This window comes from Bradyrhizobium sp. NC92 (assembly GCF_025200865.1).
Taxonomy (GTDB): domain Bacteria; phylum Pseudomonadota; class Alphaproteobacteria; order Rhizobiales; family Xanthobacteraceae; genus Bradyrhizobium.
On sequence record NZ_CP104171.1, the window covers coordinates 4,250,436 to 4,306,129 of the forward strand.

Genomic DNA, 55,694 nt, shown 5'->3' on the forward strand with positions numbered 1-55,694 from the left:
GACCACGCCGACCCGCTGGCCGGCCTCCACCGGCGCGCGCACCGGGCCGCTGTAGACGATGCGCGCAATCAGCTTGTCGCTGCCGTTCTTGTGCACCATCACCTTCACCGGCGTCTTGGCGACGAGCTTGACCGACCGGCTCTCGCCGCCGAACACCTTGGCGTAGCCGACGGGCTGCTCGGCCGCGATCAGGGTGCGGGTCTCGAAATTGCGAAAACCCCATTCCAGCATCTTCTTGGCTTCCGTGGCGCGGTCCTCGGGATCTTCGAGTCCGTTGACGACGACGATCAGCCGCGTGCCGTTCTGCACGGCAGAGCCGACCATGCCGTAGCCGCCTTCCTTGGTGTAGCCGGTCTTCAGACCGTCAGCGCCTTCCATCGAATTGAGCAGCGGATTGCGGTTGGGCTGGCGGATCTTGTTCCAGGTGAACTCCTTCTCGCCGAACAGTTTGTAGAATTCCGGGAAGTCCAGGATGATGTGCCGGGCGAGCATGCCGAGCTCGCGCACCGTCATCTTGTTGCCGGGATCGGGCAGACCGTTGGAATTGGCGAAGGTCGACTTGGTCATGCCAAGCTCGCGGGCGCGCTTGGTCATGAAGTCGGCGGCAAAAATCCGCTCGTTGCCCGCCATGGCTTCGGCAAGCGCGATGCAGGCGTCGTTGCCGCTTTGGATGATCGCGCCGCGCAGCAGATCGTCGACCGAGACCTTGCTGTTGATGGCGGCGAACATGGTCGAGCCGCCCGAGGGGGCGCCGCCTCTGCGCCAGGCGTTCTCGCTGATCCGGTACTCGTCGGCCAGCTTGATGTCGCCCTTCTTGACCGCGTTGAAAACGACCTCCGCCGTCATCAGCTTCATCATGCTCGAAGGCGCGCGCAGCTCGTCGGCGTTCTTCTCGAACAGCACGCTGCCTGATGAGGCTTCGATCAGGATCGCGGTCGGGGCATCGCCATCGAAGCCGGCGTCTTCCGCTTTCTTGGCGCCCTGGACGCTCTGGTTGGCCGCATAGAGCGCCCCACCCCAGCCGATGCCAGCCACCAAAACCGTCGCGATCAGCCCGCGCGCCAGCGTTCCGGCGGTGAGCCAGTTGCGACCAAGCAAAGGAAGACGAAGTGCCATGGCGAAGCCCTGAGGAAGGCGTTCTAACAGCTGGAACAGATGCGAACAACACGCGGTTGGACGCTGTCCCTGAGATTGCACGATTCTCGCCGCGCCCCTATCGTGGCGCCTCATGTTTTTCGACCAAACCCCTGAAACAAGGCGGAAAAGCGAATGTCCTCAACCCGCATGATCAAGACCAACGGGGTCGAGCTGTTCGTCCGCGAAGCCGGCCAGGGACCGCTGGTGGTGCTGTGCCATGGCTGGCCGGAACTGTCGTACTCCTGGCGCCACCAGATCCCCGCACTTGCCGCAGCCGGGTTTCACGTCGTCGCCCCTGATATGCGCGGGTACGGCCAGAGCGCGGCGCCGCTCGATGTGAACGCCTACTCGATCTTCGATACGGTCGGGGACGTGGTCGGCCTCGTCCAGGCGCTCGGCGAGAGCAAGGCGATGGTGGTCGGCCACGATTGGGGCGCACCGGTCGCCTGGCACGCAGCGCTGTTCCGGCCCGATATCTTCACGGCCGTCGCGGGGCTGAGCGTGCCGCCGCCGTTCCGCGGCCGCGGCAAGCCGCTCGACCTGTTGCGCCAGGGCGGCGTCACCAATTTCTACTGGCAGTATTTCCAGACGCCCGGCGTCGCCGAGGCCGAACTCGAGCGGGACGTCGCACGCACCATGCGCATCGTCCTCGGCGGACGGGGCCTCGCCGATCCCACCGCGGCCATGTTCGTGCAGGAGGGCAAGGGCTTTCTCGGCCATGCGACCGCCGAGGAGCCGCTGCCTGGCTGGCTCAGCGAGGCCGACCTCGCCTATTTCACCGAAAGCTTCCGCAAGTCCGGCTTCCGCGGCGGGCTGAACTGGTACCGGAATATCGACCGCAATTGGGAGCTGACCGCGCCCTGGCAGGACGCGCAGATCCGCCAGCCTTCCCTCTTCATCGCAGGCTCGAAAGACGCGGTGATCACCGGCCTGATCGGGGCCAAGCGCGTCAACGAGCTCGAGCGCGTGCTGCCCAATCTGACGCGCAAGCTGATCCTCGATGGCGCTGGCCATTGGGTGCAACAGGAGCGGCACGACGAGGTGAACGCGGCCCTCGTCACGTTCTTGAAGGAGAGCACGGCTCAGTAGAGGCCGCGGCCGCTCAGGATGCTGCGGGCCTCGGCGGCGCCGTCCGTCGCGCTCTCGCTCGCGTAGCGGCCGTCCTGGTCATAGGACACCGCGCGGGCGTTCTGGAGCGTCCGGCCCCGGCTGCGGCTCGAGGCCGACATTTCCGAGGTGGCATTGAGCGAGGCCATGTCGGCCGAGCTGCTGCCGAGATTGTACGGTCGTCCCTCCGGCATCGGGACCTCGCCGCGAAGGGCGCCGCGGGTCGAGGACGGCAGCTCCGGCACGAACGGCTTGGCCGAGGCGACGCGGACCATCGAGGGCGATGGCGCTGGAACGCCGGTGCGCAGCGTCGCGAGAAGCTGACGGTCGTCGGAGCCTTCGAGCGGCGCCCGGCCGACATATTCGACCCGGACCTTGGCGACGCCATTGCCTTTGAATTCAAGGAGTTCGGCCGCCTTGTTCGAGACATCGATGAGGCGGTTGCCGTGATAGGGCCCACGGTCATTGACGCGCACGATCAGCGACTTGCCGTTGGAGACGTTGGTGACCCGGGCGTAGGACGGCATCGGCAGGGTCGGATGCGCCGCGGTCAGCGAGGTCATGTCGAACACCTCGCCATTGGCCGTCAGGCGGCCGTGGAAATCATCGCCGTACCAGGACGCCATGCCCTCGGCGCGGTAGTTGACGTCCTCCTCCGGCACGTAGGTCTTGCCCGCCACAACATAGGGCTTGCCGACGCGGTAGGTGCCGCCGCCCTTCGGGACCGGATCGCCCCAGGCCACGACGCGCGGGCTCGAGGATACGCCGTATTTCGGATCGACGCGGCTGGCGAACTTGTTCGAGGAAGCGCAATTGGCGAGCGCAAGGCAGGTCGCGACCGCCGCAACACCGCGCGCGGCCCGCAAAACCGAATCTGACCGACGGATCCCCATGCGCCCCAAATACCACTTCGCCGGAGGCGTACCCAACCCGCTTTGGTGACGGGGAGCGCTGTCCGGTCCTTCAACTTCCGAGGCGGCCCACCACCGCATCGGACGTGGTAAGGATAACGCAACCCGAACGCGGCGGAAATGGGGAGCCCACGGCGATCACGCCGGGATGGTAAACGGGACGTTCGCATTTTTCCGTTGTTCTACGGGACGATGGCGCCCGGGCTGTGCCAGTGCTGGACATTCTGTTGCGCCAAATCCTCACTCCACCCCCATTGTCGCGCCGCTCACCGAAATTCTTTTGACTGTGCAAGGCCGCACGCGTTCTCTCGGACGCAAGGGCGGGATTTGGAATTTAACGATGATCGAGACGGTTTCGGCACTGATGGGTCTGGTAAGCGCGGGGATATTCCTGGCCCATGCGTTCGAAGGTTACCGCACGAGGGCCTGAAGGCACTCGCGCGGGCGGCAAGCATCACCTCTTTCAAAGCAGCGCGTTCGGACGGTCTTAGTCGAGCCGATCGCGCATCGAACACGAGAGCGGCAGGTGTCCCATGCGTAACCATGACCTCGTATCCGATGGCTTCCTGGCCTTGACTGCCGGCGGCTTGGTGCTGCTCTGCTCGAGTCTCGTCGCGCTGGCGTTTGCCTGAGGCGCACGTCCTCCTTTCCAATCCGCTCGTTTCTGACGCGGCTCCATTGCGGCGCAGCAAACAGGCCCGTGCTCCGCTCCCATTCAGTTGATTGAATTATTGCGTGCGGCGCCTCGACCTATTGCAAGAGGCCATCACCAACGAGGGTGACGCAAATGCTTGCCGAGAAATTCTTCCTGGTCCTGGAATCCCTGATCCGCGGCGACCGCACCTATCCGGATGGAAGTCCCCGGGTCATCAGCACCTCCCCGCACGTGCCGGTCAGGCCGACACCGCCGAAATAGCCGACGCATCCGCCAGCCGGCCACACGCGCCGCTCAGCGCAAACCCAACAGCGAGCGGCGGTAGAAGCTGCCGCGGGCCTCGTTCTGGCAGACGAAGCTGCCATCGAAGCCCTGGCCGTAACGCTTCTGCCCCTTGCGGTAGTAGACGCCCTTCCTGAAGTCGAGCCAGACCACCTTGTCGCGCGGGCAATGACGCTGGGCCTGCGCCTCATAACGAAACGGCGTCAGCGGCGTCGCCGAGACCTCGGCGCCGCCTGCACCGACCAGCATGGCGCCAGCGCATGCGATTGCGCCGGACCATTTGCCAAAGCCGCTCCGAGACACGCCCCACCTCCCGCTCGCCGCCGTCCCCGACGGCCGGTTGGTACGCTAGCACGAAACGGCCCAACCTGCGGCAGGCAAGCGCGCGTCACGTCTTCCGCCAGCCATCTTGTCGGGGTACATGACGGCGAGATCGTCTCGATGCGAGGGTGCTGCCCGAATGTCGGTTGAGCCTGAGACAACAACTGGTCCCCGCCCGCCCTCGCCGCAGCTCGGCCTGTTGCCGATGATCATCTTCGGCTCGCGCTGGCTGCAGCTGCCGCTCTATCTCGGACTGATCGTGGCGCAGTGCGTCTACATCGCGCTGTTCGTCAAGGAGCTCTGGCATCTCTCCTGGCACGCCCTCGACCTCACCGAGCAGCAGATCATGATGAGCGTACTGGCGCTGATCGACGTCGTGATGATCTCCAATCTGCTCGTGATGGTGATCGTCGGCGGTTACGAGACGTTCGTCTCGCGGCTCGACCTCCAGGGCCATCCCGACGAGCCGGAATGGCTCGGCCACGTCAATGCGAGCGTCCTGAAGATCAAGCTCGCCATGGCCATCATCGGCATCTCCTCCATCGCGCTGCTGCGCACCTTCATCGAGGCCGGCAATCTCGGCTCCAACCGCGCCGGCTTCACCGAGACCGGCGTGATGTGGCAGGTGCTGATCCACATCACGTTCATCGTCTCGGCGCTCGGCATCGCCTATGTTGACAAGCTCAGCGAGTCCGGAATGCGCAAGCGCGCCGAATGAAGCGCTGCTGCAGGTTCAGGGCCGGTCCGCTTCCAGCTGCGCCAATGCCTGATGCAGACATTCCTGAAGCCTCGCGGCGACCTGCTCGCGCGCGATCCCCTTGCCGGCGAGATCGCCCGACACCTTGCTGACCACATCGTCCATCGTCCGGCTCTCCAGATGGTCCGTCACCAGCGCCGCTGCGTAGCTTGCCGCGGCATCGCCACTGAGCCCGAGCTGGCCTGCGGCCCACAGCCCGAGCAGCTTGTTGGACCGCGCCGTGGCCTTGAACATGAATTCCTCGTCGTGGGCGAATTTGGCTTCAAAGCCCTGCTCGCGCTTGTCGAACGTGGTCATGGTCAGCTCCATTCTGATTCGCTGATGAGGATCGGACTTGCTGGGAGCGAACGTCTCCGTGGTTCAGGTCAGTTTAGGATCATTTGAAGCTTCCTCCCGGAAGCCGAACGGCGTCAAGCCTGCCGAAGCGCCCGCCAGGCCGGTGCACAGGCGGCGCGAGCCCCGCGCCAGCCAGCTCGGCCAAGTTGAGAATGTTTACCATTCGTTAAGCAGACTCAGCGTCGGATGACGACAGAGACATCGAGAGCTGACGCATGAACAGAGAGCTGCGGGAGTTTCGACGGCTTGAACGGGTCTGCCTGGAGCAGGCCGCCCTCTCCCCCATGGACCTGACGCGAAGCGGACTGCTGAAGGTCGCCGACGATTGTCGGATCGCGGCCGAAGCGATCGAGGCCCAATTGCCTCGCGGGGTCTTTGCGGACGCCGTCCAGGCGTTCAAGCTGGCCTTGAGCGCAAAGGCCAAGCGGCACTAAATCGGCCGCCGCGGGAGAAGCGATTTGGGAGCTTGGGCGGCGAAGCGCGTTCGCTCAGCCTTTCGCCGCCGCCGCTTCACGCGCCAGCCGCTCGGCCTTCAGCCGTTCCTTGTTGGCGTAGAACGCCTTCTGCGCCGCTTCGTGGTCGCGCATGGCCTTTTCGGCCTCGATCCGGCGCGCCGCATCGCGGGCGTGGCGTTGTTCGGGGGTCAGGGGTTTGCGTCGGAAGGAAAGGTCTTCAGTCATGCCAAGTGAACGTGGCTGCCAGGAAAAAGTTCCGGCCGAGACGGTCGGCCGGTCATGACGTTCCGCGAAAACAACCCCATGCACAGTAGCTAAGCTCCTCTTCTGCAACGCTTTTTTCTCAGCGACGCAAGAGTCCACTTGCCGACGGGCAAACAGCGGCATCTGCGAGCCGCGAACGACGTTCAGCTCGCCGGAACCATCAGATCGCGATGTCCGCAATCACAGGCAAATGGTCCGAATAGGCGCGCGCTTCCTCGTCGGTCCAGACTTTCCCGAACCGGCTGTCCCGCGTTGCATAGATGCGGTCGAGCCGAAGCAAGGGCAGATGCGCCGGAAAGGTGCGCAGCCGCGTCCGGTTCGGGCAGACCTGCGCGAGCACGCGCCGCACCGATTTCACCCAGAACCAGTCGTTGAAATCGCCGAGCACGACGGTTCTTTCGGGCTTCACCAGGCTCACCAGGGCCTGAGCCTGCTCGTAACGCTCGTGGATGCTCAGGCCGAGATGCGTGGCAACCACGCGGAATTCGCCGAAAGGCGTCTGCAATCCCGTGGCAATCGCCCTGCGCGGCTCTCGTTCCCGATAGGACACGTCGACGATCTCGGGCACGCCGGAGAACGGAAAGCGGCTCATGAGCATCTGCCCGTAGTCACCGTCCTCCGTGACGATCGACTTGGCATGAACGCGATGATCGCCGACGACCCGCGCCAGCTTCGCAAACGGATCGTCCGACCGCGATCGGGAATCCACCTCCTGAAGCGCGACGACGTCCGGCGACCATTTGCGAATGATCGAGCAAACCCCCTCCAGATCGAACGTCGGATTGAGATTGAAGGTGCCGTGCACATTCCACGTCATGAAACGCACCGGCATCAACGTCTCCCGGCAAGCCAGGTCGCGACGAACTGTGCGCCCGCGCAGATCCCGAGCCAGCTCAGGAACGCCAGTGCCAGCAGCGCGATGTTGCTCCAGGACGCGTTCCTGGCCAGATCTGCGATCTGCGCTCCCAGAACGGCCATGGCGAGAATACCGGGCATCATGCCCAGCAGCGTTCCAACCATGAAGTCACGGAGCGGCAGCGTGCTCGCGCCAGCCGCGACGTTCACCAGCGAGAACGGTGCGATCGGAATCATGCGGATGACGACGACGGCCAAAATTCCCTTGCCGACAACCCGTTCCTGGATGCGCGCGGCACGGCGTCCCAGCAAGCGCTGAAGACGTTCTCGGCCCAGGAACCGTCCGACCGCAAAAAGCATGAGCGCGCTGAGCAAGACGCCCGCCATGGCGGTGACGAAACCCAGCCATGGCCCAAGTGCGGCAGCAGTCGCAGCGATGAGCACGAGAACCGGAAAGATCACCAGCCCGCCGAGGACGAAGGCCGCGATCGCGAATGGCGGTCCCCAGCCGGACTGCGCATAGGCAGACAGGAACGACGAGAGATGGCCCGCATCGGCGTAATCGCTCAAGGACGTGTACGACCAGGCCAGCGCCAGTCCAAGAAGCGCCAGCGCGATCGAGGCGATCCCGATGATCGTCTTCGTGCTCCACATGCGAGATGCCGCGCGTTCCAGATGAAGCGGCAGCTCAGGGTCCGCCACCGGCTGAACCAGGGTAGCCAGCGTGCTGGTCAGGACCGAGGACTCCACTTTTCGCAGCGTCTTCGCCCCACCCGTTTTCGACACCTGGTCCAGCAGAGCGAACAGCCGATGCTCGTTCTGCGTGACGGCCTGCTCGTCGAGACCACAGAAATGAGCGATGAGACGACGGCGGACGGACGCGATGAAATCCCGATGCTCCTCGGATTCAGCTTCAAAAATCAGGTCGCATTCGCTGTCGGCGCCCATGGAACGATTGTTCAAATTGGCCGAGCCGATCCGCAGGATCCTGTCATCGACGACCATGAGCTTGCTGTGCACCATCACGGCGGCTTCCTTATTGCCGCTGCGGGAGACCGGATAGACGAAGCGGATGCGATCGGCCACGCCAGCCGCGCTGAAACAGTCGATGAAGGCGCCACGGCCGTTCTGCATGGCCTGGGATTCCAGCCACGAGGAATGCAGTTTCGGCGCGACGACCAGAACCCGAAGCGACGGCACGCGACGCATCTGCTCCGCCAGTTCGCTCGCCATCCTGGTCGCGCTGGTGAACTGATTTTCGATGTACACGAAGCTCGTTGCCGACCGGATCGCCGCAATGAAGGAGCGTTCGACCTCCCTGATGGTCGAGCCTGCCGGACAGACCACCTCGGTCCTGGCGATCCCGACCGGCAAATGCTCGGCCTCGACAGGCACGCTCGCCGGCCAGCGGCCATTCCTCAGCGCGCGCCGTTCATCGACCTGTTGGCCTGCCGCACGCCAGCGTTGCTCCGCGAGGGCGAACAGCTGCTCCGCGGCCTCGCCGTCGACGAGGCACTGAACATCGTGAAACGGCGGATACGGCTTGCGCTGAGGGTCGCAGCGCATGGCGTTGTCGGCGCGGTGGTCACTCGTGTCCCAGCGCCTGATCGTCAGATCGAGGCCGCCGACGAACGCCAGTGATCCGTCGACACAGACGATCTTCTGGTGTTGCGCCGAACCAAACGGAAGCGTGGCGTCCAGATGAAACCGGACTCGGCCGTCGGTGTCGGCGATGAATTTCGCCGCGGAATTCCACTCCCTCTCGGAGGCGTAAAACGAGACGAAGTCCCAGACGAGAATATTGATGCGCAAGGCGGGCCGGCGCTGCACCAGGGCGCGCAGGAAGGGACCAAGCTCCTCAGGCAGGCCATCATCCGCACGTCCCGCGGCTCCGACCAGGCGCGTCCTGCTATGGATATCCCATCCGATGATGTAGACGAGATCCTGCGCCTCCAGCAGGGCCTCCCGCAGGGCTGCGAAATAGGCGGCGGCATCGTTCAGAACCGCCACGCGCCGCGCCCTGCACCGTCGCCAGACGGTGTCGCCGGGAGTCAGTGTCGATGCTCTCTGAAGCAGGTGGACCTCGCAATTCGCGTTTGCGTCTAAACGCGCTGGAGGCTCAAGGGGTTCCACGCCGTCAACGGCTGCGGTTCGATGCAAATGCCGGACGTCCGGCGGTCACTGGGCCCATCGCACAATTCGTCATTTGGTGCGGACAAACTTCGCACCGGCGCTCCTCAACACTTCCACAATTTTCTCAGGGGCGTCGCCGTGAAAATCGACGGAAACCTCGATCAGGCCTTCCAGCTTCTGCCGCCCCTCCGGCGCGGGCGCAGTCTTGACGTCGGGACCTGCCGGGCCTGTTCCCACCGTATTCGCATCGCCGACGGGCTGGACGAAGACGTCGCCTCGCGGCACGCCGCACTCCTGCACGACATGCTCAACCGCAAGCTCGGCGCCGCGGCGCGTGTCGAATTCTCCAATGATGGTGCTTTCCAAGGCTGCTCTCCGTGTGGTCTCGCGTGCGGACAACAGGCGAGCCGGGGCCAGGTTCCTGAGGGAGCACGATCGAAGGCGGAGAGGATGGTTGGATCCCACGCGGTGAAGATCAGAACCGAACTACTCCGAGCAGGAAGAGCAGCGCCACCGTGACCAGGCCGGAGATCAGCAGTGAGCCGAGACATCCCAACCGGTTCGAGAAAAAGAAGAACATGCGTTGCCCGCTTTGAAGCGTCCTGTTGGGCTAATCTCTCGGAGTCAGTAGCGTTCCTGCGCAGTTTCGACCGTTCGTGGCCCGAGCACGCAGCGCTTCCTTCCATAGCGTCATTGAGACAGGTCAATACAAGCAGGCCGAGGCTCTGGAAAACTGACCTCGGCAAATCAACGGGGACCGCCATGTCACAGCAGAGCAGCATGCATTTCTATCTCAACTGGGCCAAGGAGCGGATCGACGAAATGGATGCCGCGTTGGCCTCGTTCGAGGTCAAGGCAGGCCAGGCCAAGGCCGAGTCCAAGGTCAAGACCGATCAGCTCCTGTCCGATCTGACCAAGCGCCGCGACGAGTTTCAGGCGCTGCTCAAGGCCAAGGCGCAGGCGGGTGAAGCGGCGTGGGTGGATGCCAAGGCCGAGTTGGAACGGCAATGGGCTGGTTTCGAAGCCCAGATGAAGACCTACTTCGAAGGCGCAGGCAAACAGCTCGAGCAGCAGCAGGCCACGTTCAGAGATCTTGCGGCTGCGCAGGCCAAGGCCTGGGGCGAAGCCGCAGAGAAATTCCGCGAGGCCGCAGGGAAGGTCACTGCTGCCCGCACCGTCGACATCGACGCCGCGCTCAAGCAGATGAAGTCCGACGCCTCCGAAGCCGAAGCGCGCCTGCAGAAGCTGAAGCAGGCGGGCAGCGAGTCCTGGTCGGTGATGAGCGCCGCCCTCGCCGAATCCCGCAAGGCATTCGATCAAGCGAACAAGGCGGCGTGGGACGCGCTGAAGGGCGGTGATGCGAAGAGGTGAAGGTGGGCTTCAGTTGATGCCCCGGGCTTTCCAGCGCAGGCTAGTGCAACACCCGTCCGGCTTCGGCGCGCCGGACCCTTTCTCGCAGCTCCTCGAGCTCTTCGATCGAGTCCAACAATCTCACCAGCTCGCGGGCAATATGTGTCAAACCGGACTTGGATTGCTTTAAGATACGAACTCGCTGTGCCATCGGTGCACGCCTCCATGCTTGGGCAAGTCCAATTGGCAAGGAGCGTGCCACCCCATGAAGGGAACTTAGGGCGATTTATGGCGGAAGGGGTGGGACCGCCTACCGCCCTGCCCAAGGCTTTGATCTATTGGCGAAAAATATCGAGGATCGAACGCGCACCGTAGCAGCTTTCCGTAGCACCGTCGAGGCAACGACGAGTGCTGGCCTCTATCAGGTGGAGCCCCACCGGTGGATTTGATCGGAGCGGTCAGACTTGCACTCAGGTATCCACGCTGCCTGATCGGGCGTCATCCATGCTGTTTTCACTTCGTACTCCGTGGCCAAGGGCGTCCACCTCCACATGCGAGGATTGTTCGGTTCATTCTCGTTGGCCGCCCATCTTGGTACTTCAAGGAACTGACCGCCCGACCTTAGCTGGTCCTCGCAAACCCACACCTTCGTAGATGGAAGCGCTATTGCCTGCACGATGTTGCGAGAGTTCATGGCGCCTCCTCGAAGGCTCAAGTCATCTGAGATTGATCTTGAGAAACGATCGCCAAGCTGATCCACGAGGTTTCGAGTAGCACGCTCGCCGACTTGCGGAGAAAGCCAGTATTGAGCTCTGAGGCCATCTCTCCCATTATGCAAAAGATCGCCCGTGTCGGACGTGACTGCGAAGCGGAAGGCCACTCGTAACGTATTCTCAGGAGCTGCGCGGTCATGCGCGGGCTCTACCTGAGCTGAGACCAACGTCGCCTCGCTGACAACCCGCGTTGCAATTGTATCAAACACAACGCTCTCAAGGACGGCACGACGAGCGGAAGGCATCAGACCGAAACACCAGTCTTCTGGGGGTACAAACTGCTGACAACCTCGCATTACCGCCCGCCTCCCGTTGCCGCTGCCCATCTCCGACGCTAAAGACCTGCTTCTGGGGTGGAATTGTTCGCCGCGAGGCGCGCTTCTCGAAGTCCAGCCGGTTCAACCTGATCCTTGAGCGCCAACAGCCGATCAGCGAGATCCCGCCGCTCGACCCAGTGTGCTTTCGGTCCTGAGTGATCAAGCACTTGCCACATCACGGACAGTCGATCTGACAAGCCGGTGGGCATGATGTGAGTTCGAGCGGGATCGTCTTTGTCGTAGACAGAGAAATCGCTGTCGTCCCCGTTTAGAGGAAACGACTGCATAGTAAGCGAGGATTTCATTTTGCGTTCCCCCGCCAACTCGTACTTCGCCATTGGCACACGGAGTAGCTCAAGATCGGTGAACGCCCGTTTGAAATCGGCGAGGTTTGACACGTCATCTGGAGCAGGCGTTGTCCCTTTGCTACGCGCTGCATTGGCAGCTTCAGTTTCCCGTTGGCGCACCGCTCGCAGTATCTCGTACGCCGCGACGGTCCATGTCTCTGAGAACATCATCTGATAGTGGAACGCGAAGCCGCCGGCCGTTTGTGCACCCTTGTTCCTAGCATCCAAGGCTTCGTCCTCCATCGCTCTCAAGGTCAGATCGAGGCTGCCTATCCGCTGCAGATTGGCCATCATGGGCGCGATGGACACTCGCCCGGCGAGGCGTACGGAAAGCTCGATCCAAGCTGTATGCTCAGCCCGGTATTTGGTCGAGGCAATTGAGAAAGCTGCCTCAACAAGAGAGCTAACGGTAGGTACTTGCTGCACGGCTGGCATTTAGACTTCCCTTCTGTTGCTTTCGCCTGCCGCTACCGTCGCGTGCACCCCGAGAGCTATCACGTATCGAAGGGCTCATAACGAAGGAACGAAATGCTGCGCCCTCCACTAAGACCCGTCGCGCTGACGTATCACGCGGCCCAAGCTGGTCGGGGATGGCCGACACTCATCACATGCCCCAATTGATCAGAGAGGCCTCCGCAGCGGCTCGTTCGTCCCGAATACGATAGATGGCCTGTCGGCTCAGTCCAGTCGCAGCAGCAACCGCACTGATACTTGCAGATTGAGCCAGCAAGGCAACGGTGTTGTCAAACTGAGCGCGGCTGTAGCTGGGCTTCCGTCCTTTGTACTTCAGTTCGCTCTCGTTGGCCTTCGCAAGGGCGATGCCGCCGCGCTGCGCTTCTTTGATGGCTTCTGCAGTGGACTGAGCGGCCGCCGCCAAGAAGCCGATGAGCGCGTCTCGCACGGCTTGCTGCATAGGGTCTTTAGTCGCACCATCGAACGTCAGGTTGTTGATCACGGTACGCACGACAACGCCGCGCCGCATGAACTCTTGAATGGTGTCGCGCACATCGCTGTAGTTTCTGCCGAGACGATCTACCCAGCGCACAAGCAACGTGTCGCCCTCGCGAAGGATGTCGAAGAGCCGTTTCCCGTTCGGACGATCTGCGAAGCGCGTGCTCACGCCGGATACCCCGTGATCGGCCACTACGCGGTCGATCTTGAAGCCTGCGCTCTCAGCCTGCGCTTGCTGGTGTTCGAGGTTCTGATCAACGGTCGAGACCCGTGCGTAGAAAATGGTAGCCAACATCAACTCCTTTGTCGGTTAGAGTGTTGTTGGTTAGAAATCACGTCGGTTAAGCGAAGTCAACCCTAACCGACGCGTTCTCGCGGCCTTTTCGCGTGTCGGACGTTTTGTTCCGTGTGAAGTCGAGAACTAGAACCGGACGGCGTAATGTTCAGTTGGGCATTCCGTAACCGGCAGGCCGAGAGACCGGTTCGCACTCGCGCCTGCACAAGTAAGGAGCACCAAGTACGGGAGCTGCGCCATGTTGACGGCATCGTTTCAAGCAAACCAGCACACTTGAAGAACGGCTCGCGGCCGAAGCGAAGCGCATTCGCGAACTAGCCGACCATGCGACGCCCAGCGAGCGAGAGCGGCTAATCCGCTAGGCTCGCCAAGCCGAAACAACAGCCCATTTGACCAAGTGGATCAACTCTCCCGGCCTGCAGCCTCCGAAAGGATAGGCGCTACGTGAGGTTCGAGGTTCGCTTCCACGTGAGCCAAGGCCCCCGGCATGGGGGTGTTGGCGCTGATGGCCCCCTCGAAGCACGGTCTCACATTTTTCCACCAACTATCCGCTAGTTGACCTGTGGACTACGGGCCGGATCGGTTGCTACCTCAGATTGGTTCGCTTCGGTCGTGCTATACAGATCGGATCGCTGGCTTTCATTTGGTGATTTGATGTCTGTAAAGCTGCCTTACATGGTCACGCCCGGCGTCATTCCGAAAGTGCTCACGAAAATCCGTGAAGCGCGACGACCGGAACGCTTCACTCAGGATTACCTCGAGACAATGCTCGGCATACGCGGCGGTAACGCTCGCGCCGTGCTTCCGTTGCTCAAGCGCATGACCTTCCTCAATGGCGATGGAACGCCCACTCCGCTCTACGATCGCTTCCGAAACGATGACACACGGGCCGTCGCGCAAGCTGAGGGTGTCAGAAGAGCCTACGAGGATGTGTTCAACAGAAACCAGTTTGCCTACAACTTGCCCCGAGACAAGTTCACGTCGTTAGTGACTGAGATGACCGGGCTGGCAAAGGACAGTCCCGTGTCGCGAGCAACGGTCGGTACTTTTTTTACGTTGAAGGATGGCGCCGACTTTGAGGGGACGTTAGGTGACGAGCAATCACCGGCAGCGAACAATGGAGCGCAGATGGCCGACCCCTTGCAGGTGCAGTCTCCCACGCCAACTCCTCCAGCGCCGCCCAACACAGTGCCTCCACAACACTTCCAGCCCGCGTCCCAGCAACAGGATGGTGTAGAGTTTCGAGTGGGCTACACCATCAATCTGAACCTCCCTGAGACGACCAATCCCGACGTGTTCAATGCGATTTTTCGGTCTCTGAAAGAGCACCTGCTGAGGAATTGATGTGAAGCGGCTCGACGCAGTCCGACTTTTCGGCATGAACAATCTCGCTATTGAGGCTGACATCCGTCGATTGGAAAAAGAACAGCGGATTGACCTGGGTCATGTCCAACCGGAGAAGCGCCCCGAAGAAGAGTTCTATGCGCAATTCTCTCAAAAGCTCCGATCAGAAGCTGACATGATGCAGCGGCACTATGCCGTGTTCTACTGCCTTGAGAACTCGATCCGCGAGCTGATCATAGAAAGGCTCTTAGAGTTGCACGGTGCGAATTGGTGGGATGAGCGCGTCCCGCAAAACGTCCGCGAGAACTGCAAGAAGAACAGAGACAAGGAGGTTGGAGCCGGGTTTACGCCGCGCTCGGACCAGATGATTGACTACTCTACCTTCGGAGAACTTGGTGAGATTTTCAAGGCGAACGCAGACACCTTTGGTGAGATGTTCAGAGACCTGACTGCTGTTGGTCGCATCTTGTCGAACCTAAACACGCTGCGCGGTCCCATCGCTCACTGCAAGCCGCTCGCTGGAGATGAGGTAACTCGGCTTTATCTTGGCATGAGCGATTGGTTTAGACAGATGAGTTAGATCGCCGTTTCGAGAAGCGCCGACGAACTGCAAGATGTCTTGGAGCTGCGCGTCGGTTGGTCATGCCGAGAGTTTCGGTCGCTGCTTTCACGTATCGCTCCGTCACCAACTCTGCAGCCTGCTCGATGTCTTCGCCGAGGCGACGCAGGACATTGCCTCGGGACGCCGGGTAGACATGCAGCTCGGTGGTCTTGCCGCCGCCCTGCGGCCAGCTTTTGTGACTTCCCGAAGCGAGCCGGTGAACGATCTTCGCGGCTTGCACTCGCTTGAACTCACCCTTGGTCTCAGACTGAGGATCGGCGGCGGTCTTCGCTTCGACGGCGAGCCATGCCGCGACCACCATGCGAGGGTCTACTTCGTGCTGCCGGAGACGCGCCCACGCGGCCTTCGCTCGTTCTTTAGGGGACATGCCACGGAGCCGAAACGCCTCGACGTACGGTCCAGCTTGGTCGTAGAGGCGGCGGACACGCAGGAGCGCATTCGCGACCACTCGGTCGCCCTCGTTGACCACGAGCCATTCCACCGCTGCGCGACGAAAGGGATTGATCTCGCTGGCCTTGAAGCTGGCGTGATAGGGACTGCCGTGCCGCGCGTAGTGGTCTGCATGCGACCTGCAGAAGCGCGTATCGAGGCCGTCGCCGGTCCCCGCCCGCGCCGTCTTCTTGCAGCCGACCACTCGGCACATCTTGAACATGTGACTGGGCTCTTGGGCCCGGCCCTTGACCTCGGACTTGCGAGCGGCGCGACGTTTCCACCGGGCGATGTCAGTCATCATCGTCCCCGAAGTAGTAGCGGTACGGGTGCCAGAAGCCCGGCGGCTGGTCGTCAACGTCGGTTGTCTCCCTAATGCCGTATGCCGCCAAGGCTGCGCGGAAGCCCTTGTGGCCACGCACGTTCTTGAAGTTGTCCTTCGTGACGCGGAGGTGGCGATAGACATCGGCTGGTGGAATGACCTCGGAGGCGTCGGCCTCGACCCGGCTAACGATGTAGTCGAAGGCGGCTTCTGCGTGCCCCTTGAGCGGCTTTGGGATCGGAAGCCATTCGCCGATGGACGCATCGGGGAAGACATTCCCCAACAGCGCAGGAATGCCCGACCCTCTGTGCGCGATGATGAATGCTCGGCTGGCAGGACAGCAACCATTCTGGAGATGCCGTACTGAGCCCCTACAAAGGGCCTGTAGAATGCCATGCGCGTGTTCGCCGCGTCGGACCTCGTCAATCCACTCGAACGCGCCAGACGCGGACGGCAGCGCCGCAGAAGCCCTTCCGGTGGCCTCGTAGGCTGGCTCGGGCTTGAACAGCACACCCGCCAAAATGACGTTCGGGACGTGCGCGAAGTCGTTTGTGGCGTCATGCCGCCCCCATGTCACGAACTTCACGTTGCCCGCGTCGGCGGATAGACGCTGCTTGACCAGCTTCTCGAAGTCGAAGCTCGCAGTGGCCTTGTGGTGAACCACAAGCCAGTCCTCATTGGGCCTCGTCATGATCGTCTTGGCGACACCATCCGCGATGGTCGGTCCGTCGTAAGAGAAGGCATCCTTACCGCCGCCGCGATCCCAGATGCCGATGGTCAGTCCGGCGTAGCTCTTCGTCGCAGAAGGCAACCGCTGTATGCCGCCTCGGTGCCGCTCCCAGAGATCGTAGGTGGCCCGGACACGGGCCGACGCATCCAGCACCATGACCGGCTGTAAGTCCGCTGGGAGGCTCTCTCGATAGTCGAGGATCGAGACCGGTGGCGACGCCGCACGGTGACGGTGCGCCCGAACAACGGCCAGACCGCCTCGACGGCCTTCGCAGCCCGTCCCGTGGTCATCCTCAGAACTTCCCGCTCGGTGACCTCATGAATGCGCGGGAGGCTCGGCAGTTCGATGCGATCCCCCTCCTCTGCCTGGACGATCTGACTGATCACCTTGTCGAGGTCTGCCGTGAACCCGGGACGAGGCCCGCGCAGCTCGGCCGGGATCGTGTGGAGATCGTCGAGGGTGACGGCTATCGGCTCTCCCGGCAGCATCGCCTCGTCCCAGATGCGGACCTTCCTCGGACGGCCATCGTAGTGGAACGCGGACACGGCCTCGAAGCTGTTCGAGTTTCGACAGCGCGCCTCGACCATCTGGTGGGTCGTGAACAGGATGCGAGCTTCGTTCGGATCAGCGGTGGCTATTCCGTTGAGATCGTCGTCTCTGGTCAGCACGGCGAACTGATCAAGACCAGCTTCCGTCGCAATGGCCCGGATTTGGTCCTTGCGATTGGCGCAGATGATTGCCGACGCTCCGCGATGGTCGGGAGACTTCAGCAACTCTCGCAAGAAGTGAACGAGGAGCTGGGTCTTGCCGACACCGGGATCTAGGCTGGAAACATACACCGACTTGGGGCAGTTGCCGCTCGCCATCGTTTCCAACACGCCAGCAACAGCAGCGAGCCCATTCCACATCTCCCGTGTGAGTGAGTGCCCGAAACCAGCGAAGGAACCCTGCAGTGCCTTCAGGGTGGCACCGGCAAGGCCGTCTTCGGTGAGCCCCAAGGGGGTGAAAACCTCACTAAGAGAAGTGGAATTATCACCCCCTCCAAGAGCCATAGGTTGGGCGTCGGCAGAGCCGAAGGTGTCACGGATAAGCATGTTTGGGGGTCTATTCGTCAGTTTCGTTGGTCGTGGGAGCTGCCGATGTTGCGGCAGGCTGCACATTCTCGACACCCCGCGTCTGCAGACGGCGAAGGATGGAGAACTTCAAGGTGGGGTAGATCGCGAGGATGAACAGGACGTTCCCCTTCTCGACCAGATCGGCTTCGATGTCGGTCAGCGGGAGGTGTGAGAAACCGAAGCCGAAGTGTGCCGCCCTCATGTCGCGGATTGCTCGGTCGGGGTCGGTCCAATCCCAGAGCCGTGCGGAACTGACGAGGGCCTTTAGATGGTGCTCGCCGGTATCGGCGGCCTTCCTGATGCGACGCCTACCGTTCTTGACCTCGACTTCCACATCGGCGGGATCGAAGGTCTCTCCAAGCTGCTCGGCGATTTGCCTTCGAGCAGCGATCAAGGCGTGGCGAGCGGACTTCACCTTGCCCAGTCGGTCCTGTTCGCGAGCATAGCTGATCAGCCGATAGATGGGCTCGGCTTGCTTCTTGAGAGCTTCGGGCAACTGCTCTGTCATCACGCCACCGCTCTGGCCGGAGGGGTCGAAACGTGAAGGTGCTGCAGGTTCAAGCCCTCGTAGGACACCTTCGCGACAGCCTCGGCCAATACCGAGACGAACGCTTCCAGATCACCGCCATAGTCATCGTCCACGCCATCGCTGGCCCAACCACCTAACGCTCGGATCACGTCACGAGACAGCCTCGCGCGGCTCAGGGCGTCACGATAGTTGTGTCTGAGCGAATGGAAGGTCACGCGGGGCTGCTTCACACCAGCCTTGGCCAAGAACCGCCCGAACCACTTCGACATTGTCGAGAAGTAGCCGTAGCTGTCGCGTTCCAGCTCCGGGAATAGACGAACGCCATTGCAGCTCCGAACGAAATCAAGGAACCCCATCGCGATCAACTCGGCGTGGAGTGGCACGAACCGCTCACCGGCTTCGGTCTTGATCCGCTTCCTGTCTTCGACTTCCATCTCGGCGGGGTCCCCTTCGGAGAGCATGAGACACCAGACGTTCCCGACCTGCCGAACGTCCGTCTTGTGGAGTTGACATGCTTCGCCTTGCCGCAGTCCGTGAAAGAGCGCCAATAGTGGCACCCAGAAGCGGCCTCGCCTTGGGTGGTTTGGGCCAGACTTCGCGTAACCGTTCTCGTCGTCCACACAGCCCGTATAGAGAGGCATCTGGAACAGCTTCGGCAGATCGCCCAATGGCACTGGCTTTCGCTTATTCTTGTCCTTGACCGGGTCGGCCAACTGCAGATCCGCGGCTGGGTTGCGATCTGCATGTTCCTCTTTGACTGCCCAGTTGAAGAGCGACGACAGGTTGATCAGATACGAGTTGATCGTTCCGACAGACATGAGCGGCTTGCCATCGATCTTGGCCAGTCGAGCGGCTTCCTGCAGGGACTTGCCGGGGTAGACCTTCCGGGCGTTCTTAGGGATCGTCTGCAGCAGAGACCGAACTCGCTTGCAGTCCGCTCGGATCACATCTCGAACCAGCTTGTCCGGACCCACGAGTTCCTCGATGGCGTCGAACACGATGCGGTAACTGAGCAAGGTCTTCTCGCCGCGCGTGACGCTCGGATCGGCCAAGTAGTCGTCCATGAGCTGCCGCAGGCTCAGACCTCCAGCGGGCCTCTTGAGCGCCTCTCCAAACCTCTGCACGAGATGGTCGGTGCCATAGTCGTTGTTGGCTCGACGCAGGAGGGTAGTGGCCGCGTCCCGGATGGTGTCGCGCAAGGCAGGCAGGAACCGAGCCCTTGTATCCTCGTCGATCTTCCCCACCGTCGAGGAGCGACTGAGCAGCTCGGCAAGGTGAGGACCGATCTCAGCTTCCAGCTCAGTCGGGCTCTCCGTCCGCACCATCTTGTCGATGAACTTCTCGTAGATGACGGGACCGCCGGGCCGGGCTCCCCATTGCCGAATGGCAAACTCGTAAGCCTTGCCGCACAGCCGAACGATCTCTTGCTGAGATAGGTTCGCTGGTGGACCTACGTCGGTTGCCCGGAGGCGGTCCATCTCGGCATCGAAAGCTGAACTGGCCGCACGGACCCTCCGGACTGCTTCGCGGTAGTCAGAGGTCCCAAGGGACTTCCACCGTTCCTTGCCCTTGAACAGATGCTGCAGATCGGCGGGGTACGAGGCGCGGAGGTAGTAGGTGTTTTTACGCTTGTGTAGTCGAGGATGAGGCACGTCTTCCATGGGCTCGCTGTAGCAGCTCACCGTAGCACCCATCAACTGGAAGCCATTGGAACTGCAGAGTTTTTGGAAGATCAACGACTTGAAGGGGAACTGGCGGAAGGGGTGGGATTCGAACCCACGGTACCCTTGCGGGCACGCCGGTTTTCAAGACCGGTGCCTTAAACCACTCGGCCACCCTTCCTGAGCCTGGACTGGCTGTCGCTTAACCCAGTCGCCCGCCCAAGGCAACGCGAAGTTGGCCTGCCCTCGCGTGCGGCCTGTTGTCAGGCAAGCGTCAGCCTGTTCGCTTAGGCTGCACCTTCGGCAAATCCGCGGACACCGGCGACATCTCCCAGGGCGTCGCTGGTGGCGAGGCCCGGCCGGATTGGTCTCCATACCCGGGCCTCGTTTTGCGCTTCGCCAAAAGCAAACGGCGCCCCCTGGGGAGCGCCGCTCGAAATCGGTTCTCTTGCGTGGGCGTCAGTAGCCGCACGATGCGCAGTTCATCTGCACCGGGGCGTAATAGGAATAGCCGGGCGAGACCATCTCGACGCGCTGGCGGGTGGCGTATTGCGGCGGGATGCGCTCGTACTGGACGCCCGGCGGCGCCACCATCACGGTCTGCGGCACCATCACGGTGCGATACTGCGCCGGCGTGCGATGCGCGACGACGGAGCCAGGCGAGACCATCACGGTCTCGTCGACGGTGCGGTATTGCGGCGGCACGTATTGCTGCTGGTAGCAGGTCGTGCACGGCGGCGGCGTGTAGCAATTGTAGCAGCCGGCGGAGGCTGCGCCCGTCATGGAAATCGCGGCGACGGCCGTGGAGAAGACAACGGCGAGAGTACGAGACATTGCGGTGGTGCCCCAGTTGCCCGAAATGGATTTGCGAAGGTGGCCGCGAGTATACGCCGCAAAATCCAGAGCTGCTGAAGTTCATCAAGGCATCCTTAATGCGAATGGCACGCTTTCGCCGGACGTTCAGAACTCATTGACCATCGCGCGAAGGACAGATGACGCGGCGCCTTCAGAACGCGCAAAGGCGATCTCGGATCGGCATCGCGGCGCGCGCGCCGTCCGCATCGGGCCGAATGACGGGCCGCCCGTCCGCGTGGCTCTGGGATCACACCCGCCGAAAATCCGTCAATCCTCGCGGTTGATGACCGCAACTTGTGCATCTATCTCGCCCAGGTTGCGGCTCAACCTGCTGACCCGCGCGGCCGGATCTGACATGATCCGCCGCAAAGAATCGTCGGCCGGCATCTTAGGATTGCCGAGCTGTCGGCAGGGGTTGGCGGATGCATCTTTGGTCAGTGTCGCGGCGCGACCGGTGCGCCTTGGGCGGCAAGCTCTCATCTGGTAACAAGTCTGCCCTGCTTGCGGTCTTCGCGGCCGCATCCATCGCCGTCGTCGCCGCGCATCCCGGCAGCGCCCTCGCCGCCTGCGCCGTGACGGCTGGTCCCAACACGGTCACCTGCAACAGCACGGTCACGACGAACACGGTCAATACGAACGCGGCAAGCGCCTCATCGACCGACCGGACCCAGGCGTTCAGCACGGGTTCGGTGAGCGCCACCATCAATGCCGGCCAGACGGTCAGTGGCTATGGGCTCGCCATCGCCGCGAGCGGGGGCGACGTCAACGTCGTCAACAACGGCGCCCTGACCACCAATCAGCCGGCGAGTGCGCTGGCCGTCAGCACCAGCGCCGGCAGCATCACCTATTCCGGCAACGGCAGCGCCAGCAACCTGGCTGGCAATTCGCCCGGTCTCACCTTCCTCGCCTCCGGCAGCATCACCATCGGGACTAGCGGGACGCCCGTGACACCGAATTTCCAGGGGTCGACCGCCATTGTCGCGTCCGCGTCGAACGCGATCAACCTGGCCCTGAACGGCGGGTCGCTGACGACGCTGTGGCCGGGCGGCGGCGGCGCGCTGCTCAGCGGCGGTGACGTGTCCGTGGCATGGACCGGCAACGGCGCCATCATCAACGCGAGCGGCGCCACCGCCAACAGAGGCCTCGACATCTTCGGGACCGGAGCCCTGACTGTCAGTTCGAATGCCACGATCGGCGGCGCCAGCGCCGCCACGTCGTTCCAGACCGGCATCCTGGCGTCCGCCTTCGGTGCCACGGGCAATGGGGACGTCAACGTCAACCAGACCGGCGGCACAATCTTCGCGACCAACCGGGGCATCATCGCAAGCATCGGCCCGACGGGATCAGGGACTGTCGCGGTCAACACGGCATCCACCAGCGCGATCACGCTCACCGACCCGGCAGCCTACGGCATCCAGGCCGACACGAGCGGCACCGGAGCCGTGACCGTGCAGCAGGCGGGTGCGATCACCGGAGGTGACATCGGCATCAATGCGGTGATCTCCAATGCCGCAAATTCCCGCGATATCACCATCACCAGCAGCGGCACTATCGATGTCGCATCGACGGGCATCAACGCAGCCACGGCCGGAAGCGGCAACATCAACATCACCACATCCGGCAACATCCAAGGACCCTTCGGCGGCGGTATCATCGCCAATGCCGTCGATGGCCGCATCACCGTCAACGTGAATGCCGGCACCGTCCTCGGCAGCGCCGGCGGTTTCACCACCCCGGGCATCGGCGCGACTGCATCCGGCAGCGGCGGCGCGACCATCAACATCGCCGCGGGCGCGACCGTCGCCGCATCCCAGTTCATCGGCATCACGGTCAACGGCACGAACAACATCATCAACAATTTCGGCACCATCAGCGGGGACGGAGGTGTCCGTGCCTTCGGCGCCACGACCATCGTCAATGCCGGCACGATCGCGGCGTTTTTCGAGGCGGTGCGGTTCGACAACGCCGGAAGCACGCTGGAGATGCAGGGCCCCGGCGCCACGCTCACCGGCCTGGTCGTCGGCAGCGGCGCCGATACGATCCGCTTCTCCGGCACGGGGGCGAACACGTTCAATGCAAGCCAGATCGACACCGGCTGGGGGCTGATCGATAAGACAGGCTCCTCGAACTGGGCGCTCACGGGAACGTCGACGACGACCGCATTCGTGACGATCAATGGCGGTACCTTGTCGGTGAACGGCGACATGACCTCGACCGGCGGCTTCACGGTGAATGCCGGCGGCACGCTCGGCGGCACCGGCATGGTGTCGTCGACCATCATCAACGCCGGCGGCTCGCTCGCGCCAGGCAACTCGATCGGCACGATGACGGTGAGTGGCAATCTCACCTTCACCGGTGGCAGCAATTACGTCGTCGAGGTCTCGCCGGCCACGGCGGACCGCACCAATGTGACCGGTAACGCGACCCTCGCCGGCACGCTGCGCGCCATCGGCACCGGCGGGGCCTATACGGCGGGCACGCATTACACCGTGCTCAACGCCGCGGGCACACTCGGCGGGACCTTCGGAGCGCTGACCGTTTCGGGCAATTTCGGCGCCACGCGGCCGCATATCGAGTACGACGCGAATAACGTCTATCTCGTGCTCGACCAGGCGCTCGTCTCGCCGTTTTTGGTCAACGGCACCCGCAACCAGATCGCGACCGCAGGCGCGGTCGATTCCGCCTTTCTCGGCGGCAGCAGCGCATTCTCGGCGCTGATCGGATTGACTTCGCCGCAGCTCAACGCCGCGCTGGATCAATTGTCGGGCGAGGTGCACGCCTCCACGGTCGGGACTCTGGCGAACGACAGCCTGGCAATGCGCGGCGCGATCCTCGGCCGCTTGCGGCAGGCCTCGTATGGCGGTGACATGGACTCCATGGGCGCGTTCTCGCTTGGCGGCCCCCAGACCGCGTTCGCCGCCTACGCCATGGAGACCGCCCTCGCCTACGGCAAATCGCCTGTGGCGACCAAAGCGCCGATGGCGCCGCCGCGGCCGATCTCCGACACCGTGTTCTGGGCTCAGGGCCTGGGCGCCTGGGGCACGTTCAGCGGCGACGGCAATGCAACCGGCGTGCGGCGTGATCTCGCCGGCTTCATCACTGGCTTCGATACGCGCGTCGGCGGCGCCGGCCGTCTCGGCCTGGCCGCAGGCTATACCGGCACCAAGAACTTGCTCGACGGTCGCGGCTCTTCGAACGTCGATACCGCCCACATCGCCGGCTATGGCGGCTGGCGCTTCGGCAACATCAATCTGCGGGCAGGCGGCGCCTATGCATTCCACAAGATCGATACCGATCGGATGGTGAACATCGTCGGCTTGGCCGATCGCCTGACCTCGCGGACTGACGGCAGCACCGGGCAGATCTTCGGCGAGCTCGGCTACGGCGTCGCATTCGGCAAGGTGGCGTTTGAGCCCTTTGCTGGGGCCGCGTGGGTGCGCGTGCATACCGATGCGATCGCCGAGCTCGGCGGTCCGGCGGCACTGAACGTTGCGGTGCAGACCTTCGAAACCGGCTATGCGACGCTCGGCGCGCGCGCCGCCACTTTCGTGCCGCTGGCGCCCGACATGACGCTGATCCCGAGGGCGACCGTCGCCTGGCAGCATGCCTTCAACAACGTGACCCCGGCCGCCGTGATGGCGTTCCAGGTCGCGCCGGCATCGTTCACGATCGCCGGTGCGCCGATCGCGCGCGATTCGCTGCTCACCGAAGCGGGCTTCGACCTTTCGTTCGGCCGACATATCACGGTCGGCCTCTCCTATGTGGGCCAGATCGGCAACACCGTCACCGATCACGCTGCCAAGGGCAAATTCTCCTGGGCGTTCTAGCTTACTTCGCGCGCCGCTGGTGCTGAGCGAGGCCTGGCCTGCAGCGCCGTCGCGACGGCCCTCGACAATCGAGCTTCAACGCCTCGCTGCTCTTTCCAGGAACTCCAGCAGCGAGGGATCGGTCTCCTCGAGCTCGACGAAGCGGCGGCGCAGCTCATCGGCGATTTCGGCGGTGGCATCCCGCGACCATCCCTCCGCGGTATTGAAGGCCACGATACGTGTGGGATGGAGATACTGCCCCTCGGCGAGATGCCTGAGCAGGGTCGCGCGATTGGCGTCCTCCTCGGCCGTCTCACACCAGGCCCGGCCCAGCCGGCGGCCGAAGTCATCGAGCACGAGATAGACGTCCCGGTCTGTCGTGATTTGCGGCACGAGTGAGGGAGAATGACTCATGGCTAACTCCGCTACTGGAAATCCGGACTTGTGCGGACGGATCTCGATACGGCGACCGCCTCGGCCGAATTCGGAAAAAGGGATTTTGACGATTTTTCACAATGGCACAATTAAATAACAAATAAAAATAAAATTAATAGAAATTAAATAGCGAAATGTGGACAAATGCACTAAGTTGACGGTGCCTGGCGGGCGAGCCCGCACGTCGGGTGCCCACTGCGCAAACGGCTCCCGCTCCCCACCCAACCAGCCCACGCCCCCCGGGGAGGCGGGAGCCGTTCTTTCCGAATCTCCGCTTCGGCTTCGCGTTTCCTGCAACGGCGCATGCGCGTGCTCGCGCGGAGCCGCGCGTCGTTCCGAAGATCTTCGATCCAGCCTTTTGGTGCCGATCAGGCGCTTACTTGCCGCGCCGCTTCACCTCGCGCACCGCGCCGCGCGCGGCGCTGGTAGTGAGCGCGGCGTAAGCCTGCAGCGCGGTGGAGACGTTGCGCTTGCGGTTGGTCGGCTGCCAGGCGGCATCGCCCTTCGCCTCCTCCGCAGCGCGGCGCTTGGCGAGCTCCTCGTCGGAGACCTCGAGGCTGATGCTGCGGTTCGGGATGTCGATGGCGATGCGGTCGCCGTCGCGCACGAGGCCGATGTTGCCGCCTTCGGCGGCTTCCGGCGACAGATGGCCGATGGACAGGCCGGACGAGCCGCCGGAGAAGCGACCGTCGGTGACGAGCGCGCAAGCCTTGCCGAGGCCCATCGATTTCAGATAGCTGGTCGGATACAGCATCTCCTGCATGCCGGGGCCGCCGCGCGGGCCTTCATAGCGCACCACGACGACCTCGCCGGCGACGACCTTGCCGCCCAGAATGCCTTCAACCGCCGCGTCCTGGCTTTCGAACACGCGCGCGGGGCCGGAGAATTTCAGGATCGAGGCATCGACACCGGCGGTCTTCACGATGCAGCCGTCCTGCGCGAGGTTGCCGTAGAGCACGGCGAGACCGCCGTCCTTGCTGAAGGCGTGTTCGAGGTCGCGCACGACGCCCTTCTCGCGATCGGCATCGAGCTCGTCGTAGCGGCGCTCCTGGCTGAAGGCGACTTGCGTCGGGATGCCGCCCGGCGAGGCGCGATAGAAGGTGCGCACCGTCTCGCTCTTGGTGCGCTTGATGTCCCAACGCTCCAGCGCCTCGTTCATGGTCGGCGCGTGCACGGTCGTAACAGAGGTGTCGATCAGCCCGGCGCGATCGAGCTCGCCGAGAATGCCCATGATGCCGCCGGCGCGGTGCACGTCCTCGACATGCACGTCGGCGACCGACGGGGCGACCTTGCAGAGCACGGGCACGCGGCGCGACAGCCGGTCGATGTCGCGCATGGTGAACTCGACCTGCCCTTCATGGGCGGCGGCGAGCAGATGCAGCACGGTGTTGGTCGAGCCGCCCATGGCGATGTCGAGCGTCATCGCATTCTCGAACGCCCTAGAGTTGGCGATGTTGCGCGGGAGCACGGATGCATCGTCCTGCTCGTAATAGCGGCGGACCAGATCGACGATGGTGTGGCCGGCCTCGACGAACAGGCGCTTGCGGTCGGCATGGGTTGCGACCACCGAGCCATTGCCGGGCAGCGCGAGGCCGAGCGCCTCGGTCAGGCAGTTCATGGAATTGGCGGTGAACATGCCCGAGCAGGAGCCGCAGGTCGGGCATGCCGAGCGCTCGATCACCTTGACGTCGTCGTCGCTGACCTTGCTATCGGCCGCCGCCACCATGGCGTCGATGAGGTCGACGGCCTTGGTCTTGCCGGCCAGCTTGACCTTGCCGGCCTCCATCGGCCCGCCCGAGACGAACACGGCGGGGATGTTGAGCCTGAGCGCTGCCATCAGCATGCCCGGCGTGATCTTGTCGCAATTGGAAATGCAGACGAGGCCGTCGGCGCAGTGCGCGTTGGCCATGTACTCGACGCTGTCGGCGATCAGTTCGCGCGACGGCAGGCTGTAGAGCATGCCGTCATGGCCCATCGCGATGCCGTCATCGACCGCGATGGTGTTGAACTCCTTGGCCACGCCGCCGGCCTGCTCGATCTCGCGGGCGACCAGCTGGCCGAGATCCTTGAGGTGGACGTGGCCGGGCACGAATTGGGTGAAGGAATTGACCACCGCGATGATCGGCTTGCCGAAATCGGCGTCCTTCATGCCGGTCGCGCGCCAGAGGCCGCGGGCACCCGCCATGTTGCGGCCGTGGGTGGTGGTGCGGGAGCGATAGGCTGGCATGGCGGTTTCCGTCCTCGGGTTTGCGGGCCGGGCGGGAAAATGTGGAGCCGCCTCAGGCCTTTCCGGCCGGATAGCGCACGGACCCGGCGGGCGCAACGGGAACTTGGGCTGGACAGGGCTCCTCTGCTCCCGGCGCGGGGGCACGCACGTGCCCCGGACGCAGCGCAGCGTTAGCCCGGCGATGCGAAGCATCGTCCGGCGCGACGATGCGCTGCAGAGCCGGGGCCCATGTGGCCTGCTGGGTCCCGGCTCGCGCTTCGCGCGTCCGGGACACGAGATATGAGCCCCTATTGCAGCGTCGGATCCAGCCGGTCGCGCAGCCAGTCGCCGATGACGGAGACGGCCAGTGTGGTCACGACGATGGTGGTCGCCGGCGCCAGCATGATCCAGGGCGCGCGGGTCAGATATTCGCGGCCGTAGCCGACCATGTTGCCGAGGCTGGTCATCGGCGGCTGCACGCCGAGGCCGAGGAAGGACAGGCCGGATTCCATCAGGATCACCTCGGGGAAGACCAGGGTCGTCGAGACGATCAGGGTCGAGGCGATGTTGGGCAGGATGTGCCGGAGGTAGATCCGCGACGGCGTCGCGCCCAACTGGCGGACCGCCGCGGCGTAGCCTTGCGCATTGGCGGAGATGGCAAGGCCGCGTGCGATGCGGGCATAGCGTTCCCAGCCGAACAGGCCCATCAGGCCGATCAAGAGCGGCAGCGAATTGCCGAAGAAGGCGAGCACGGCCAGCGCCATGATCAGGAACGGCATGCTGGCCTGGAAGTCGGACAGCATCAGCACGAGCTGCTCGACGGCCCCGCGGAAATGCGCGGCGAGGAAGCCGAGCGTGGTGCCTGCTACGGCCGAGATCGCGGTGGCGTCGAAGGCGATCAGCAGCGAGATGCGGATGGAAACGAGCAGCCGCGACAGCACGTCCCGGCCGAGCTCGTCGGTGCCGAGCCAGTGCGCGGCGTTGCCGGGCGCAGCGAGCCGGTTGCGCAGGTCGAGCTGGGTGAAGCCGTAAGGCGCGATCTTCTCCGCGAAGGCCGCGATCAGGAGCATCGCGACGATCCAGCTGACCGCCAGCGCAACCGAGACCGGAATGGCCGGCAGGCTGATGCGGCGGCGGACAGACGTATCCTTCAGCGTCGCGTCGGTCATGCATGGGCTCCCTTGCTGCGCAGGCGCGGATCGAGGAAGCCGTAGAGGAAATCGACGATCAGGTTGGACGTCACCATGGTCATCGCAACCAGCAGCAGGATGCACTGCACGACCGCGAGGTCGCGATTGGCAACCGCAACGACGAGCAGGCGCCCTACTCCCGGCCAGGCGAACACGCTCTCGACCACGACGGCACCGGCGATCAGCGTGCCCACCATGAAGCCGAGAATGGTCACGGTCGGGATCGCCGCGTTCGGCAGCGCATGCGAGGTCACCACCTTGCGCCACGGCACGCCTTTTGCGGAGGCCGTGCGGATATAGGGCTGGCCCAGCACCTCCAGCATGGCGCTGCGGGTGAAGCGCGCCAGCACCGCCGCGCCGCCGAGGCTGAGCGTTGCGATCGGCAGGATGGCGTGGCGCCAGCTGTCCTGTCCGCCCGAAGGCAGCCAGCCGAGCTGCACGGCGAAGACGAGCACCAGCAGCAGCGCGAGCACGAAGCTTGGGACGGTGAAGCCGGCGACCGCCGTCATCATCACGGCGCGGTCGATCCCCGAGCCCCGATGCAGCGCCGCGTAGATCCCGGCGGGAATGCCGAGTGCGACCTTGAAAAAGAACGCCGGCAGCGTCAGCGCCAGCGTGGCCGGGATGCGTTCGAGCACGAGCTCGATCGCGGGCCGGCCATCGCGCATGGAGCGGCCGAGCTCACCTTTGGCGATGGCGCCGAAATAATCGAAATATTGGGCCCAGATCGGATCATCGAGGCCCCAGGCCTTGCGAAACGCCGCGAGCACCTCAGGCGGCGCCTCCGGCCCCAGGATCATCAGCGCGGGATCGCCCGACAGCCGCAACACGATGAAGGCGAAGGTGACGACGAGCACAATCGTGAGCGCGGCGCGGCTAATGCGGATGGCGAAATAGCGTCCCATCACGCGGCATCCCGTGTCGCAGCGCCGGTGACGAGATGGCAGGCGACCTGCCGGTCGCCGCCGACGGCGGACAGCGCCGGCACCTCGCTCGCACAGCGTGCGATCGCCCGCGGGCAGCGCGGATGGAAGGCGCAGCCTGTGGGGCGCGCGGCCGGGTTCGGCGGATCGCCTGCCAAAACGATGCGGCCCGCGCTGCGGCGGCCCGGCGCTGGCGAGGCCGAGACCAGCGCCTGGGTGTAGGGATGCTCGGGACGCGCGAACAGATCGTCGGCGCTGCCGATCTCGACGATGCGGCCGAGATACATCACGGCGACGACGTTGCTGATCTGCCTGACGACGCGCAGATCGTGGCTGATGAACAGCAGCGTCAGCGCCAGCTGCGCCTGGAGATCGCAGAGCAGGTTCACCACCTGCGCCTGGATCGAGACGTCGAGCGCGCTGACCGGCTCGTCGCAAACCAGGAAATCCGGCTTCGTGGCGAGCGCCCGGGCCAGCACGATGCGCTGCCGCTGGCCGCCGGAGAGCGCGCCCGGATAACGCGCGCCATGCGCCGGCGTGAGCTCGACGGCGCGCAGCAGCTCGCGAACGCGCTCCTCGCGCATCGCGGGCGTGCCGAGGCCGTGAACGTCGAGCGGCTCGCGGATCTGCGTTGCGACCGGCAGCCGCCGGTCGAGCGCGCCGAGCGGATCCTGGAAGATCATCTGCACCCGCGCGCGCTGCGCGCGCCACGCCGTCGTCCCAGGCGCGGCCATCGGCTTGCCGTCGAACCGCACCTCGCCGCTGTCGGGCGGCTCGAGGCCGAGCACGATGCGCCCCGTGGTGGATTTTCCTGAACCGGATTCGCCGACGAGACCCAGCGTCTGGCCTCTGGCAATCCTCAGCGACACGCCGTCGACGGCATGCACGGCCGCAGCTCGCCCGAACATTCCGGACCGCATCGCATAGGTGCGCGAGATCGCGGAGACCTCGACGAGCGGCGGGCTCATTCGGCGGCAATCCCGAGCAGCGCGCGGCGCGAGGCCTCGGCGCGGATGCAGGCGACGCTGCGATCATCGGCGATCGGCGCCAGGCTCGGCGCCGCAAGGCCGCATGATTCCGCGACCAGCGCGCAACGCGGCGCGAAGGCGCAACCGCCGGGCATGTGCGCGGGATCAGGCACGGTACCGGGGATGGCGGTGAGGCGCCGCCGCGGACCATCGAGCGGGGGCAGCGCGCCGATCAACCCTTGCGCATAGGGATGCACGGGATCGGCGAACAGCTGGTTGCTCGGGGCCTGCTCGACGATGCAGCCGGCATACATCACCGCGACGCGGTCGCAATTCTCTGCGACGACGCCGAGGTCGTGACTGATCAGCACCATCGCCATGCCGAGCTCGCGCCGGACCGTGGAAAGCAGCTCCAGGATCTGCGCCTGGATGGTGGCATCGAGCGCCGTGGTCGGCTCGTCCGCGATCAGGAGATCGGGATTGCCGGCCAGCGCCATCGCAATCATGATGCGCTGGACCTGGCCGCCCGAGAATTCATGCGGATAGGCCTCCAGCCGGCGGCTCGCATCGGGAATGCCGACGAGGTCGAGCAGCCGCCGCGCTTCCGCCTTCACGGCGTTGCCGGAGAGATTGCGATGAAGCGCCAGCGCTTCGCAGAGCTGCTTGCGGATGGTCAGCACCGGGTTGAGCGCGCTCGCCGGATCCTGGAAGATCATGGCGATGCGGCCGCCCCTGACCTGGTCGAGCTCGGCGGCCGGAGCGCCGAGAATCTGGCGCCCGTCGAGCCGCACCGAGCCCGAGACCTGCGCATGCCGCGGCAACAGGCCGAGCGCGGCCAGCCACGTCACCGACTTGCCGGAGCCGGACTCGCCGACGAGGCCGATGGCCTCGCCCTTTTGCAAGGTAATATCGACGCCGCGCAGGACCGGCACGCCATTGAAGGCGACGCGCAAGTCCTCGATGCTGACCAGCGGCGGCACCGTCAGACCTCGAAATTGCCGGCGCGGAAATCCATCGCGAAGGCGGGCGCCGCCTTCCATTTGATCGATTTCGGCTTGGCCGTGAAGGTCGCGTTCTGGTGCAGCACCGTGTAGGCGGGATCTTCGCGCTCGGCGATCTCCAGCATGCGGCGGAACGCCTTCTTGCGTGCCGCGCGGTCGGTCGACGTCTCCAGGAATTCGGAGAGCGTGTTCAGCTCGACATTGGTCCATTCGCCGATCTGCTGCTGCTGGCCGTTCGGCCCGTGCTGGGCGACCAGCGAGGACACCGGATCGTTGAACGCGGCCGAGTTCGACCAGTCGCGCACGGCGCGGGTCGGTGCGCGCTCCATGATCTGCGACCAGTTCTCCTTGGTCTCGATCTGCACGTTGAGGCCGACCGACTTCCACATCTCGACCAGGATCTGCGCGGTGGCGACCTGGTTGGTGTAGTAATTGTTGAGCAGGCGGTACGGGATCGGGTCGCCCTTGTAATTGGCTTGCTTGAGCAGATCCTGCGCCAGCTTGGGATCATAAGCCGGTACGCTCCAGTCGGCGTTGAACATGTCGCCGTAGAATTCCCATTGCAGGCCCTTCGGCACGCGGGTGCGGCCGGCCCACAGGCTGTCGACAATCGCCTGGCGGTCGATCGCATGGGTGAAGGCGCGCCTGACGAGTGGATTGGCGAGGACGGCGTGGTTCTTGTCGAACACGGTGAGGCGGTGATTCTGAATCGTGCCGCCCTGCACCTCGAACGCGGCATTCTTCTCGATGCCGGCGATCTGGTCCGGCGGGATGTCGCAGGCGAACTGATATTCGCCCGAGAGCAGCCCGTTGATGCGGCTTGCGACTTCGGGCACTTCGAGGAAGCGGATGCGCTTGAGCGGCGGACGGCCGCCCCAATACTCATCATGGGCTTCCAGCGTCAGCGACACGTCGGGCTTGAGCTCGACGACCTTGTAGGGGCCGGTCGTCACCGGCTTGCGGGCCCAGTCGAGATAGCTTGCCGCCTCTTCCCAGGCACGGCGGTTCATGATGTCCGAGCCGTAGCGCGACAGCCGGCCCTCGATGGTGACGTCGGGCGTCGCGTTGTAGAAGCGCACCGTGTACTTGTCGACGGCATCGACGCGCACCAGGTCCGGCCAGATGCGGCGGGCGACCGCGGGGACGTCCGGCGGCAACTCCTTGCCCGGGCGCGGCGTCGGGATCTTCTCGAACGCCTTGATGGTGGAGCGGTTCTTGGCCTCGGTCTCGCCGAACATGCGCTCGCGGCTGAAGGTGAACACGACGTCTTCCGCCGTCAGCTCGTCGCCGTTGTGGAACTTGACGCCCTGGCGCAGCTTCACCTCGACCGTCTGGTCGTCGATGCGGCGCCATTCGGTGGCAAGGCCCGGCACGACTTCAAGCTTGCCGCGCCAGTTCTTCGAGATTAGGCCTTCCCAGATCGAGGAGAAGAACACCCGCTCGCCGACATTGGACTGCTCGCGCAGCACGTCGAGAACGTTCGCATTGGTGACCTTCTGCACCGCGATCGTCACTGATGGACGGTTGTCTGCTTGCGCGATCGCAAAGCGCGGCAGCAGCAAGGTGCTTGCGGCGGCGCCGCCGGACTTCAGGATGGTGCGACGGGTGAGCTTGCTCATGAGGAGGACCCCTGCCCTTTGGTGATATCTGTTATTCGGCGAGACCGAGCGCGGCGAGATGCGCCGCGCCCTTGCGGACGTCGTCGTGATTGCGGAGTTCGAGGATCAGCCGTGGATTTGAAGTCAGCCGGCCAAGTGCGCGGAACACGGCAACCCAGGGAATGTTGCCTTCGCCCGGCGCCCAGTGCCGGTCGGCAAAGCCGTCGGTGTCCTGCAGGTGCACATGCGTCAGCATGTCGCCGGCGGTCTCGACGTAATAATCGACTGGCGGCGCGCCGGTCGAGATGTGGGCATAGTTGGCGTGTCCGGTGTCGAGCGAGACGCGGACCTTGCTGCTTTCCAGCGCCTTGGCGAGCCGCACGCGGTCGCGCGGGTCCTTGTCCTCGATGTTCTCGATGACGATCTCGCAGCCGATCGTCTCGGCACGCGCGATCACCTCGGCCAGCGTCGCCTTGACGCGCTCGACAATATTGGCGCGGTTGTCCGGATAGAGATCGAGATTGTTGTGGTCCCAGGTCGTGAACGGCGAGTGGATCACCATCTGCGTGGCGCCGAGGAACTCGGCGGCCTCCAGCCCCTGGAGCAGACGCTTGGTCACGGCCTGGCGGATCATCGGATCGTGGCTGTCGATCTTGAAGCCCCAGAACGGGCCGTGGATGCCGAGCCGGCCGGTGTGACCGGAAAGCATCTGCTTGATCTCGCCGGCGGTTGCGCGCCAGTCGCTATCGAGCAGATCGGCGCGGAAGAAGTCCTGGATTTCCAGATCGCGCTGCTTTTCGAGAAGCCAGTCGCGATGCGCAGGGATCGATTTGATGGACAATGCGGCGCCCAGCACCGGCTTCGACATGGCATGCTCCTTCGTCGTCAGCGATGACGGAGAGCAGCGCTAGACCAGTTCAATGACAGGCCGGTGAAATCCGTCTTCGGCAGCGCGGACGAGATGTGGACATCTCCTGCCCGCGCGCGTTGCGAGTCAGGCAGCGGCGATCGCTGCGAGAGATGCCGAACGGGCACATGGCAAGCGCTATCGTGTCCGTAGTGATCCGGAATGGAATCCTAACCGACCTTCGCGTACATCGCGGGACATCGATCGGCGCACTTCCACGGGCATCACCCTCTGATCGCGCTACATGGGGTTGGGGGACCACATGGGGCGGGGGATTGAAGGCTGGGGCAAGGTGACGAGGTCCGGACTCCTAGGCACTCCGGACCTCGAAACTTTTTAGATTGAACGCAGCAACGCGCCGTCCGGTGGGGCATCCGGGCGGCGCGTTGTCGTTTCAGCGCCTTTTTTGTTTCGGCGCTTAGCGCGTCTGCGGCTCGATCGTCACCGTGCAGTCGCCCTGCCCTTGCGTCGCGACCACGATATTCCCCGCGGCAGTGCCGAGCGCAATTGGCGCGGACGAGCCGCCGCCGGGCATCTGAACCGTCACGCTCAGGGAATCCGTGCGCGCGGTCGAGCCAACGGTCGAAGGCTCCGCCTGGGCGACATTGCCCGAGGCATCACGCCGCATGATCTGGCAGTTCACATTGCTTCCGCCGGCTGCCGCCATGCTCGACGACGCGCTGCCGCCCATCTGCGCGCGGGCGCGCGACGGATCGCGCGGCACCTGGCTGACGATGCGATGGGTGCGCGGCTCCACGATGACGACGTCGTCCTCCGTGGCAAAGTACTCGTAGTCCCGATATTGCGGCTCGATCGAGACGATCTCGGGCGGAAGCCGATGGAGACGTACGCGCGAGGGAATGGTCTCGCCGACCCGGATCGAGATGTTCAGATTGCGCTCCGGCTGCGCGAGGCGCGCGCGGCTCACGGTTTCGGAGATCCGCACCTGCCTCTCGGTCGTCATCTGGGCCTGCTGATTGACCTGCGTGTTGGTCTGCGTGGTCTGGTTGGCCTGATTGGTTTGCGTGCCCGTGGAGCCGGGCGCGGTCTGTGCATTGTTGGTCGGAGCCGTGCGGCTGGTATCCGTCGCGGTGGCCGGCCGGTTGTTCTGTTGCGCCGGCGGCTGCTGCTCGGCGGCATTGCGCGGCGGCTGGCTCTGGTTGCGCTCGTTCTGGTTGGCTGTCGCTCCCGCCCGCTCGTTCTGCTGGCCAGCCGCGCCCGCCGGCCCCGTCTTGGATTTCTCGGACTCTGCGGTTGATTTCTGCGGCGCAGACTTGTCCTGCTTGGTATCGGCGCTGCTCTTGCTGTCGCGTCCCGGCTTGGTGCTCTCCGCCTCCCGGTTGCGATCACGCGAAGGTTCGCGAGATTCTTGTGCCTGATCCTTCCCCTTCGGCTGATTGCGCTCGGCAGAACTGGCCGGCTGGCGCTTGTCGTCGTTCGCCTCCTGCTTGGCAGCGCCGCCCTTCTCTTCGCGGCCCGCGCCCTGCAGTCGTTCTTGAGCGCCCTGCGCGCGCTCCTGAACACGTTCCTGGGCTCCGCCGCGCTGCGGACCGGCGCCCTTGGCCGGTTCCTCGGTCCGTTTCGGCTCGTCCCTGCGCTCAGCCGGCGCCTGGGCGTAGGCAAGGCCGGACGCAAGCATGAGTCCGACGGCCGCAGTCGATAACATCAAATGTTGACGCATGGTCCCTCTCCTCGACAATTCGCAACGACAAACGCGAACGTTCTGTCCGTGCGAAGGTTCCTGAGCAGGAACGCAGTCGTGGAAGTGAACCAATCAAGTCGCCATCACATCGCATCCTTCAGCGTCAGTCGCGCCGTGAATGTCACCGTGGTTTTGCCGACCAGCGCCATGCCTTCGACTTCCGCACCCCCGGGAAAATAGACGCCGGAAAAGCCGCAGGTGACCTCCCGGCCGCCGAATGCGAGCGTCCTGCCGACCGCCTCGGTGTGCTGGTTGACGATCATGTCGCCCCGCCACTTGCCGTTACGGAAGGTGTAGCTGCCGGTGTAGTAGAAGTAGCTGTCGCCGCCCATGATGCGGCCGTCGCAGAGCACGACCACGCCCCTGGCCTGCCCACGCTTGCCGTCCCGCATCTCGATGTCGAAGATGTAGAGGCCGTTGACGACCCGGGCCTCCTCACCCGCTTCCGCCTCATCGCCAGCCGTCATCCGATCATCCCACCCGATCCGCTGCTCCGATCAGTTCGGTACGTTCCGCTCGAGATCCTCGAGCCATGCCGCCGCGCTCGAATCCGAGGGCGCGCGCCAGTCGCCGCGTGGCGACAGCGAGCCGCCGGCCGAGACCTTCGGTCCGTTCGGCATGGCCGAGCGCTTGAACTGGCTGAAGGCGAAGAAACGGCGCAGGAACACGTCCAGCCAGCGGCGGATCTCCGGCAGATCATAGGCCTTGCGCCGGTCGCTGGGGAATGCCGGCGGCCATTCCCCCTTGGCAACGTCCTTCCACGCCTGGAGCGCCATGAAGGCGATCTTGGACGGCCGCATGCCGAAGCGCAGCGTATAGAACAGGTTGAAATCCTGCAGCTCGTAAGGTCCGACGGACGCTTCCGTGCTCTGCGGCTTCTGGCCGGCCTCGACCGGCACGAGCTCGGGCGAGATTTCGGCCGCCAGGATCGATCCGAGCGTCCGGTTGACGTCGTCGCTGAATTGTTTCGAGGAGATCACCCAGCGGATCAGATGCTGGATCAGCGTCTTCGGCACGCCGGCGTTGACGTTGTAGTGCGCCATCTGGTCGCCGACACCATAGGTGCACCAGCCGAGCGCAAGCTCGGAGAGATCGCCGGTCCCGATCACGATGCCGCCGTGATGGTTGGCGAGCCGGAACAGATAGTCCGTGCGCAGGCCCGCCTGCACGTTCTCGAAGGTGACGTCGTAGACCTTCTCGCCCTTGCCGAAGGGATGGCCGATATCCTTTAGCATCTGCGTCGCCGTGGTGCGGATGTCGAGCTCCTGCCAGCTCGTCTGCAGCGCCTTCATCAGCGCGAGCGCGTTGGTCTTGCTCTCGCTGCCGGTCGCAAAGCCCGGCATGGTGTAGGCCAGGATGTTGTCGCGCGGCAGGCCGAGCAGGTCGATCGCCTTGGCGGCAACGATCAGGGCATGGGTGGAATCGAGCCCGCCCGAGACGCCGATCACGACGCGCTTGGTGCCGGTGGCGCGCATGCGCTGCACCAGCCCGGCGACCTGGATGTTGTAGGCCTCGTAGCAGTCCTGCTCGAGCAGGCTCTCATCGCTCGGCACGAACGGAAAGCGCTCGACCTTGCGCAGGAAGCCGATATCAGCCGCCGGCGGCTTCAGGGCAAATGTCACCTTGCGGAAAAATGCCTCGCGCTGCCGCCTGTTGTCGTCGAACGTTCCCATCAGCGCGCGTTCCTGCCTGAGCAGGTCGAGATCGACGTCGGCCAGCGTGATCTGGCCGCCCTGGCGGAACCGCTCGCCCTCAGCCAGGAGCACGCCGTTCTCGTAGATCGAGGTCTGGCCGTCCCAGGCGAGATCGGTGGTGGATTCCCCGGCCCCGGCTGCGGAATAGACGTAAGCTGCGAGGCAGCGCGCCGAGGTCGATTGGCACAGCAGCGCGCGCGAGCGCGCCCGGCCGATCGTGATCGGACTGCCCGAGAGGTTGATCAGCACGCTCGCGCCCGCAAGCGCGAGCTCCGAGGCCGGCGTCACCGGGATCCACATGTCCTCGCAGATCTCGACGCCGATGGTGAGGCCTGGAACGTCCTCGGCCGCGAACAGGAGATCCACGCCGAACGGCGCGTGCATGCCGCCAAAGGCGACGGTCTCGCCGGCGATGCCGGCACCGGAGGCGAAATGCCGACCCTCGTAGAACTCGCGATAGGTCGGCAAGTAAGATTTCGGCACGACGCCGAGGACGTTGCCGCGATGAATGACGACGGCGCAGTTGTAGATGCGATTGCCAAAGCGCAGCGGCGCCCCGACGATCAGGACCGTCATCAGCTCCGCAGAGGCCTCAACGATCCCTGCCAGCCCGCGCTCGACCGCATCGAGCAGCGGATCCTGCTTCACCAGGTCCTCGATGGCATAACCGGACAGGCACAGCTCGGGAAACACGGCAACCGCGACCGACTGCTCATGGCAGGCATTGGCCGCCGCCACGACGGCTTTCGCGTTGGCCGTGGGATCGGCGACGTGGGAGGTGGTCACGCAGGCCGCCACGCGCGCAAATCCATGGGCGTAAATCGAGTGGAAAGTCATCGAGCGCAGCACCCTTAAGTCTCTTGCCGGCGGCCGTCGCCGTCAGCTCCGGTCATATGTAGCCCATCGATCTGGCCCCGTGCAGGCCATCCGGCATCATGCATAACGGATTTGCGCCTCGGCCGGTCCTATGCCGGCGAGCTCAGGCGCTGCGGGCCAGCACGCCAGGCAGATCGCTGCGCAGCCACCCGGCGATCCGGGGCCAGGCGTGCGCATGGGTGCGCGCGCCCATGAACAGGCCGAGATGGTTGCTGGGCTCGGACGCTGCCGCGATGAAGGCTGGTGGCGTGCCGACGAGACCGGCGGTGGCGAGCGCTTGCGTCGCCGGCACCACATCGTCGTCGAGCCCGGCGAGCAGGAAGATCGGCGCCCTGACGTCCTTCAGGTCGATCGGGCGGCCGAGCGCGACGAAACTGCCCTCGGCGATCCGGTTCTTCCGGAAAATCGCGTTGACGATCTCGAGATAATAAGTGCCCGGCAGGTTGAGCGTCTCGGCGTTCCAATGGTCGAACCGCGCCAGCAGCTCAGTGCCCTGCTCGTCCGAGAGATCCCGCTGCAATGCCGCCACGATAGCGTCGTGGTCAGGCGCTTTGGACCAGAAGCGCAGCATCTCCTCGCCGCTGACATTGCCGCCGCCGCGCGCGACGAGCTGGTCATAGACCAGCTCGGGTGCGTTACGGGCGAGCCGGGACAGCGAGGACTCGATCGACAGGTCCACGGGAGCACCGACGAGAACCAGCCGCCGCACCTTGGCTGGAAAGCGCGCGGCATAGAGCAGCGACAGCCATCCGCCCTGGCACAGCCCGACGAGATCGACCGGAGCGCCGATCTCGTCGATGGCGACGTTGAGATCGCCGAGATAGCTGTCGATCGAGAGATAGCGCATGTCCGGTGTCGCCGACCGCCAGTCGGTGAGATAGACCCGGTCGATGCCGCCATTCTGCAGCGACTGCACCACGCTGTGGCCTGGGGCGAAATCGGCGATCAGGGCCCGGTGCAGCGCATAGGGCGCGCAGACCAGCGCCGGCTGGCCGGACCGGGTCTGCGAGCAATCGCGCAAGCGCACAGTTGCGAGCTCCAGCGCAACGCGGCTCGGCGTCGTCCATGGCAGGCTGCTGTCACCCTGTTTCTCGGGTGCCCGCTCCAGCCACCAGAAGCAGGCATCCATGGCGAGCTGCGCCGCGGCAAACGGCCAGAGCCGCGGATCATCGGGAGCCTGCCCTGGCCCGCGTGGCGGTTTGGCGGTCTTGTCCACCATGGCTACCTCGACATCCTCACAAAAACGCCTCGAGGCTCACGACAGCAATGCCGAGGTCCCGAAAACTCCGATGGGTCGCCGCGACCGAGCCGTCGAGATCAATGCCGCGACAGGCATCCTCGATGACGGCGACTTCCAGCCCCGCCTTGCGCGCATCTTCCGCCGAGAAGCGGACGCAGAAGTCCAGCGCCAGGCCGGCGACAAAGACGGTCTTCAGCTCGCGTTCGCGCAAATAACCCAGCAGTCCGGTCGGTGTCCGATGGTCGTTCTCGAACAACGCCGAATAGGAATCGATGCCGCGGCGAAAGCCCTTGCGCACGACGAGGCTCGCCCGCGTCACGTCGAGATCGCGATGAAATTCCGCGCCGGCCGTGCCCTGCACGCAATGCGTCGGCCAGAGCACCTGCGGTCCGTAGTCGAGTTCGATGGTCTGGAACGGCTGCTTGCCGGCATGGTTCGGCGCGAACGAGGCGTGGTCGCTCGGATGCCAGTCCTGCGTCAGCACCACATTGGCGAATTTTTGGGCGATCCTGTTGATGGCGGGGACGACCTTCTCGCCACCGGGAACGGCGAGCGCCCCACCGGTGCAGAAGTCGTTCTGTACGTCGATCACCAGCAGCACGTCGCGGTCGGAAATCTTCATCGCCGTCCCATTCGATCTGCCGGGCGCGAGGGCACCGGGCGAGCCAGCTCAGTGTCGGCCTTCCCGCGCTGCTTCGCAACCACTGGCGCGCGCGGCAGCTGCGCGAATTGGTCAGTGCAAGCCGCCACGATGCAACGGTTTGACCTCGTCCGTGTTGACTAGGCGCACCCAAGGGCAGATTCTCGCACCGCCCGCGCCAGGCGGATCGGGTCGAAGGAGCGGAGGACAGGGCTGCCAGGGCCTGAAGGTCGTGGCGGCGATGAGGCCATGAATATCGGCAAGACCGGAAAAATTCTTCTCGCCGATATCGGCGGCACCAATGCGCGCTTCGCGCTGAGCCCGAGCGGTCAGACCAGACCGATCGACTATGTCAAGGTCGCGGACTTCCCGACCGTCCGCGAAGCCATCGCGGACGTGCTGGCGCGCCGGTCGAACGGCGAGCAGCCCCATCGCGCGGTGCTGGCCGTGGCAGGTCCCGTCACCAACAATCGCTGCGTCATGACCAACAGCCCCTGGGTCATCGACGGCAACGAGCTGCAGGGCGCGCTCGGCTTCGACAGCGTCCATGTGCTGAACGATTTCGAGGTGGTGGCCTGGTCCCTGCCCGCCTTGGAGTCTTCCGACCTGGTCCCGCTCGGCGGCGGCGACGGCTTGCCCGGAGAGCCGTTGCTGGTCGTGGGGCCCGGAACCGGATTTGGTGTCTCCTGCCTGGTCGACCGCCATGGTTCGCGATTGGCCGTCGTCACTGAGGCCGGACATGCGACCCTGCCGGCCGAGAACGAGCGCGAGGAGCGCGTGATCGCCTGCTTGCGCCGGCGCCTCGGCCATGTCTCCATCGAGCGCGGCGCCCTCTCGGGTTCCGGGCTGCAGAACCTCTACGAGGCGCTGGCCGAGATTGACGGCGTTCAGGTGCCGCATCGCGATGCCGCCGCGATCACCAAGGCTGCGCTGGAGAACAGCTGTCCGGTCAGCCGCGCGACGCTGGAGATGTTTTGCGCCATCCTCGGCTCGGTCGCCGGCAATCTCGCGGTGACTTTCGGCGCCCGCGGCGGCGTCTATATTGCCGGCGGAATCGTGCCGCGCTTCCGCGAGTTCCTCGCCGCCTCCGCGTTCCGGGCGCGCTTTGAAGCCAAGGGACGGTTTCAGGACTATTTGCGCAATATCCCGACCAGGCTCGTGATCAAGCCGGATGCGAGCTTCCTCGGCCTGACGATGTTTGCCGAGCACAATCCCGGCTGAGGGCGACCTCCGCGCGGCGAGTTCCCGTCATGCACAGCTGATTCAGCCTACCGGCGGTTCCACGCAGGTTCGTGCTTGCCTGCATGTTCCCGATGAGAAACAATCTCCCCGTGTGTGGCGTAGTTGCGGGGGCGTGACATGCGTAAGCAGGATCCGGGTTTCGACTATCATCGCTATCACCGCCTGTTGCGCGAAGCGGACAGCGAAGACAAGCGGCTGGCGCTCATCAAGCTCCTGATCGAGGAAAAGGCACGCGACCAGCTGGCTGCCCAGCGCGCTTCGGACCGCGCGGCCATGACGGCTCACACCATTGCCAGGGTGCTGAGGAACGGCCGCACCCCTGCCGGTTGAGCCCCTCTCCGGCCATGCGCCAAAGGCGCGATCGGTCAGCTCGGGATTTTGGCTGACGGCTCGGGAAACATCGAATCGATCATTGCCTTGAGCTGATCCATCGCGATCGGCTTGCGCAGGATCGGCCTGCGCCGGAGCAAGGACGGCAGCAGTTCCGGACCGTAGCCTGTGGCGAACAGAAACGGCTTTCCGCGACGTTCGATCAGGTCGGCGACGGGATCGACATAGACGCCCATCAGATTGATGTCGAGGATGGCCAGATCGTACTGCGCGGTCATGGCAAAGGCGCTGGCGTCGCGCACATTGTCTGCCTCCGCAACGACGTGGTGGCCGAGCTCCTCCACCATGTCGGCGATCATCATCCGGATCAACGCCTCGTCTTCGACCAGGAAAACGGAGAGTCCGTCCGCCATATCAACCCCGCAATCAGCCTTGCGAAGCTAAGCATAACCGAATTGCGCTGTGGATACACGAATTCGTGGCGGGCGCCGTTAATTCAGACGCGCCCGAACCGATTCAACTTGATCAATCCAGCCCACGCTCGTGGCTGAGGTGCACCATCTCCTGGATGAACACCTGCTTCTGCTTGTCGTCGAGGCTCGAAAAGAGCGGCTCGGCGGCGTCGGCGACGTTGCGCTGATCGGCGGCGCGATCGATCAGGAACTGGGCCTCGTTGCGCATCTGCTCGATGATGTCGTCGGGCGGATCGCGCTTGGCGCGCGCAATCCGCAGGTTGAGCCGCTCTGCGCCATTATGCCCGAGGTAGTGCATCGCGCTCGAGAATCCGTACCAGTGCTTTTCCTGATCCGGCGTGAGGTTCAGCTGGCTCTTGATCCGCTCGATGTAGGAATCGCTGTTGGCGACGATCTGCTCGGCGGTCAGCTGCGGCGCGCCGGGCTGAGTCAGAACCGTGACTTCCTTGTTGTCCTTGCCCTTGTTGTCCTGCGGCGCGTTCTTCGCCTCCTTGGTCGCCTTGGCGCCCTTGCCCTTGGCGCTCTTGGCGTCCTTGTCCTTGGCCCCGCCCGGCTGCTTGGAATCCTTGGCCGTGTCCTTGCCGGCCTCCTTGGGCGGCGGCGCCTGATTGCTATTGTTGCCGACGCCGAGCACGCCGGTGAAGACGCCGACCACGCCGCCGATGGCGCCGCCGAGCACGCCACCGACCGGACCTGCCGCCTTGTTTCCGGCCGCTGCGCCTTCCTGAACGCCCTTGACGAGACCTTGCGCATTCGCCACCGCGGCTGCCCCGAGCAACAGCGCGAGCACGGATCCCAGCGCAAGGCATCGCCGCAGGTGAAGCCGCGCGGGTAGCGCCGGTTTGATCATTCTCGTCTCCATCATCGATCTGGCCTGTCAGCGGGAGTCAGCCACTAGGCGCAACTCTATCGTTTCCGCCGCTTCGAGGTCCAGACGCGGCCGATTGCTGTCCACGCCCGAAAAGTCTTTCACGCGAAGCGTTTATCCAAACTGCGGCGTAAATGCGCACGACAGCGTTTGAGACCGTTTGGCGCGAAGTGTGCGTCGCAAAAAACACCGTGCGCCGCGCCTGCAGCCGCGTCGCTCGCCACGCATTGCGACGTTTCCGGGCACACCATTAGTTTTAGACGCGAAGCCATTCGGCTTTCTCGACAGATGCGATCAATCATGATCTGATCGCGCTACCAATTTGCCGCGACCTGCGTGAATTGCCTCACGCCTGCCGACGGCACCAACAAGAAAATCGAGCAACAAGAACTCAAGAAAGAAGTCTCAGAGGAAACTCCAACAACAACACCCAAGCGAGGAAACGAGATGTCACGCAAGACACTGACGCGACGTCAATTTGTGGCTGCCACTGCAATGTCCTCCGCGGCGCTGATCTCGGCGCCCTATGTCCGGGGCGCTTACGCCGCCGGCAAGCTCTCGATCGGCTTCTGGGACCATTGGGTGCCGAATGCCAACGACGCCTCCACCGCCATGGTCAAAGCATGGGGCGAAAAGGAGAAGGTCGACGTCTCGATCGACTACATCACCAGCAACAACAACAAGATCCAGCTCACGGTCGCTGCCGAGGCACAGGCGAAATCCGGCCACGACATCCTGCAGATGCCGACCTGGTGGCCGCACGCCTACTCTGAAAATCTAGAGCCGGTGAACGACGTCATGGAGCCGCTCATCAAGCAGAACGGCGAGGTCAACGGCACCGTCAAATATCTCGGCCAGGCCGGCGGCAAGTGGCTCGCCGTTCCCGCAATCCCGGGAAGCCAGATCAAGGGGCCCTGCTCACGCATCGATCTGATGAAGAAGCATGCCGGCATCGACGTGCAGGAATTGTACCCTGCCGGCGCGCCCGCAAAGGCGGACAATTGGACGTTGGAGACCTTCCTCAAGGCGGCCGAGGCCTGCCACAAGGGCGGCGTGCCATTCGGGATCGGCCTCGGCGAAACCACTGACAGCGTCGACACCGCAGGCGCGATCTTCCAGTCGTTCGGTGCCGAGCTCGTCAACGCCAAGGGCGACGTCACGGTGAAGACCGATGCCGTTCGTCAGGCGCTCGAATATTACAAGAAGCTGATCGCCTTCCTGCCGCCGGACGCTCCGTCCTGGGACGATGCCTCCAACAACAAATGGCTGATCTCGGGCCGCGGCGCGATGATCCTGAATCCGCCGAGCGCCTGGGCGGTCGCCAGGCGCGACGCGCCGCAAATCGCCGAGCAGTGCTGGACCCACGGCATGCCGTCCGGGCCCAAGGGCCGCTTCGCGCCCTACCTGCCGTACTTCTGGGGCCTCTGGAGCTTCAGCAAGAACAAGGAAGCGGCCAAGAGCCTCCTCACCTACCTGTCGCAGCCGTCGTCGATCGAAAAGTTCGTCGCGGCGAGCGGCGGCTACGATCTGCCCGCCTACGCCAACATGACGACGCTGAAGACCTGGGCCGAGGAAGCGCCGCCGAAGGGGACGCTGTATCACTATCCGAATCCCAACAATCATCAGACGCTGTCGATCGCGGCGTCTCCGGCGCCGCCCAAGATCGCGCAGCAGATCTACTTCCAGGCGACGTTGACCAAGATGGCGCTGCGCTATGCGCAGGGCGAAAAGATGGAGGCCACGCTCGCCTGGGCCGAAGGCGAGTGCGAGGGCTTCATGCGGAGTTGATGCCGGGCGTGTGCCAGGCGGTTCACGCTCGAGGCGTGAGCCGCCACGCATCGCGCGCCGCCAATCGAGGAAGCCGGCCGATCGGGCCGGCTTCGCCAGTCGACAATTTCCGAGAAAGCTACGCCATGGCCGATGTCGTCGTTGAGCAAGGTCAAGCGGTCCGTGCGGCGCGCGCGCGCAAGCCGGCCAGCCTTCGCAATGTCCTGGGACGAAAATCGACGGTCGCGTTCTTCCTGACGCTGCCGCTGATCCTGCTGATAGCGCTTCTGGTGCTCTATCCCGCCGTCTACTCCGTCCATCTCGCGACGCTGAACAAGTCGATGCAGAAGTTCGTCGGCTTCGGCAACTTCCTGTTCCTGTTCAAGCGCGACACCTTTTGGATGGTGGTGAAGCAATCCTGCATCTTTGCCGTCACGGCCGTGTTCTTCAAGGCGCTGATCGGATTCATCGTCGCCCATTTCGTGCACAACATTCCGGCCAAGGGGCAGCGCAAATGGCGCGGCATGCTGCTGGTGCCCTGGGTGATCCCGCCGGCGATGAGCACGCTGGCCTGGCTGTGGCTGTTCGACCCCTCCTACAGCGCCTTCAACTACACGCTCTCGTTCTTCGGCATCGGCCCGATCAACTGGCTCGGCGACAATGTGTGGGCGCGCTTTTCCGTCATCCTCGTCAACATCTGGTACGGCGCGCCGTTCTTCATGATCATGTATCTGGCCGCGCTGAAATCGGTGCCGGACCAGCTCTACGAGGCCGCGGCGATCGACGGCGCCAATTGGTGGCAGAAGATCTGGTACATCACGCTGCCGATGATGCGGAACATCATCGCGATCACGGCGCTGTTCTCGCTGATCGTGACCTTCGCCAATTTCGACATCGTCCGCATCCTGACCTCGGGCGGCCCGCTCGACCAGACGCATATCTTCGCCACCTGGGCCTTCAAGGTCGGCATCGAAGGCAGCGACATTCCGCTCGGCGCCAGCGTCTCGCTGTTCATGGTGCCGATCCTCGCCATCGCAGCGATTTTCATCCTGCGCGATGTCTCCAAACGCGGGAATGAAGCCTGATGAGCACGCTTGCAATCGACAAGGCCGGACCGTCGCGCAAGGTCAAGTATGGCAGCATGAGCCGGGACCGCGCCTGGGCGCTGCGCTGGTCCTATTTCTTCCTGGTGCTGTTCGCGATCTTCTTCCTGACGCCGCCGATCTACATGCTGATCACCTCGCTCAAGAGCAGCGCGGAGATATCGGCGGCGACCAATCCCTGGTGGGTGTTTCACCCCACCTTGTCGAACTATGTCGAGCTCCTGACCTCCAACCAGTTCCTGCGCTTCTTCTGGAATTCGTCGATCGTCTCGCTCGCCGTCGTCCTCGTGACCATGCTGATCAGCGTTCCCGCGGCATTCGCGCTGGCACGCATGAAGTTCTGGGGCTCGACGACGCTGGCAACCGGCGTCTTCCTCACCTACCTCATCCCGGACAGCCTGTTGTTCATCCCGCTGTTCAAGATGCTGGCGTTGGTCCAGGACTACACCGGCATCACGCTGCTCAACAGATGGTACGTGCTGCTGTTCATCTATCCGACCCTGACGGTGCCGTTCTGCACCTGGATCATGATCGGCTATTTCGCCTCGATCCCGAAGGAGCTCGATGAAGCCGCGCTGATCGACGGCGCCTCCTGGCTGCAGACGCTGACACGGATCTTCATCCCGGTGGCGCTGCCCGGGCTGATCGCCGCGACCATCTTCGCCTTCACGGTGTCCTGGGCGCAGTTCCTCTATCCCCTGGTGTTCACGACGTCGGTCGACCAGCTCGTGCTGCCGGTGGGCATCACCACCACCCTGATCAAGGGCGACGTCTTCAACTGGGGACAGATCATGACCGGCGCGCTGCTCGGCGCCGCGCCGCCGCTGATCATCTACGCATTCCTGATGGACTACTACATTGCCGGCCTGACCGCCGGCGCGACAAAGGGTTGATGACGAGGAGCTGAAGTTCGATGGCTGACGTTGCTTTGCGGAAGGTTGTCAAGCGTTACGACGATGTCGAAGCCGTGCGCGGCATCGACCTCGACATCGCCGACCATGAGTTCATCGTGCTGGTCGGCCCCTCCGGCTGCGGCAAGTCGACCACGCTGCGCATGATCGCGGGCCTCGAGGACATCAGCGACGGCGACATCATGATCGGCGGCGACGTCGTCAACGACGTGCCGCCGAAGGACCGCGACATCGCCATGGTGTTCCAGAACTACGCGCTGTATCCGCACATGACGGTCGCCGAGAACATGTCGTTCGGGCTGCGCCTCAAGCACTATCCCAAGGCCGAGATCAAGGCCCGGGTGACCGAAGCCGCCCGGCTTCTCGACATCACCGACCTGATCGACCGCAAGCCGAAGCAGCTCTCCGGCGGCCAGCGCCAGCGCGTCGCCATGGGCCGCGCCATCGTGCGCAATCCCAAGGTCTTCCTGTTCGACGAGCCGCTGTCCAACCTCGACGCCAAGCTGCGCGTTCAGATGCGGATCGAGATCAAGAAGGTGCACCAGAAGGTGCGCACCACCACGGTCTACGTCACCCACGACCAGGTCGAGGCGATGACGCTGGCCGATCGCGTCGTCGTCATGAACAAGGGCAAGATCGAGCAGATCGGCACGCCAAACGAGCTCTATCACAAGCCGGCGACGCGCTTCGTGGCGGGCTTCATCGGCTCGCCCGCGATGAACTTCATTCCGTGCCGGCTCGAGGATGTCGCCGGCACGCTTCAGCTGCGCCTCACCGACCGCATCGCCTTCGCGCTGCCGCCGGCCCGCGCCGCGCGCTACAACGCGTTGCCGCGCACCGACAAGCTGCTGCTCGGCATCCGGCCCGAGCATCTCACCGAGTCGCATGCGCATCTTGCGCCGGGGGTCGAGACGTTCGACACCGTGCTCGACGTTACCGAGCCGATGGGGATGGAGACGCTGGTCTATTTCGGGCTCGACGGCACGCCGGTCTGCGGCCGCGTCGATCCCAATGCCGGCGCCAAGGACGGGGCACCCATGCGCCTGGCGATGGACCTCAACAACATGCACCTGCTAAATGAGGAGACCGGCGTCGTGCTGTGACGCCGCCTCAAAAAGCGCAGGCAGGGGAGCGATGGCGACCAACAAGAAGAAGATTTTCGTTACACAGACTTTGTCGCAAGGGGCACGTGCCCTCCTCACCCAGCGGGATGATATCGAGCTCGTCGAGTTTCCGAACCTGATCTCGGCGAGGGATTTCGAGGCCTTGCTAAAGAGCCATGCGCCGGTTCATGGCGTGGCACTCGGCGCCACCGCCTTCGGCGAGACCGAGCTCGAGGCCGCCCGCGACATGAAGGTGGTGACCCGCATCGGCGTCGGCTACGACGCCGTCGACGTGCCCGCCCTCTCCCGCCGCAAGGTGCCGCTGATGGTCGCCGGCAGCGCCAACTCGCCCTCGGTTGCGGAGGCGGCGCTGTTCATGATGCTGACGCTGGCCAAGCGCGCACAGGAGCTGCATTCCTGCGTCAAGGAGGGCACCTGGGCTGATCGCCTCGGCATGCTGCCGTTCGACCTCTACGGCAAGACCGTGCTGATCATCGGCTTCGGCCGCATCGGCAGCCGCACCGCCAAGCGCTGTCTGGCGTTCGAGATGAAGGTGCAGGTCTATGATCCCTACAAGGCAGCCGCCGACATCAAGGCCGCCGGATGCGAGCCGGTCACCGACCTCGACGCCGCGCTGCCTCACGCCGACTTCGTCACCATCCACTGCCCGAAGACGGCGGAGACCGTCGGCCTGTTCGATGCCGACAGGATCGGCCGCATGAAGCATAGATCCTACCTCATCAATACCGCGCGCGGCGGCATCGTGAAGGAAACGGCGCTCTATGACGCACTGAAATCCGGAAAGATCGCCGGCGCCGGCATCGACGTGTTCGAGGTGGAGCCGCCGCCGGTCAGCAACGCGCTGTTCGCGTTGCCCAACGTCATCATGGCCCCGCACGTCGCCGGCGTCACGGTCGAAGCGGTGAGCCGCATGAGCGAGCAGACCGCGCGCAATATCCTGAGCGTGCTGGACGGCGATCCTATCAGGCAGAACGTCATCAACCAGGATGTGCTGGGCTGACGTCGCGATGGCGGGCGGCTCACCCGCCCGCCTTCGGAACGCCAGAAAGCGTCCCATTTTGGTGCAGATCGGGCCCCAACTCAGCCTTAATCAAACGCGCGTAATGGGCTTGAAACGCGGCGGCGGTGGGACAGACTGGCCGGCGCGGCGAGCTGGAGGATGGACCCTTGTCAGAGATCGACCCGACCGACCACGCGTTGGCGACCATCGCCAGCATTCTGGAGAACCCCGAGCCCGTTCTCGTCATTCGCCAGACCGAGACCGAAATCGTGGTCGCCGGAGAGCGTGAGCACGTCGCCTCTGACGAGCCGCCGATCGTGGACGAGCATCCGGTGATCGACGAGCATCCCGTGGTCGAGGAGCAGCCGCTGGTGCCCGAGCACACCGATGCCGACGGCTACAGCAAGGTCGGTCCGGGACCCATGGTCGCGATCCGTCTGAAGTGGACGGTCCATCGCGGCGATGACGGGCAGTACTACGTCCACGAGACCATCGGCGAGCAGTCCGCGCCCGTGGTCAGCGGTCCCATGACAAGCGAGGCCGCGGTGCGTTTCGTCGACACCCAGCAAGATGAGGCGAACAGTCGCTTCGAGCTGCTGCGCAGCGAGATCGCCGGCCGCAGCTCGCTTGCCGACTACGAGCGCAAGGGCGAAGCGTAGGCCAGCTGGCTTTCACACCAGGTCTCTCTTCACCTCTCCCGTGGGGAGAGGTCGGAGCGCATCGAAGATGCGATCCGGGTGAGGGGTTAAGGTCTTACTGTGCATTGCGGCCCCTCACCCGGATTGCTTACGCAATCCGACCTCTCCCCGCTGGGGAGAGGTGGACATCGAGCCTGCCGCTACTTCCTCCCCAGATAATCCTTCTTCACGAGCTCGACGCCGGCGTGCCGCAAAAGGTCGTAGGCGGTGGTGACGTGGAAGAAGAATTGCGGGACGCTGAACGTCAGCAGCAGCGTCCGCCCGGTGAAGGGCAGCTCGGTGCCGTTCTTTAGCCTGAAGAAGACATTCCGTTCCGCCGCCGCATCGATCTCCGCGGGCGGCAGGCTCTCGATGAACTCGATGGACGTTGCGATGCGCGCCTGCAGCCCGGCCATGTCGTGCTCCAGCGCCGGCAGCGCCACCGGCTCGCACTGCGCCAGCAGAGCCGGCGCGACCGTGGCATGGCGGCAGGCCTCGCCGACCTGCTGCGCCAGATCGTACATGTTGGGCGCAAGGCGCATGCCGAGCAGAATCGCCGGATTGAACTTGCGGGCCTGAGCATAAGCGACGCCCTTGTCGAGCAGTGCCGACAGGTTGCGCAAATTGGGCACGAACAGGCCGACGGAGACCTCGTACATCGAAATCGTCACCTCAAGGATTCCCTTCGATTTCTGCCTCGCCAGCGACGGGCATCTGGTCTAAATCCACGTCCGACGGCTGTACAATGACAGCTCGCGCAGGGGTGGAAAAGAGATGATGGTCCGAATATCCGTTCGAGTCTTGGCGGCCTTGGCCGTGATGTTGCTGGCGAGCCTTTCGGCCCAAGCGCAGCAGGCGCCCTCGCGTCTCGACGAGATCGTCAAGCGCGGCAGCTTGCGCGTCGGCATGACCGGCGACTACAAGCCGTTCACCTATCTGGACAAGACCACGCAGCGTTTCTCCGGCTTCGACGTCGACATGGCGGAAGCGCTCGGCAAGGCGCTCGGGGTCAAGGTCGAATTCGTGCCGACGGCCTGGCCGAAGCTGATGAAGGATTTCGAATCCGACCAGTTCGACATCGCCATGGGCGGCGTGTCGGTGACGCTCGATCGCCAGAAGAAAGGCCTCTTCTCCACTCCGATCATGCGCGAGGGCAAGACGCCGATCGCGCGCTGCGCCGATGTCGGCAAGTACCAGACGCTGCCCGACATCGACAAGAAGGGCACCCGCATCATCGTCAATCCCGGCGGCACCAACGAACGCTTCGCCCGCGCCAACATCAAGGAGGCCGAGATCACCGTCTTCCCCGACAATACCGTGATCTTCGACGAGATCGCCAAGGGCAATGCCGATCTGATGATGACGGACGCCTCCGAGACACGCTACCAGCAGAAGCAGCACGCCGGCGTGCTCTGCGCGGTGCATCCGGAAAAGCCGTTCGATTTTTCGGAGAAGGCCTATTGGATCCAGCGCGACATGGCGCTCAAGGCCTTCGTCGACCAGTGGCTGCACATTGCGATGGAAGACGGCACCTACAAGAAGATCTACGCGGCCTGGTTCGATTAGGCGCGTCCTCCTGTCGCTTGCCCGGCCAAACTTTGGACCCGCTCCGGGCCTATTGAACCCGGAACCGCCGGAAGACGACTCACAGCAACGACAGTGATCTAGATCACTTTTTGCAAGCGAGCCGGCGCGTAAGCGTCGGTGCGGGACCACCTGTTCAGGAGACGGAAATGAGGAAGCTGTTGGCCACGGCCGCATTCCTTTTGGCGAGCACCGCCGCGCAGGCACAGTACACGTTCGAATATGGCGGGCACACCATCCGCATCGATCCCGATCGCGGCACGGTGCAGATCCCCGGCGTCTACGACAACACCGGCCAGAGCAAGCCCAAGAAGGCCAAGAAGAACGAGACGGCGCCGCAGCAGGCCACGGTCGACCCGCAAGCGCCGGCTGCTCCGGCACCAGCTCCCGCTCCTGCTGCGCCGCCCGCAGCCATACAGGCGCCCGCCTCTGCCGCCGTCGCACCGCCTCCTGCCCCGCCGGCTCCCCCGCCGGCCGCGACCGCGGCCACCACGCCGGCCCAAACCGCCGTTGCGCCGCCGCCTGCCCCGCCTCCGGCCCCTGCTCCGGCCGAGCAGCAGGCCGCGCCCGCCGTGGCCCCGCCGCCCGCCCCGACCGTGGCTGCCGCTCCGCCGGCGCCGCCTCCGCCGCCCGCCGTGGCGCCTGCCCCCGCTCCCGTTCAGGCTGCCGTCGCGCCCCCTGCTCCGACGGCTGCGCCGACGCGCGACCTCAATTCGCCGGTCGGCATGTGGCTTACCGAGGAGAAGGAAGGCAAGGTCCGCATCGAGCAATGCGGCACCAACCTCTGCGGCTATTCGGTCGACAGCAAGTCGAACCAGAACGGCGAGCAGGTGCTGATCAACATGAAGCCCGGCAAGGACCAGAAATGGTCCGGCCGCATCCTCGATCCCAACTCGGGCTCGACCTACGATTCGACGATTGCCATGAAGGGCACCGACCGTCTGCGCGTTCAGGGCTGCGCCTTCGGCGGCATGTTCTGCGGCGGCCAGACCTGGACGCGGGTGAACTGAGTTCGGCTCCGGCGCGCCGACCAAAAAAAGGGGCCCGCGATCCGGGCCCCTTTGCTTTGTCCGCGGCGACGTGCGCTATCTCACAGAGCCTGCTGCTCGCGTGACAGCCCTCACATCGCCGGTTCCTCGTCGATGTCACGATCCCCGCATCATCAATCGCAGGGGCGTGTCATGACGGGATTTCGCAAGGGCCTCTTCGCTACCATTGTCGCCATCGTCTTCCCGCTCACGCAGGCAGGCGCTGCGACGAGCAGCTTCGACGGCGCATGGAATGTCCGCATTGTCTCATCGAGCCAGGCTTGCGGCAACGGCGCGACGGTCGCGATCGGGATCAACAACGGTCAGATCGCATCGAGCAGCGCCGCAGTATCGGCGTCGGGCCGCGTCGCCGAGGCCGGCAACGTCAACGTCACCTTGAGCACCGGCATCAAGCGCGCCGTCGGCTTCGGCCGACTCAGCGGCGCGTCCGGCTCGGGCACCTGGCGCGGCGCCATGTGCACGGGCACCTGGACTGCGGAGCGCATGTGAGCATCCGTGTCCCGGACGCGGTGCAGCGTGTAACGCTGCGCCGCTGAGCCGGGACCCAGCATCTCAGTCGCTGAAAGACTCTGGGCCCCGGCTCGGCGCCGCATCGCCTTGGGCGATGCGTCTTGTCCGGGACACGAGAGCGTCAGCCGATAGCCGCGCCGTACTCCGCGTCCGTGACCGGCTCCAGCCAGGTCGAATAGACGCCGTCGAGCGCTTCCTGCATGGCGATGTGGCACATGCCGTTGGTCGGCGAGGCGCCGTGCCAGTGCACTTCACCCGGCGGAATCCAGACGGTGTCGCCGGGACGGATTTCCTGGACCGGGCCGCCCTTGGTCTGAACGCGGCCGACGCCCGAGATGACGTAGAGCGTCTGCCCGAGCGGATGGTGGTGCCAGTTGGTGCGTGCGCCCGGCTCGAATGCGACGCGCGAGACGTTCAGCCGCGCAGGCGCCGGGGCCGTGTTGATGGGGTCCTGCCACACGGTGCCGGTGAAGTTTTCCTTGGGCGCGCGGCGGGTCGGCCGCGTGCCGGCGAGCGTGATGTCCATGAGAGTCCTCGTTTCCTTGTCCGTTACTTCTTGCTGGCGGCGTAGCGCGCCTTGGTTTCGGCGTTCATGGGATAGAGGCCGGGCAGCACCGCGCCGTTGTTCACCTCATTCACGATCCAGGCTTCCATCCGCTCCTGCTCGACGCCCTCATTGAGGACGTGTTCGAGCATCGCCTGCGGGATCAGCACGCAGCCGTCCTGGTCGGCGACCACGATGTCGTTCGGGAAAACGGCAACGCCGCCGCAGCCGATCGGCTCGCCCCAGCCGACGAAGGTGAGGCCCGCAACCGATGGCGGCGCGGCATAGCCGTCGCACCACACCGGCAAATTGGTGCCGAGCACGCCCTCGACGTCGCGCACCACGCCGTCGGTGACGAGCGCGGTGACGCCGCGCTTGACCATGCGGGCGCACAAGATGTCGCCGAAGATGCCGGCATCGGTGATGCCCATGGCATCGACCACGGCGATGCAGCCCTCCGGCATCGCCTCGATCGCGGTGCGGGTCGAGATCGGCGACGACCAGGATTCCGGCGTCGCCAGATCCTCGCGCGCCGGCACGAAGCGCAGCGTGAAGGCCGGTCCCACCAGCCGCGGCAAACCGGGGCGCAGCGGACGCGCGCCGCGCATCCACACATTGCGCAAGCCCTTCTTCAGCAGGACCGTGGTGATGGTGGCGGTGGTGATGCCGGCGAGGGTCTTGCGGGCTTCGGGGGACAGCGACATGGACGAGAACGAGCTCCGAGGTGCGGGAAAGAACGCGCGCATCTTGCGAGCCGCGAGCTTTGCGTCAAGGGCCAAGAGGCTGGCAATTACGCAAGGCGCGCCGAGCTGTTATGCGACGCGATAACAAGGGTTTATCGCGCGCCCTTGGATTAATTTATTGGACTTGCGGGCACATTTACGCGAAGCAGGGACAAGCGGAACTCAAGGTCGAGCCCGCGTTCCTGAGAAGCCCGATACCGACAGCGCACTGACAGCTCAATGGCCGCGACGCTTCCCCCGCCCCGCCTTCTGCCCAGTGGCGACAGTGCCGTCACGGTCGAGTTCAGCCGCACCATCGACGACGATGCCAACCAGCGCGTCCTGGCGCTCGACAAGGCCCTGCTAGCTGCGCCCATCGACGGCATCACCGAGACCGTACCGACCTATCGCTCGCTGCTGATCCATTACGATCCCGGCAAGATCGGCTTCGATGCGCTTGGCGAAAAGATCCTCCCCATCGCCACCCGGCCGCTGCCGCCGGTCACCAAAGCGCGCCGCTGGCGCGTGCCCGTCGCCTATGGCGGCGAGCACGGCATCGACCTCGAGGACGTCGCCAAGACGCTGGGCACCACGCCGGATGACATCGTCATCAGGCATTCGGGCGGCGATTACAAGGTTGCCATGATCGGCTTCACGCCGGGCTGGTCCTATCTCAGCGGCCTCGACAAATTCCTGCACATGTCGCGGCGGCAGTCGCCGCGGCTGCTGACGCCGGCCGGCACGATCTCGATCGGCGGCATCCAGGCCGGCATCCAGTGCCTCGCCGCCCCGAGCGGCTGGCACCTGCTCGGCCGCACCCCGGTCCGAACCTATCAGCTCCACCGCGATCCGACCTTCCTCACCGAGCCCGGTGACCGCGTCACGTTCTACGCCATCGACCACAAGACGTTCGAGGACATGGACCGCGCCGCGGAAGCCGGCGAGATCGTCGCCGAGCAGGTGGACGCATGAGCCGGCTCGTCGTTGCCAGCATCGGCCCTGCCAGCTCGGTCCAGGACGGCGGTCGCCACGGCGCGCAGCGCTATGGCTTGACGGTGAGCGGGGCGATGGACCGGCTGTCGCTTGCGGCGGCGAACACGCTAGTCGGCAACGAGCCGTTCGCGGCCGCAATCGAGATCGGCCCGTTCGGCGCCTCCTTCACCGCCCGCGACGGCGCCGTGCGCTTGGCGATATCGGGCGCGCAGCGCAATGCGGACGTCGCCGGCAGCCCGGTCGCGATGGACACCTCGGTGACACTGAAGGACGGCCAGACGCTGACGCTCGGCTTTGCCCGCGGCGGCGCCTTCACCTATCTCGCGATCGAAGGCGCCATCAGAGGCGAGGAGGTGTTCGGCAGTCTCGCGGTGAACGCCCGCGCCGGCCTCGGCAGCCCCTACCCGCGCCCACTCCAGGCCGGCGACGAATTCACTGTCGATGCCGCGAGCGGTGCAGCGGAGCTGCGCATCGAGCTGCCGCAGCCGGCGGCAGGTCCGATCCGCGTGCTGCTGGGTCCTCAGGACGACGAGTTCGACGACGCCAACAAGGCGCTGTTCTTAAGTAGCGAGTGGAAGATCTCGGCGACGTCAGACCGCATGGGCTACCGGCTCGAGGGCCCAGCGATCAAGCATCTGCACGGCCACAACATCGTCTCCGACGGCACGGTGAACGGCAGCATCCAGGTGCCCGGCAACGGCGCGCCGATCGCGCTGATGATGGATCGCGGCACCTCCGGCGGCTATCCGAAGATCGCC

The 55,694-nt window shown here is 64.5% G+C and carries 55 protein-coding genes and 1 tRNA gene (2 of these 56 cut by a window edge); 21 read left to right on the plus strand and 35 right to left on the minus strand.

Annotation, left to right across the window (positions count from 1 at the left end; genetic code table 11):
* A protein-coding gene (locus N2602_RS19835) for a D-alanyl-D-alanine carboxypeptidase family protein (protein WP_260379163.1) crosses the window boundary here: on the minus strand, positions 1–1,116 show its 5' portion. 147 nt of this gene lie to the left of the window's left edge; 1,116 of the gene's 1,263 nt are visible here — the first part of the coding sequence; it begins with the start codon at positions 1,114–1,116; its stop codon lies beyond the left edge, outside the window.
* Between the two features lie 153 nt (positions 1,117–1,269).
* On the opposite strand from N2602_RS19835, the gene N2602_RS19840 reads away from it, so the two are divergent.
* On the plus strand, positions 1,270–2,226 hold the full coding sequence (locus N2602_RS19840) for an alpha/beta fold hydrolase (RefSeq protein ID WP_172788936.1): 957 nt from the start codon (positions 1,270–1,272) through the stop codon (positions 2,224–2,226).
* Here the strand turns inward: N2602_RS19840 and N2602_RS19845 are convergent.
* On the minus strand, positions 2,220–3,137 hold the full coding sequence (locus N2602_RS19845; protein ID WP_172788935.1) for a septal ring lytic transglycosylase RlpA family protein: 918 nt from the start codon (positions 3,135–3,137) through the stop codon (positions 2,220–2,222). The two genes, N2602_RS19840 and N2602_RS19845, sit on opposite strands and share 7 nt — an antisense overlap.
* Before the next feature lie 805 nt (positions 3,138–3,942).
* On the opposite strand from N2602_RS19845, the gene N2602_RS19850 reads away from it, so the two are divergent.
* The gene (locus tag N2602_RS19850; protein ID WP_256375401.1) at positions 3,943–4,071 is read left to right on the plus strand and encodes a hypothetical protein; all 129 of its coding nucleotides are present in this window, start codon (positions 3,943–3,945) and stop codon (positions 4,069–4,071) included.
* A 33-nt stretch (positions 4,072–4,104) separates the two neighbouring features.
* On the opposite strand, the gene N2602_RS19855 is transcribed toward N2602_RS19850, so the two are convergent.
* Positions 4,105–4,341, minus strand: a complete 237-nt coding sequence (locus N2602_RS19855) for a hypothetical protein (RefSeq protein ID WP_210268518.1) — start codon at positions 4,339–4,341, stop codon at positions 4,105–4,107.
* Positions 4,342–4,552: 211 nt separating this feature from the next.
* Here N2602_RS19855 and N2602_RS19860 point away from each other — a divergent pair, with 211 nt between their 5' ends.
* A complete protein-coding gene (locus N2602_RS19860; RefSeq protein WP_172788933.1) occupies positions 4,553–5,131 on the plus strand; it encodes a TIGR00645 family protein in 579 nt (192 codons plus the stop codon).
* A 15-nt stretch (positions 5,132–5,146) separates the two neighbouring features.
* Here the strand turns inward: N2602_RS19860 and N2602_RS19865 are convergent, their stop codons facing one another.
* A complete protein-coding gene (locus N2602_RS19865) occupies positions 5,147–5,467 on the minus strand; it encodes a DUF1476 domain-containing protein (protein WP_172788932.1) in 321 nt (106 codons plus the stop codon).
* Between the two features lie 254 nt (positions 5,468–5,721).
* Here N2602_RS19865 and N2602_RS19870 point away from each other — a divergent pair, with 254 nt between their 5' ends.
* A complete protein-coding gene (locus tag N2602_RS19870; protein ID WP_212257083.1) occupies positions 5,722–5,940 on the plus strand; it encodes a hypothetical protein in 219 nt (72 codons plus the stop codon).
* Positions 5,941–5,994: 54 nt separating this feature from the next.
* Here N2602_RS19870 and N2602_RS19875 read toward each other — a convergent pair whose 3' ends face one another.
* From N2602_RS19875 to N2602_RS19890, 4 genes are all read right to left on the minus strand, one after another.
* Complete coding sequence (locus N2602_RS19875; protein WP_035999201.1) at positions 5,995–6,186, minus strand: hypothetical protein; 192 nt, start codon at positions 6,184–6,186, stop codon at positions 5,995–5,997.
* A gap of 199 nt (positions 6,187–6,385) precedes the next feature.
* On the minus strand, positions 6,386–7,057 hold the full coding sequence (locus N2602_RS19880; protein ID WP_260379164.1) for an endonuclease/exonuclease/phosphatase family protein: 672 nt from the start codon (positions 7,055–7,057) through the stop codon (positions 6,386–6,388).
* Positions 7,057–9,213, minus strand: a complete 2,157-nt coding sequence (locus N2602_RS19885) for a VTT domain-containing protein (RefSeq protein ID WP_260379165.1) — start codon at positions 9,211–9,213, stop codon at positions 7,057–7,059. The genes N2602_RS19880 and N2602_RS19885 overlap by 1 nt, the downstream gene beginning before the upstream one ends.
* 69 nt (positions 9,214–9,282) lie before the next feature.
* Positions 9,283–9,579 carry a hypothetical protein gene (locus N2602_RS19890; RefSeq protein WP_260379166.1) on the minus strand — a complete coding sequence of 99 codons (297 nt, stop codon included), beginning with the start codon at positions 9,577–9,579 and terminating at the stop codon, positions 9,283–9,285.
* A gap of 171 nt (positions 9,580–9,750) precedes the next feature.
* On the opposite strand from N2602_RS19890, the gene N2602_RS19895 reads away from it, so the two are divergent.
* Positions 9,751–10,584 (plus strand): hypothetical protein, encoded by an 834-nt coding sequence (locus N2602_RS19895; RefSeq protein ID WP_311738361.1) that lies wholly within the window; start codon positions 9,751–9,753, stop codon positions 10,582–10,584.
* A 1,086-nt stretch (positions 10,585–11,670) separates the two neighbouring features.
* Here N2602_RS19895 and N2602_RS19900 read toward each other — a convergent pair.
* Together N2602_RS19900 and N2602_RS19905 are read right to left on the minus strand one after the other, a co-directional pair.
* Positions 11,671–12,435 carry a hypothetical protein gene (locus N2602_RS19900; protein WP_260379167.1) on the minus strand — a complete coding sequence of 255 codons (765 nt, stop codon included), beginning with the start codon at positions 12,433–12,435 and terminating at the stop codon, positions 11,671–11,673.
* Positions 12,436–12,604: 169 nt separating this feature from the next.
* Positions 12,605–13,243, minus strand: a complete 639-nt coding sequence (locus N2602_RS19905) for a recombinase family protein (protein ID WP_260379168.1) — start codon at positions 13,241–13,243, stop codon at positions 12,605–12,607.
* 657 nt (positions 13,244–13,900) lie between these two features.
* On the opposite strand from N2602_RS19905, the gene N2602_RS19915 reads away from it, so the two are divergent.
* A complete protein-coding gene (locus tag N2602_RS19915; RefSeq protein WP_260379169.1) occupies positions 13,901–14,590 on the plus strand; it encodes a DUF5343 domain-containing protein in 690 nt (229 codons plus the stop codon).
* A 1-nt stretch (position 14,591) separates the two neighbouring features.
* The gene (locus N2602_RS19920; protein WP_260379170.1) at positions 14,592–15,170 is read left to right on the plus strand and encodes a Swt1 family HEPN domain-containing protein; all 579 of its coding nucleotides are present in this window, start codon (positions 14,592–14,594) and stop codon (positions 15,168–15,170) included.
* Here N2602_RS19920 and N2602_RS19925 read toward each other — a convergent pair.
* The 7 genes from N2602_RS19925 to N2602_RS19955 all read right to left on the minus strand — a co-directional run bounded on the left by N2602_RS19925 (position 15,154) and on the right by N2602_RS19955 (position 20,781).
* Positions 15,154–15,942 (minus strand): hypothetical protein, encoded by a 789-nt coding sequence (locus tag N2602_RS19925; RefSeq protein ID WP_260379171.1) that lies wholly within the window; start codon positions 15,940–15,942, stop codon positions 15,154–15,156. The two genes, N2602_RS19920 and N2602_RS19925, sit on opposite strands and share 17 nt — an antisense overlap.
* A complete protein-coding gene (locus tag N2602_RS19930; protein ID WP_260379172.1) occupies positions 15,935–16,774 on the minus strand; it encodes a hypothetical protein in 840 nt (279 codons plus the stop codon). The genes N2602_RS19925 and N2602_RS19930 overlap by 8 nt, the downstream gene beginning before the upstream one ends.
* The gene (locus tag N2602_RS19935) at positions 16,741–17,691 is read right to left on the minus strand and encodes a hypothetical protein (protein WP_260379173.1); all 951 of its coding nucleotides are present in this window, start codon (positions 17,689–17,691) and stop codon (positions 16,741–16,743) included. Before N2602_RS19935 ends, N2602_RS19930 begins: the two co-directional genes overlap by 34 nt.
* A 106-nt stretch (positions 17,692–17,797) precedes the next feature.
* A complete protein-coding gene (locus tag N2602_RS19940; protein ID WP_260379174.1) occupies positions 17,798–18,316 on the minus strand; it encodes a hypothetical protein in 519 nt (172 codons plus the stop codon).
* Positions 18,316–19,998 carry a site-specific integrase gene (locus N2602_RS19945; RefSeq protein ID WP_260379175.1) on the minus strand — a complete coding sequence of 561 codons (1,683 nt, stop codon included), beginning with the start codon at positions 19,996–19,998 and terminating at the stop codon, positions 18,316–18,318. Before N2602_RS19945 ends, N2602_RS19940 begins: the two co-directional genes overlap by 1 nt.
* Positions 19,999–20,089: 91 nt before the next feature.
* Positions 20,090–20,179 (minus strand) — tRNA-Ser (locus tag N2602_RS19950).
* Between the two features lie 278 nt (positions 20,180–20,457).
* Complete coding sequence (locus N2602_RS19955) at positions 20,458–20,781, minus strand: hypothetical protein (protein WP_172788970.1); 324 nt, start codon at positions 20,779–20,781, stop codon at positions 20,458–20,460.
* Positions 20,782–21,275: 494 nt separating this feature from the next.
* On the opposite strand from N2602_RS19955, the gene N2602_RS19960 reads away from it, so the two are divergent.
* Complete coding sequence (locus N2602_RS19960; protein WP_260379176.1) at positions 21,276–24,680, plus strand: autotransporter domain-containing protein; 3,405 nt, start codon at positions 21,276–21,278, stop codon at positions 24,678–24,680.
* 75 nt (positions 24,681–24,755) lie between these two features.
* Here the strand turns inward: N2602_RS19960 and N2602_RS19965 are convergent, their stop codons facing one another.
* The 13 genes from N2602_RS19965 to pncA all read right to left on the minus strand — a co-directional run bounded on the left by N2602_RS19965 (position 24,756) and on the right by pncA (position 40,021).
* On the minus strand, positions 24,756–25,073 hold the full coding sequence (locus N2602_RS19965) for a hypothetical protein (protein ID WP_172788926.1): 318 nt from the start codon (positions 25,071–25,073) through the stop codon (positions 24,756–24,758).
* A gap of 397 nt (positions 25,074–25,470) precedes the next feature.
* Positions 25,471–27,321 carry a dihydroxy-acid dehydratase gene (gene ilvD / locus N2602_RS19970; RefSeq protein ID WP_260379177.1) on the minus strand — a complete coding sequence of 617 codons (1,851 nt, stop codon included), beginning with the start codon at positions 27,319–27,321 and terminating at the stop codon, positions 25,471–25,473.
* A gap of 287 nt (positions 27,322–27,608) precedes the next feature.
* Positions 27,609–28,469: an ABC transporter permease gene (locus N2602_RS19975; RefSeq protein WP_260379178.1), complete on the minus strand. Its 861-nt coding sequence runs from the start codon at positions 28,467–28,469 to the stop codon at positions 27,609–27,611.
* Positions 28,466–29,395 carry an ABC transporter permease gene (locus N2602_RS19980; protein WP_260379180.1) on the minus strand — a complete coding sequence of 310 codons (930 nt, stop codon included), beginning with the start codon at positions 29,393–29,395 and terminating at the stop codon, positions 28,466–28,468. The genes N2602_RS19975 and N2602_RS19980 overlap by 4 nt, the downstream gene beginning before the upstream one ends.
* Complete coding sequence (locus N2602_RS19985; RefSeq protein ID WP_260379181.1) at positions 29,395–30,381, minus strand: ABC transporter ATP-binding protein; 987 nt, start codon at positions 30,379–30,381, stop codon at positions 29,395–29,397. The genes N2602_RS19980 and N2602_RS19985 overlap by 1 nt, the downstream gene beginning before the upstream one ends.
* The gene (locus N2602_RS19990) at positions 30,378–31,361 is read right to left on the minus strand and encodes an ABC transporter ATP-binding protein (protein ID WP_260379182.1); all 984 of its coding nucleotides are present in this window, start codon (positions 31,359–31,361) and stop codon (positions 30,378–30,380) included. The genes N2602_RS19985 and N2602_RS19990 overlap by 4 nt, the downstream gene beginning before the upstream one ends.
* 2 nt (positions 31,362–31,363) lie before the next feature.
* Positions 31,364–33,001 carry an ABC transporter substrate-binding protein gene (locus tag N2602_RS19995; RefSeq protein ID WP_260379183.1) on the minus strand — a complete coding sequence of 546 codons (1,638 nt, stop codon included), beginning with the start codon at positions 32,999–33,001 and terminating at the stop codon, positions 31,364–31,366.
* Between the two features lie 31 nt (positions 33,002–33,032).
* Positions 33,033–33,848: a sugar phosphate isomerase/epimerase gene (locus tag N2602_RS20000; protein ID WP_212257095.1), complete on the minus strand. Its 816-nt coding sequence runs from the start codon at positions 33,846–33,848 to the stop codon at positions 33,033–33,035.
* A gap of 457 nt (positions 33,849–34,305) precedes the next feature.
* The gene (locus tag N2602_RS20005; protein ID WP_260379184.1) at positions 34,306–35,568 is read right to left on the minus strand and encodes a DUF1236 domain-containing protein; all 1,263 of its coding nucleotides are present in this window, start codon (positions 35,566–35,568) and stop codon (positions 34,306–34,308) included.
* A gap of 104 nt (positions 35,569–35,672) precedes the next feature.
* Entirely contained in the window at positions 35,673–36,056 is a 384-nt protein-coding gene (locus N2602_RS20010; protein ID WP_172789628.1) for a GrlR family regulatory protein, read from the minus strand.
* A 30-nt stretch (positions 36,057–36,086) separates the two neighbouring features.
* A complete protein-coding gene (locus tag N2602_RS20015; protein ID WP_260383686.1) occupies positions 36,087–38,120 on the minus strand; it encodes an NAD(+) synthase in 2,034 nt (677 codons plus the stop codon).
* Positions 38,121–38,262: 142 nt separating this feature from the next.
* Complete coding sequence (locus N2602_RS20020; protein ID WP_260379185.1) at positions 38,263–39,378, minus strand: alpha/beta fold hydrolase; 1,116 nt, start codon at positions 39,376–39,378, stop codon at positions 38,263–38,265.
* A 16-nt stretch (positions 39,379–39,394) separates the two neighbouring features.
* On the minus strand, positions 39,395–40,021 hold the full coding sequence (gene pncA, locus N2602_RS20025) for a bifunctional nicotinamidase/pyrazinamidase (protein ID WP_172789625.1): 627 nt from the start codon (positions 40,019–40,021) through the stop codon (positions 39,395–39,397).
* A 267-nt stretch (positions 40,022–40,288) separates the two neighbouring features.
* On the opposite strand from pncA, the gene glk reads away from it, so the two are divergent.
* Both glk and N2602_RS20035 read left to right on the plus strand, forming a co-directional pair.
* Complete coding sequence (gene glk, locus N2602_RS20030; RefSeq protein WP_260379186.1) at positions 40,289–41,260, plus strand: glucokinase; 972 nt, start codon at positions 40,289–40,291, stop codon at positions 41,258–41,260.
* A 138-nt stretch (positions 41,261–41,398) separates the two neighbouring features.
* A complete protein-coding gene (locus N2602_RS20035; RefSeq protein WP_260379187.1) occupies positions 41,399–41,611 on the plus strand; it encodes a hypothetical protein in 213 nt (70 codons plus the stop codon).
* Positions 41,612–41,646: 35 nt separating this feature from the next.
* On the opposite strand, the gene N2602_RS20040 is transcribed toward N2602_RS20035, so the two are convergent.
* Positions 41,647–42,024 carry a response regulator gene (locus N2602_RS20040; protein ID WP_172789622.1) on the minus strand — a complete coding sequence of 126 codons (378 nt, stop codon included), beginning with the start codon at positions 42,022–42,024 and terminating at the stop codon, positions 41,647–41,649.
* Positions 42,025–42,136: 112 nt separating this feature from the next.
* Positions 42,137–42,934, minus strand: coding sequence for a Spy/CpxP family protein refolding chaperone (locus tag N2602_RS20045; protein ID WP_172789621.1), 798 nt, complete (start codon positions 42,932–42,934; stop codon positions 42,137–42,139).
* A 465-nt stretch (positions 42,935–43,399) separates the two neighbouring features.
* On the opposite strand from N2602_RS20045, the gene N2602_RS20050 reads away from it, so the two are divergent.
* The 6 genes from N2602_RS20050 to N2602_RS20075 all read left to right on the plus strand — a co-directional run bounded on the left by N2602_RS20050 (position 43,400) and on the right by N2602_RS20075 (position 49,516).
* Positions 43,400–44,740, plus strand: a complete 1,341-nt coding sequence (locus N2602_RS20050) for an ABC transporter substrate-binding protein (protein WP_172789620.1) — start codon at positions 43,400–43,402, stop codon at positions 44,738–44,740.
* Between the two features lie 125 nt (positions 44,741–44,865).
* The gene (locus N2602_RS20055) at positions 44,866–45,804 is read left to right on the plus strand and encodes a carbohydrate ABC transporter permease (RefSeq protein WP_172789619.1); all 939 of its coding nucleotides are present in this window, start codon (positions 44,866–44,868) and stop codon (positions 45,802–45,804) included.
* Complete coding sequence (locus N2602_RS20060) at positions 45,804–46,715, plus strand: carbohydrate ABC transporter permease (protein ID WP_061881679.1); 912 nt, start codon at positions 45,804–45,806, stop codon at positions 46,713–46,715. Before N2602_RS20055 ends, N2602_RS20060 begins: the two co-directional genes overlap by 1 nt.
* Positions 46,716–46,735: 20 nt before the next feature.
* On the plus strand, positions 46,736–47,836 hold the full coding sequence (locus N2602_RS20065; RefSeq protein WP_172789618.1) for an ABC transporter ATP-binding protein: 1,101 nt from the start codon (positions 46,736–46,738) through the stop codon (positions 47,834–47,836).
* Between the two features lie 31 nt (positions 47,837–47,867).
* On the plus strand, positions 47,868–48,857 hold the full coding sequence (locus tag N2602_RS20070; protein WP_260379189.1) for a hydroxyacid dehydrogenase: 990 nt from the start codon (positions 47,868–47,870) through the stop codon (positions 48,855–48,857).
* Between the two features lie 167 nt (positions 48,858–49,024).
* Positions 49,025–49,516, plus strand: a complete 492-nt coding sequence (locus tag N2602_RS20075) for a hypothetical protein (protein WP_260379190.1) — start codon at positions 49,025–49,027, stop codon at positions 49,514–49,516.
* Positions 49,517–49,695: 179 nt separating this feature from the next.
* Here the strand turns inward: N2602_RS20075 and N2602_RS20080 are convergent, their stop codons facing one another.
* Positions 49,696–50,193 (minus strand): DUF1993 family protein, encoded by a 498-nt coding sequence (locus N2602_RS20080; RefSeq protein WP_260383687.1) that lies wholly within the window; start codon positions 50,191–50,193, stop codon positions 49,696–49,698.
* A gap of 115 nt (positions 50,194–50,308) precedes the next feature.
* Here N2602_RS20080 and N2602_RS20085 point away from each other — a divergent pair, with 115 nt between their 5' ends.
* From N2602_RS20085 to N2602_RS20095, 3 genes are all read left to right on the plus strand, one after another.
* Positions 50,309–51,100 (plus strand): transporter substrate-binding domain-containing protein, encoded by a 792-nt coding sequence (locus N2602_RS20085; protein ID WP_172789615.1) that lies wholly within the window; start codon positions 50,309–50,311, stop codon positions 51,098–51,100.
* A 167-nt stretch (positions 51,101–51,267) separates the two neighbouring features.
* A complete protein-coding gene (locus N2602_RS20090) occupies positions 51,268–52,128 on the plus strand; it encodes a DUF2147 domain-containing protein (protein ID WP_260379191.1) in 861 nt (286 codons plus the stop codon).
* A 171-nt stretch (positions 52,129–52,299) separates the two neighbouring features.
* Positions 52,300–52,656, plus strand: coding sequence for a hypothetical protein (locus tag N2602_RS20095; RefSeq protein WP_260379192.1), 357 nt, complete (start codon positions 52,300–52,302; stop codon positions 52,654–52,656).
* Positions 52,657–52,798: 142 nt separating this feature from the next.
* Here N2602_RS20095 and N2602_RS20100 read toward each other — a convergent pair whose 3' ends face one another.
* Both N2602_RS20100 and N2602_RS20105 read right to left on the minus strand, forming a co-directional pair.
* The gene (locus N2602_RS20100) at positions 52,799–53,203 is read right to left on the minus strand and encodes a cupin domain-containing protein (RefSeq protein WP_260379193.1); all 405 of its coding nucleotides are present in this window, start codon (positions 53,201–53,203) and stop codon (positions 52,799–52,801) included.
* Between the two features lie 23 nt (positions 53,204–53,226).
* Positions 53,227–53,925 carry a ribonuclease activity regulator RraA gene (locus N2602_RS20105; protein WP_028136365.1) on the minus strand — a complete coding sequence of 233 codons (699 nt, stop codon included), beginning with the start codon at positions 53,923–53,925 and terminating at the stop codon, positions 53,227–53,229.
* Between the two features lie 258 nt (positions 53,926–54,183).
* Here N2602_RS20105 and N2602_RS20110 point away from each other — a divergent pair, with 258 nt between their 5' ends.
* Both N2602_RS20110 and N2602_RS20115 read left to right on the plus strand, forming a co-directional pair.
* Entirely contained in the window at positions 54,184–54,915 is a 732-nt protein-coding gene (locus tag N2602_RS20110) for an allophanate hydrolase subunit 1 (RefSeq protein ID WP_212257109.1), read from the plus strand.
* Positions 54,912–55,694, plus strand: the 5' portion of a protein-coding gene (locus tag N2602_RS20115; protein WP_260379195.1) for a biotin-dependent carboxyltransferase family protein. It continues 255 nt past the right edge of the window; 783 of the gene's 1,038 nt are visible here — the first part of the coding sequence; its start codon is at positions 54,912–54,914; its stop codon lies beyond the right edge, outside the window. The genes N2602_RS20110 and N2602_RS20115 overlap by 4 nt, the downstream gene beginning before the upstream one ends.

What these genes read in the sequence shown, in the direction of transcription:
- N2602_RS20110 (WP_212257109.1), top strand. Translation starts at nt 54,184, where the DNA reads ATGGCCGCGACGCTTCCCCCGCCCCGCCTTCTGCCCAGTGGCGACAGT.
- N2602_RS19965 (WP_172788926.1), bottom strand. Translation starts at nt 25,073, where the DNA reads ATGAGTCATTCTCCCTCACTCGTGCCGCAAATCACGACAGACCGGGAC.
- N2602_RS19850 (WP_256375401.1), top strand. Translation starts at nt 3,943, where the DNA reads ATGCTTGCCGAGAAATTCTTCCTGGTCCTGGAATCCCTGATCCGCGGC.
- N2602_RS19845 (WP_172788935.1), bottom strand. Translation starts at nt 3,137, where the DNA reads ATGGGGATCCGTCGGTCAGATTCGGTTTTGCGGGCCGCGCGCGGTGTT.
- N2602_RS20105 (WP_028136365.1), bottom strand. Translation starts at nt 53,925, where the DNA reads ATGTCGCTGTCCCCCGAAGCCCGCAAGACCCTCGCCGGCATCACCACC.
- N2602_RS19870 (WP_212257083.1), top strand. Translation starts at nt 5,722, where the DNA reads ATGAACAGAGAGCTGCGGGAGTTTCGACGGCTTGAACGGGTCTGCCTG.
- N2602_RS19975 (WP_260379178.1), bottom strand. Translation starts at nt 28,469, where the DNA reads ATGACCGACGCGACGCTGAAGGATACGTCTGTCCGCCGCCGCATCAGC.
- pncA (WP_172789625.1), bottom strand. Translation starts at nt 40,021, where the DNA reads ATGAAGATTTCCGACCGCGACGTGCTGCTGGTGATCGACGTACAGAAC.
- N2602_RS19900 (WP_260379167.1), bottom strand. Translation starts at nt 12,435, where the DNA reads ATGCCAGCCGTGCAGCAAGTACCTACCGTTAGCTCTCTTGTTGAGGCA.
- N2602_RS20000 (WP_212257095.1), bottom strand. Translation starts at nt 33,848, where the DNA reads ATGTCGAAGCCGGTGCTGGGCGCCGCATTGTCCATCAAATCGATCCCT.
- N2602_RS20020 (WP_260379185.1), bottom strand. Translation starts at nt 39,378, where the DNA reads ATGGTGGACAAGACCGCCAAACCGCCACGCGGGCCAGGGCAGGCTCCC.
- N2602_RS19960 (WP_260379176.1), top strand. Translation starts at nt 21,276, where the DNA reads ATGCATCTTTGGTCAGTGTCGCGGCGCGACCGGTGCGCCTTGGGCGGC.
- N2602_RS20055 (WP_172789619.1), top strand. Translation starts at nt 44,866, where the DNA reads ATGGCCGATGTCGTCGTTGAGCAAGGTCAAGCGGTCCGTGCGGCGCGC.
- N2602_RS19945 (WP_260379175.1), bottom strand. Translation starts at nt 19,998, where the DNA reads ATGGAAGACGTGCCTCATCCTCGACTACACAAGCGTAAAAACACCTAC.
- N2602_RS20095 (WP_260379192.1), top strand. Translation starts at nt 52,300, where the DNA reads ATGACGGGATTTCGCAAGGGCCTCTTCGCTACCATTGTCGCCATCGTC.
- N2602_RS19940 (WP_260379174.1), bottom strand. Translation starts at nt 18,316, where the DNA reads ATGACAGAGCAGTTGCCCGAAGCTCTCAAGAAGCAAGCCGAGCCCATC.
- N2602_RS19875 (WP_035999201.1), bottom strand. Translation starts at nt 6,186, where the DNA reads ATGACTGAAGACCTTTCCTTCCGACGCAAACCCCTGACCCCCGAACAA.
- N2602_RS20045 (WP_172789621.1), bottom strand. Translation starts at nt 42,934, where the DNA reads ATGATCAAACCGGCGCTACCCGCGCGGCTTCACCTGCGGCGATGCCTT.
- N2602_RS19860 (WP_172788933.1), top strand. Translation starts at nt 4,553, where the DNA reads ATGTCGGTTGAGCCTGAGACAACAACTGGTCCCCGCCCGCCCTCGCCG.
- N2602_RS20005 (WP_260379184.1), bottom strand. Translation starts at nt 35,568, where the DNA reads ATGCGTCAACATTTGATGTTATCGACTGCGGCCGTCGGACTCATGCTT.
- N2602_RS20010 (WP_172789628.1), bottom strand. Translation starts at nt 36,056, where the DNA reads ATGACGGCTGGCGATGAGGCGGAAGCGGGTGAGGAGGCCCGGGTCGTC.
- N2602_RS19955 (WP_172788970.1), bottom strand. Translation starts at nt 20,781, where the DNA reads ATGACGGGCGCAGCCTCCGCCGGCTGCTACAATTGCTACACGCCGCCG.
- glk (WP_260379186.1), top strand. Translation starts at nt 40,289, where the DNA reads ATGAATATCGGCAAGACCGGAAAAATTCTTCTCGCCGATATCGGCGGC.
- N2602_RS19915 (WP_260379169.1), top strand. Translation starts at nt 13,901, where the DNA reads ATGTCTGTAAAGCTGCCTTACATGGTCACGCCCGGCGTCATTCCGAAA.
- N2602_RS19865 (WP_172788932.1), bottom strand. Translation starts at nt 5,467, where the DNA reads ATGACCACGTTCGACAAGCGCGAGCAGGGCTTTGAAGCCAAATTCGCC.
- N2602_RS20050 (WP_172789620.1), top strand. Translation starts at nt 43,400, where the DNA reads ATGTCACGCAAGACACTGACGCGACGTCAATTTGTGGCTGCCACTGCA.
- N2602_RS20085 (WP_172789615.1), top strand. Translation starts at nt 50,309, where the DNA reads ATGATGGTCCGAATATCCGTTCGAGTCTTGGCGGCCTTGGCCGTGATG.
- N2602_RS20065 (WP_172789618.1), top strand. Translation starts at nt 46,736, where the DNA reads ATGGCTGACGTTGCTTTGCGGAAGGTTGTCAAGCGTTACGACGATGTC.
- N2602_RS19985 (WP_260379181.1), bottom strand. Translation starts at nt 30,381, where the DNA reads ATGAGCCCGCCGCTCGTCGAGGTCTCCGCGATCTCGCGCACCTATGCG.
- N2602_RS20100 (WP_260379193.1), bottom strand. Translation starts at nt 53,203, where the DNA reads ATGGACATCACGCTCGCCGGCACGCGGCCGACCCGCCGCGCGCCCAAG.
- N2602_RS20015 (WP_260383686.1), bottom strand. Translation starts at nt 38,120, where the DNA reads ATGACTTTCCACTCGATTTACGCCCATGGATTTGCGCGCGTGGCGGCC.
- N2602_RS19855 (WP_210268518.1), bottom strand. Translation starts at nt 4,341, where the DNA reads ATGCTGGTCGGTGCAGGCGGCGCCGAGGTCTCGGCGACGCCGCTGACG.
- N2602_RS19925 (WP_260379171.1), bottom strand. Translation starts at nt 15,942, where the DNA reads ATGACTGACATCGCCCGGTGGAAACGTCGCGCCGCTCGCAAGTCCGAG.
- N2602_RS19980 (WP_260379180.1), bottom strand. Translation starts at nt 29,395, where the DNA reads ATGGGACGCTATTTCGCCATCCGCATTAGCCGCGCCGCGCTCACGATT.
- N2602_RS20035 (WP_260379187.1), top strand. Translation starts at nt 41,399, where the DNA reads ATGCGTAAGCAGGATCCGGGTTTCGACTATCATCGCTATCACCGCCTG.
- N2602_RS20070 (WP_260379189.1), top strand. Translation starts at nt 47,868, where the DNA reads ATGGCGACCAACAAGAAGAAGATTTTCGTTACACAGACTTTGTCGCAA.
- N2602_RS19880 (WP_260379164.1), bottom strand. Translation starts at nt 7,057, where the DNA reads ATGCCGGTGCGTTTCATGACGTGGAATGTGCACGGCACCTTCAATCTC.
- N2602_RS19995 (WP_260379183.1), bottom strand. Translation starts at nt 33,001, where the DNA reads ATGAGCAAGCTCACCCGTCGCACCATCCTGAAGTCCGGCGGCGCCGCC.
- N2602_RS20090 (WP_260379191.1), top strand. Translation starts at nt 51,268, where the DNA reads ATGAGGAAGCTGTTGGCCACGGCCGCATTCCTTTTGGCGAGCACCGCC.
- N2602_RS20040 (WP_172789622.1), bottom strand. Translation starts at nt 42,024, where the DNA reads ATGGCGGACGGACTCTCCGTTTTCCTGGTCGAAGACGAGGCGTTGATC.
- N2602_RS19840 (WP_172788936.1), top strand. Translation starts at nt 1,270, where the DNA reads ATGTCCTCAACCCGCATGATCAAGACCAACGGGGTCGAGCTGTTCGTC.
- N2602_RS20080 (WP_260383687.1), bottom strand. Translation starts at nt 50,193, where the DNA reads ATGTACGAGGTCTCCGTCGGCCTGTTCGTGCCCAATTTGCGCAACCTG.
- N2602_RS20060 (WP_061881679.1), top strand. Translation starts at nt 45,804, where the DNA reads ATGAGCACGCTTGCAATCGACAAGGCCGGACCGTCGCGCAAGGTCAAG.
- ilvD (WP_260379177.1), bottom strand. Translation starts at nt 27,321, where the DNA reads ATGCCAGCCTATCGCTCCCGCACCACCACCCACGGCCGCAACATGGCG.